The following is a 55782-nucleotide window of genomic DNA, read 5'->3' on the forward strand; positions in this document are numbered from 1 at the left end:
CGGTGCCGAAGTGGACGTCGCAGTTCTGGACACCGGCGTGGACCAGACACACCCTGAGCTTGCTGCGAACTTCGGCACACAACAGGATTTTACCGGCGAGGGGTTGGGCGACCTGAACGGGCACGGGACCCATTGCGCGGGCGTTGTTGCCAGCAATGGCGCGACCTTCCGGGGCGTCGCTACAGGGGCGGTCATTCACGATTACAAGCTTTTGAACCAATTCGGCAGTGGGAACGCCCCCAACTGCGTGTCGGCAATCCAGCAGGCCGTCGCGGACGGAATGGATGTACTTTCAAACTCCTGGGGCTTCACCCATAGAAACGGGAATTGGGTCGATCCAGACGGGACATGCGTTTTATGTGTCGCCGCGGACGCGGCTTCGACAGCCGGCGTGACCTTCGTGGTGGCCGCAGGCAACGAGGGCAATGACAGTTGCGGCACCTATGACACGCGCATTCGCTGTCCGGGTATTGCGCGGACCGTGATTACCGTCGGCGCAAGCGATGACAGTGACAACATGGCCGTCTTCTCCAGTCCCGGACCAACGCCGGATGGGCGCGACAAACCGGATGTCACCGCCCCTGGCGTGGATATCGTTGCGTCGCGATCGGCGACCGGCAATGACATGAATGGCGGCGCGACTGTAATCGATCCGCTTCATCTAGAAGCCAGCGGCACCTCCATGGCGTGTCCTCATATCGCCGGGGTCGCGGCACTGATGCTGCAACAAAACCCGACACTGCTGCCAGCTGACATCAAGGCAGTACTCATGGCTACCGCCGTCGACATTGGCGCGCCGACCACGCAGCAAGGTGCCGGGCGTGTGGACGCTCGAGCAGCTGTCGGCTCGGTCTGATTTGGAAAATTTGGAACGGAGGATACGAACGTGGCAGACTATGAACAGCGGATGCAGCCGGAAGAGGGTGCAAAGGCAGTTGAAAAACTGGCCGAAGATGCTTTGGCGGGTTTCAAGGCGGACGCCAAGAAGGAATATGCTGAACTGGTCAAGCAGTACGAGGGGGCCAGTGCAACGGTCGGTGTTTTTGGTATGGGGTCGGTCGAGGTCTCGGTCATGAGCGGCGAAGTTCATATCAACCCGAACCAAAAGCGCAAAGGGAAGGGCCGGGGCGTCGGCGCGATCTCACCGGAAGCTCTTGTAGCTATTTCCGAAGGCCGGATGACCGTAATGGACGCCTTCCACCGTGGTGAGATTGTTGTTCGCGCCGAGTCCGCAGCATTGCACGAGGGCTACGACAGTTTCATCAGGAACTCCGAAGCGGCGCTCAGGTCGAAGCGTTTGCAGAAGACGCTGGCGCAGTTCCGCAAGATTGCGGATGTCTGACTGGTTGCAAGACGAACAGGTCCGGGCCACGATACCCCAAGTTGAAGCATCAATGTTGGATGCCGTCGCCTCGGACCAGCTGGGGTTCGAAGAGATTGCACACTGGCTTATCGGGGCCGGCGGAAAACGGTTGCGACCAATTCTTCTGCTGCTTACAGCGCGAAGCCTCACCGACAAAGAAGGACGCAAACGCGCAGTTCAGGCGGCGGCGGCCGTTGAAATGATCCATGTGGCGTCGCTCTATCATGACGACGTCATGGACCGGGCCGAACTTCGGCGTGGAGCGGAAAGCGTGAATCGTCGCTGGTCTTCGCCCATCGCCAGCTTCGCCGGAACGTTTATTCTGGCCCGTGCAATCACCTTGTTGGATTCCGTCAGCTCCAAAGCCTCTGAGCTGGCCGGTAAACACTGTGCCGCGCTGTGTCTTGGGCAGTTGCGCGAAGCAGAAAACGCCTACAACGCGGATTGGACCATTGAAGAGCATCTTGAAATGCTTGAGGGCAAGACGGCCGAACTGTTTGTCCTCGCAGCATCGCTGGGGGCGATGCTGGCTGACGTAAGTGATCAGGATCGAGATTCACTGATCACGTATTCAAAGTGCCTCGGCCTTGCGTTTCAGCTTCGTGACGATGTTCTGGACTACATTGCAAGCAGCGCGGAGCTTGGGAAAGGGTCCACCTCTGATCTGCGCGAAGGTGCCTATACGATGCCGGTGCTCCTGTGCCTGGGCCAGAACGGTCAGGCCGCCGATGAATTGCGGGCCAGGTTGAGGCTGGCCGACATGCAAGATGCGGACATTTCGCGTGCTGTCGAGATCATTCGCAATTCGGGCGCGGTCGAAGCTACCGAAAAGCTGGCGCGGGACAAATCCGAGGCAGCCGTACAGGTCATCTCGGGGCTTGAAGATCATGTGCTGCGCGACTCGCTGGCAAACCTCGCCCGGCTCTCTGTCGAAAGGAGGGCCTGACATGGACGGTCACGGCCCTCTTGCGGACGATCTGCCGCTTGCGACACCTTCGGAGGCCGCGGCCGAGACATGGGACGCCATCATTGTCGGTGCGGGGCCCGGCGGCAGCGCCGCCGCCATCGAACTGGCGCGAAGAGGTCGAAAGGTCATTCTGATCGACCGTGAGGATTTCCCTCGGGACAAAAGCTGTGGAGACGGCATCACCCGGTCCGGCATCTCTCAGTTGAAACGCCTCGGCATTCTGTCCGCGCTTACCGATCAACAGGAGGTCGAAGGTGTGCGCGTCCATATGCGCAACAGAGGCCACCGGGATTTTCGATACGAGGGCGAAGACGACTACGGGCTGGTTGTGCCTCGTTTGATACTGGATGACTGTCTTTTGCGTCAGGCCCGGGCGGAAGGTGTGGCTTTCATGCCGAAATGCCGCGCCGACGATCTGGTAACGGATGAAAGCGGGACTGTCACAGGCGTCAGCGCGCGCATGCAGGATGGCACGACAGCGGTTCTGACCGGGTACATCGTCATCGCCGCAGACGGGGCCGCGTCTCGATTGGCGAAAGCTGCGGGATTGCGGGAAACACCCGAACAGGGCTATGGCACGGCACTTCGCGGCTATGTCGACGGCTGCGGTGACACTCCGCCACTGCTCGAAATAATGCTGCCGTTGACTGATGTTACGGACCGGTACCTGTTGCCGTCCTATGGCTGGGCGTTCCCAACGGGGAAGGGAACTGCAAATGTCGGTGTCGGACTGTTCTGTCGGGCGTTTGACACCAATGTCAGGACACTTTTCGATCAATTTCTGGACGTGCTCCGAAAGGATTATCCAGAGTACTCGGGCATTCAGTTGTCCGGCACGACCTTGGGGGCACCGCTGAGGTTCGATTTCGCACCAGAACGTGCCGCCAATTCGGGTCTGTTGCTGGTTGGTGACGCCGCAGGTCTTATCAGCCCGTTTACAGGCGAAGGAATCAGCTTTGCGCTGGAATCCGGTGCGCTTGCGGCTCAAACCACTGATCGGTGCCTCCGCACAGGGGCAGGCCCCTGGGTGGCGGCGGATGATTATGCGCTTCTGCTGGGTGATCGCTTTGCCGGGTACTTCACGCTCGGGAACCGCGCAAGCCGCCGATACGAATTCATTTGGCGCGTGCTGGACGATACGTTCGAAAGCGAAAAGCCGGTCCACAACATGCTGCGCCGTGCCGTCTTGGTACCTGAAGGCACAGGCAATGATGTGGAAAGCGCCATGTTGGACGACGTATCGCCACTTGTGCGTGTGCCTGAGATGCCGCTGGGTGACGACCTGCGTGATGTCGGTGCGCGCCTCAATCGCATCGTGCGCACCGATTGGCCGTTTCTGACGCGCATGTCCTTCGCGGGCAAGCGGGCTGACATGGTTGCGTTCCGACCTTCGCTGTTGCTTTTGCTGACGTCCTATCTGGGTGATGTTGAGGCAAAAAGACGTCGGGCCGCGGCCACGGCACTGGAGCTTGCGTATCTTGGATTTCTTGCCCAAAGCGGCATACGAGGAATCGAGGCTGCCGCTGTAACAGCCGACGCCACAGCCAACTGGGGCGACAAGCTTGGGATACTCACAGGCGACTACTTGTTGGCGAAAGCACACGAAGTCGGCGCACGGGACTGCCCGGATCTGGTTCCAGCAATACTGAGTGCCATGGCCTCGGCGTGTGAAGGCCGAGTGTCCGAGCTTCGTACCGCATGGCAACCGGATCTGACGGTCGAAGTGCGCATCGCGCAAATGCGGCAGTGTATGGCTGCATTCTTCAGGCTGCCCTGCGAACTCGGCGCGATGCTTGCAGAAAAAAACGATCTTTTGAACGCCCTCCGCGACTATAGCGGGAACCTTGGTCTGGCTTACCTGTTGACCGAGGATGAACTTGCCCTGAACCGCCCTTCGGGCAGCACACCATTTGCGTCAGACCTTTCCAGCGGCCTATTCAGCGTGCCCTTTCTCAAGGCGGCCCAGGGGCAAAAAGGGGGCGCGGCAGCCCGTGCTTTCATCAGTCACCGCGACCCCGCGCGGTTTTTGGCAGAGATTTCCCAGACCACGCGCCATATCAAGAGGCAGCAATTACCTGAAAAATACCGCGATCAGGCAATAGAGGCACTAAGCTTCTTGCCACAGGGCGGCGTGGCAAAATCGCTTTCGGCGCTCGCAGGTTATGCGGTAAGCCGACAGGTCCCAAAACGCCGCGTGCTGTGAAGGTGTGATCCAGGTTCCGAGGTGTCCCGCTGCCAGTCAAAAGCGCAGTGATCCACGTTTCCTTGACCCGTGCGCCGGGTGCTTCATTCGGGGGCAGGTGGTATTTGTAGGCAGCGCATGCTTCGGAAGGACGGTTCAGGTTCCATTCTGCTGCCATGAGCATGCCGCCTAGGACGATATCCAGCCGTGGTTCAATTTGGTTCGATAATGTCGACAAAGCGCTTCGTGGATAACCGCCTCTTCTGCGGCAGTTCCCCAGTGGAGGATCCGGTTGACGGACATATGAGCGAGGCTTCCCAGAATGTCGGCCAAACTGCTTCCCAGCCGGCCATCCTGTTCTTCTCGTTGGAGGCATCTGAGATCCGGATGAAACCTGGCTGCACGTGCATTCCAGCGAGATGGTCGCGAATGAATGCCCTTTCCCACACCCAGTTCATTCAGCACAACGCAGGCACTCTTCCATTCCTTACCCGTGGCCCGACGTGCCGTTCGGCACGACGCCGGGCCGCCGCCGTAGTTTTCCGAGCACCGCTCTGAGATCGCCAGCCGAACCCCTGTTGGGAGTTCGAGATCTTCAAACAGGGCATCGATACTAGCGACTGATGCCATCCATCGCCGGGATCGACTGATCTCTGGATCGTTGAGCACGTGAAGCGCAGCGATCGAGTCGGCGCCGAATATTCTCTCGCAGGCGCCGAGCCCCAGTTCTCCGCCGTATCGCGCCATTTCAGGCAGGTACTCATCAACAAGAAACCTGTCTACCAATCTTCCGGCTGTTTTCTGCAAGTGAACAAGCACCCGGTTCCTCAGAACTCTGTCATGGTCGCTTGGGAACTTGAGGCGGAGGCGCAGTTCAAGCTCTGGGTCTGCGTATCTAACGAAGAACCAATTCTCGATAAGGTTGCGTTTCTGCCACAGCGCCAACCTGTTAGATTGCAGTTTCAGGAACTGTTCCAGCTTCATGGCATCCCCGAAAAGCCGCAGATACAACCATGATCCGGCCTCGTCAGCGCCGTGCCCCAGCGGTTGCCATGCGGCCGGGTTGGCATCGTATTCGACATAGGGTGTATCAACTGGCTTTGCAGGGGCAAAAACCAGTTCAGAGGCCAATCGACCATGCGGTGAGTCGATCCACCAATCCTCTGGCGTTGGAAGGTACTCGCAGATCGAAAGCGGCCTTTTTTTCAACGTCTTGATCAGGTTCGCAGTGGAAAAGGGGTTGTCCAGATCCCATGGCGTGGCCATGTCACTGGCCTCATCTGTGGGGACTATGTATCGCGGCAGCTCCAGTTTTTGCCGCGTTGTTTCCAGCCAGCTTTCCTCTTTGCCCGATCTGATCACCTCTGTCGGAACACAAAGCCGCCACCGCTCCGGAGCAAGGATCACATTTCCAGCTGAGACCCTGGGCAACCGGTTTCGATTGCTTTGCGATTGCCATGACCAGATCACCGTCGGTTGCCTCATGTGCATCGCGATGTCGATGAGCAGAAGATAGACCGCCGGAGCCCCGGGAGGGCTTTGGTGGGCAGCATGCAGCTGTGGACTGACCTCGACGCTTTGGCTGCCCCAGAACAGTCGGAACCGACTGCCATCGTGACGGATCCACAGATCGTGAAGCGGTATCCTCCTTTCCGGCGGCAAACCGCTGTCGCCCAGAATTTCGATTACATACCGGGAAAGGCTGGCGCGTCGCAGGATGTTGGATGACCGGGGGTCGGTGGCACACAGGATGTCTGCTTCGACAATTGTCGAATCCTTTTCACGCGTGGGGCTGTGTTGCATCAACGCGTCTGCGATCAACTGATTTCGTCTTGAGAAACGGCCGAAAATCGCCTTTGGCCCGCCCGGAAAAATTCCCTCGGGATAAGCTGTCCAGACTGGCTTGTGCCCGGAACTGCGCCCTACCTTGCCCAAAAGAACGCCATCCTGGATGGCGAGAGGGGCCTGACCTGTGTTGTGGGCATGCAGGATCTCGATATCCTGCGCGGAAAGCCCCCATTCGCGCGCCTCCCAATCGGTTTCCAGCGGAAAATCCTGATGTTTGTGCCTGGGGGCATCACTTGACGATCCCGTACCTGTAACGAAATCCAATCGCAGCGGCATGCCGAGATATGCAAGCCCGCTTTCGGCGTCCACGGCCTGGCCGAGCAATACAGCGCGGTCGCCGTACCGGTCGAGGAACCGCCGTTCAAATTCCAGAAAACGGTTCGGCTTCGGCACGCGAAAGCCAATATTTTCCAATATGTTCCATGCGCTGGCCAGCGCTTGCTCCGCGCGCAGTGGTGTTTCCAACGTGCCGACGCAATGCGCATCGACATGAAGAAAATCACCCGTCCAACCCGGCGCAAGAGAGCCCGCTGTTCGCCCCAGTTGCTTTAACGCGATCATTGAAGTGTTTTCACGTGCGGCATCAAGAGCAGTCCCGATCTCCGCCAAGCCTCTCTTTTGTGGGGCGGTCATATCCCTTTCCAGCCGCTTCAGCGTTCTGGCGGTTGCGTTATGTCCCAGAAGTATTGGATCTCTCTGTGGTATCAGAGCCTCGGACCGACAGAGATCCGAGATCGTCACAGCAGATTTGAAAGGGCGATCCTTGAGGGCCGTTTCCAGATCGGAAACCGTGACAGAATCGACGTCAAAGATGAACTCTGCCAGATCGGAATCCGCCGCTGCAATGATCTGTTCGTGGTTCCAGGGCCCGTCGAGATCACCGTTGGTTATCCAGTGCAGAACGTCCTGTTCCCACCAGGCCGATGGATTGCATCGCACCCTCGTGCTTTGCGTCTCGGCGGTTCCGGCGGCAATATGTGCCAAAAATCCACAGTCCAGATCTATGTCCAGATGGTGGTCTGCCACGGTGACGATGTCCTTGCCTGCAACAGGTATTGCCGCGCCCACTGCTGCGAATGCACCGAACGGCGTTGGGCGAAAACACATTCTGTAAATAAACCGAAACAAGGTGCCGAGAACTGCAGGTGAGAGGCGTTCGTCTTTTTCGAATTCGCGCATGACCATCGAGAAGAAACCGGGTCGCGCAATGAATAACGACAAGGCAAAGGCCTGATCGTGAAGTAACTCTGAAGCACGCTTTTCCAGATCCTTTTTTCCGGTGCTTTTAGTTACTCCGCTAAGATCATGCTGCGGTGAACGCAAACAAACACGAATTCCGAGAAAGGGACGAGAGCTGGGCAGTTTCGGTTGAGAATGACAATGGTTAGGCTCCTCGACATCCAGCCCCATGAACTTCAGGTAGCTGAGATAACCTGCGTCGCTTAAGGCAAGCAGTGCCAACAAAACGCCACTCGAGCCGGTCAGAAGGTCCGTCGATTGAAACGTCTTCCAGCCTGCGCCGATCGCGGGAAGCCCGTCCGGGCTCAATTCGCGTTCCACGAGGTTCAGAAGCCGTTCGGCGTGCTTTTCGATCAGGGAATCGACGTCTGCTTCGGGATTGAGAGACCGAATAGCGAGGGCCATCACCACAATTCCGGCATCGCCATGACATAGCGCTCCGTCATTGATGCCCGTCTCGCTGAGAGGCCTGGCAATGCAGGATGTCAGAACCCGCGATGTGATGTCGCGTATTTCGTCTTCCATCCCAACCAGCGCCGCCGCCGCGAGTGCGGTATAGATGATCCCAAGATCGCCGTAACACCACGCAAAACGTGACGGTACTTCCCACGCGTGGCTGAGCGCTGACATGCAGGGGAAACAGGATGACAGACCGCTGTCCGAAAACGCGCCCCGATGCGAAAGAAGAAACAGGACCGCGTCTTTGAGGTCTTCGATGTGTCGTGGCGTGAACGCGTGCCGCCGACCCAAACGGGCCAGAGCCAGAACGGCACCAGGTGAACCGTGAGCCAATCCCATATTGACAAGGTAACGCTTTGTCTTCTGGGAACCGGCCTCGTCTTCCGGAGAGGAAAAGGGTTCTGTCCACGCCAATCCCCGCTCTGTTCGGGCCGAGTGCCTCCAAAGCTCCTTTGCCAAACGCAAACACAGCGTCTTTCCCCCAAGACGGGCCGTTTGGGATTTCGGTTCGCAAAGAAATACGGATATGCCTGCAAGCCCCGAAACGTGATCGAAATGTCCCATCCACGGAGCTTCGAGAAGGCGTTGCGAAACCGAACGCAGGGCACGGTCGAGCGCCAGTTGCGCTTCAGGATCGTTCGGATTGGCGTCCAAGGTATGACAGGCGAGCAACCCAAGACCGGCTCGGCCATCGAACAGTGAAACAGGGGCTCCGCGCAGTTCTCGGTCGCGAGCCCAGATGGTCGAAAGGCGACGTGACGCAGCGTATCGCACCCGATCGTCATCCAGAAACCTGTCTGCCGCCAGCAATGCCAGCGCCTCTCCTGCGACAGCGCTTCCCAGCCCGATTGCATCAGTTCTGATCGGAGCCACAACGAGCGACCCTGCAATAGACCGTATGGCCGCATCAATCCTCGTCGATGAAATAGACATTGACTATGACAGTTTCCCCGCCAAACGGGATTCATCATTCAGCAGGCGTTCGGATGGCATCCTTTGCTGCTTGCACGGATACTGCACCAATTTGCGCAACAATTCTTCGCCCAACTGAACGTTCGGCGCGTCGGACCGCCAACGCTGCCGGCGTCGACGAAGCCGAAGGCAGGACCGGTGGAGGTAGGATTGAAGCCAGAATAATGATCCCCCAGTTCGCCCAAGGATTCGATGGATGTCAAAAGCGCGTCTACGCGGTGTTCGACGGTTTCCAGTCTGTCTTCCGGGCCGGATTCCATGACGCGCATCAACTGGTCGAGACGTTGCTCGATCGCGGTCAGCCTGTCATCGACAGACCTGCATTCCGGATCTGTCTTTTCGCTTTCGGTGTAATCGTGTTCTTTGCGATTGTCGTTTTCGTCAGCACTCATTTCTCTCTCCAGAATCTGAGGTGGTCGAATAGTCGACTTGGGACCGCCTGAGAAAAAACGTGTCGTTCAAATATCAACTCCGATGGAATCGGAGGGTCTTTGTGATGAGAGATTTCAATAATATACGAAAACGAGCATTTTGTCATGGAGCAAGCAGAGCAACGCACAGTTGTCCCAATGGTACTGTCAGCGACCATGAGCTGGTGTCAGGCAGGCGAACCGGCACGGTCAATCTTGCCAACGGTTTTGTGCATCACCCGTTGTCCGCTTCTTTCAGCCCCTCGATCTGCAAATCGAACCCGGCCTGAATATGAGCAGTGAAGGTTTCCAGTGCTTCTGTCACGTCTCCGGTTTCAATCGCGTCGACAAGCGCCTGATGATCACCGAGAGATTTTGAGATGTCGACATTTTCAATTGCGGAAAACAGGTGAAAGGCCATGGCCTTGCCCCAGATCATGTCGAACATGTCCAGCAGGAACTTGTTTCCCGCTTCGACCATAAAGGCGCGGTGAATGCGTCGGTTGGCAATGAAGTAGTCGCGTGTCGTAGGGTTGGTCAGGTTTTCTTCGCGCCGAATCAATTCGCGCAGACCGTCCAGAACCGTGGGTTCCGCATGGGCCGCGAGAATCCGCGCAGCCTGACCTTCGATAGCAGCGCGGGCCTGGTACAGTTGCCGGACTTCGGTTTGATCCATGCGTGCCAGCCGGAATCCACCGCTTGCGGCGACTTCCAGAACCCCTTCGGTTTCCAGCCGCATCAGAGCCTCGCGAACCGGGGTGCGGCTGATATTCAGCTCTGCTGCCAGCTTCTCCTGAACCAATCGATCTTCTGTGGATATTTCGCGGCTCATTATGGCTTCGACCAGTTGATCATAAACCTCGTCCGCCAGCCGTCTGCGCTGTGTCTTTATCTGTTTCAGAGCCACTCGGAGCCTCTCTTTCCGTGTTTTGTGAATTCTGTATTCAAAAAAGCATCTGGTGCCAAGGCGAATGGGCTTGCTATTGCTCGTGTACTGTATACAGTATACAGACGCAATTGAACAGGGAGCACTTCATGTGTGGTATCGCTGGAAGGATTCTAACCGCACCCGGGCAGGTCGGGGCGGATCTGGTGGACCTGATGGATGCGCAGGAACACCGTGGCGCAGATAGCACCGGGTTTGCAGTTTATGGGCTACCACGAGACACCGGATACGTTTTGCGGGGGATGGGTTTTGATAAATCCCGGCAGGATGCTGACCTGGAAGCGTTTGAGGCGGTTTTGAAAGATCACGGCTCTGGCTTTCTGTCTGACCCGAAGATTGTAGCTGATGAGAACCGGCATTATTGCTTCCGGGCGGAAATCTCGGACCCGGCTGATCTGCAGGCCTGGGTGCGGGATGCAGATGAACTGACGGACCGGTTCGAAGTGCAGTCCTGTGGCCGTAGCCTTGAGATCATCAAGGATATCGGCGGGGCCGAAGCGGTTGCCGAAAAACATGGCGTGCGTGACATGATCGGAACTCACGGTCTGGGTCATGCGCGGCTTGCGACGGAAAGCTCGGTCCTGCCCAACGCTTCGCACCCGTTCTGGGCGCGGCCGTTTTCGGATGTGGCGATCGTGCATAACGGCCAGATCACCGACTATTTTACATGGCGCGATAAGCTGAGCCGGAAGGGCTATCGCTTTTTGACCGAGAATGACAGCGAGTTGATTGCGGTCTGGGTCAGCGACCAGATGAAAGCTGGCCTGACGATGGAGCAGGCGCTGAAGAAGTCGATTACCTCTATCGACGGGGTATTTACGTACATGATTGCAACGCCGGACGGGATCGGCTTTGCCAAGGATCGGTTCGCGATGAAGCCGCTGGTTGTGGTCAATCGCAATGGGGATCTGGCCGCCGCGACCGAGGAACAGGCTGTTCGTCGCGTGATGGCCGAGGAATGCGACGTGATCAACTATGATGGCCCTTCGCTGACCGGCATCTGGGGTGTCGGCAACCGGAGCCTGGCAGCATGAGCGAGGTAGCAAGACAGATGGATGAAATCGTCATCGAAGTCGGCAAGCGGCATATTCGTGAGGTGAACCGGGATATCATGGCCGCCTGCGCATCAGGACAGCCGATCCGGGTTGTCGATACGCTGTCGCGGCACAATCTGGGCGTGGGTCTACCGGACAATGTGGACATCACCTTCGAAGGCTCAGTGGGATATTATTGCGGCGGTTTGAATACTGGCGCCAACATCTCCATCGAACGCAATTGCGGGTGGGCCGTGGGTGAGGGGATGGCCAAGGGTCACATCACTGTCGGCGGCTATGCGGGCATGTCCTGTGGAGCGGCGATGATTGGCGGCACCATTCATGTCAAAGGTGATGCGGGGCCACGGGTGGGCGTCGCCATGAAGGGCGGCAACATCGTGGTCGAAGGCAGGATCGGCTATCAATCCGGTTTCATGGCGCATGCTGGACGGATCATTGCGCTGGGCGGTGCAGGTGAATCCTGTGCAGACGCGCTGTGGGAAGGCGAGGTTTGGGTCGCAGGCGAAGTTGACAGTCTGGGCGTGGACGTCGACGTGATCGAACCCACTGCTGAAGAGGTGGCCGAGGTCGATGCGATCCTTGATCCTCTGGGGCTGGTCGACAGCTCTCGTAACTGGCGCAAAATGGTCTCTGGCCAGCGTCTTTGGTATTTTGAAAGCAGGGACGCAAGCGCATGGCTCATGATCTGAGTAAACCCTATGAGTATCCGTTCGAAGTCGCGTCCGAGGAAGAAATAAGGTTCCGCGATACGGGTGCGGTCGAAGGTCGGCCGGCCGGTGTGCCTTCGTCCTATGATGAGGGGGGATCGACCCGCTGGACACCCGAAGCGATATCGGAAGTTCACGCACTGGCGCAGCTTGGGCGGTATCAGGTGCGTGGCTACAATACGTTCAACAAGCAGTTGCCGACATTCGACGATTTGACATTTGTCCCGGCGACAATGACCCGCCTGCCGCTGGAAGGGTACCGCGAGAGCTGCGATACGACGACAGTTCTAGGTGGCGGGCGCGGATTGGTGGAACGGCCACTGGAACTGAAAATCCCGATCTATATCGCATCGATGTCTTTCGGCGCGCTCTCGGCCTCGGCCAAAGCGTCGCTTGGTTATGGGGCCTCGAAGGTGGGTACCATGACCTGCACCGGCGAAGGCGGCATGCTGGAAGAGGAGCGCGAAGCCTCCCAGCGCCTGCTCTACCAGATGTCGCCCGCCCGCTATGGAGTCGATCTGGATCACCTGCGCCGGGCCGATGCCTTGGAGATTGTTGTGGGGCAGGGGGCCAAACCGGGCACCGGCGGTTTGCTGCTGGGTATGAAAGTCAGCCCGCGCGTCAGCGAGATGCGCACTTTGCCGGAAGGGGTCGATCAGCGATCCACCATCCGGCATCCGGATTTTCTAGGGGCAGACGATCTGGCGGTCAAGATTGAGGAACTGCGGATCGCCACGAACTATCAGGTGCCGATCTTCATCAAGATGGGGGCGACACGGCCCCGGTTCGACGTGGCCGTGGCCGCAAAGGCCGGTGCCGATGTGGTTGTGGTTGACGGGGCCGAAGGCGGCACCGGTGCTTCGCCCGAGTTGCTGCTGAATCACACTGGCATTCCGACCATGAGTGCCATTCGCGCAGCACGCGAAGCGCTGGATGAGTGTGGGATGAGCGGCAAGGTCTCGCTTGTCGCCGCGGGGGGTATTCGATCAGGTGTGGACGCGGCCAAATGTCTGGCACTTGGGGCGGACGCGGTCATGATCGGGAACGCCGCGATGGTCGCGCTGGGGTGCAACACTCCGAGATATCTGGACGATTATAAGGCGTTGGGCACATCGCCGGGGGCGTGCCATCACTGCCATACGGGCCGCTGCCCGGTTGGGATCGCGACGCAGGACCCTGACCTTGAAGCGCGTATGAACCCGCATGCAGGTGCAGAGCGCGTGGCCCGGTATCTGACCGCGATGACAATGGAGATCACGGCGCTTGCCAAGGCCTGCGGCAAATCCTCGGTACACAATCTGGAAACCGAAGATCTGCGCGCGCTCAGTTTTCAGGCCTCGGCCTTTACCGGCGTCAAGATGGCGGGCATCGACCGGGCCTTCGACTGGTGAGGATTGCGCTTCTTGAACTGACCCTCCATCCCTTGCCACTGCTTGAGGGTCTGCCGCGGACGGCTCATCAGATCCGCGCATGGCTTGAACCGCATCTGCCCGAAGCCCAATTTTCCACGGTGGATGTGGTCGATGGCGTGCCATTGCCACAGTTCAGGGATTTTGATGGGGTTGTTGTCGGAGGGTCCGAATTCGGTGTCTATGATGACACGGAATGGATGCGGCCCCTTCGCGATTTCCTGGAAATGTGCCGGGACCATGCCAAGCCGGTCTTCGGCATCTGCTTTGGCCATCAGATCATGGCGGATGTCTATGGGGGCAAGGCCGAGAAGGCCAAGGTCGGCAATGTCGTCGGTGCACGAGGCTTTGACTATGGCGGAGCCAGCGTTGACGCCTTTGTCTGGCATCAGGATCAGGTCACGTGTGTTCCGCCTTCGGCGCAGGTGACGGGGTCGGCGGATCACTGCCCGGTAGGGGCCTTGGATTATAATTTCCCGGCCCGTTCTGTGCAATTCCATCCCGAATACCGGGCAAGCCATCTGCGTGAATTATTTGTGCGCGGGCGCGACGTGTTTCTTGCCGCGCGCGAGGCGGACGAGGGGCTGGCCTCGCTTGAAACGGTGCATGTATCGAGGGATCTGGCCGCCTTGCAGGCGGTTGAATTGTTTCGCAATGCCAGCGGTGGGCCGTGAGATCTAACAGCCCGCTTGATCCTGATCAATTCCGGCTTTGAAACAATGTGTATACTGTATCCATAACGTGGTGGAGGAGGCCGCGAGATGTCGGGATACACAGATTTCTTTCAGAAAATAGCGCGGATTGTCAGTACACCTCGGGATGAAAGCCTGAGTGACAGGGAGCTTTCGGACCTTGGGTTGTCCCGCGCGGATCTGGCTATGTTGCGATCGGGCGCGCCACAGGCACGAGAGCGTATACTTGCCATGGCCGGGCAATTCGGACTGACCGAGGCAGATCTGAACGCGCACTCGGAACTGGGGTTGGAGCTGGCGGAAAAATGCGGGCATTGCCTTCAGGCCGAAACCTGCCGTGACGCAATCCGAGCGGGCGCGCGTCTTCCCCAGGGCAAGTGCCCAAATGCTGGAATTTATCGCGCCCTCTTGGATGGTTAGCGTCCGCTGGGGCTTTCCTTCGGGCTCAGTTTTCTTCGACCTGCGATCTTGAACCGATCCGCGGTCCCAAAATCCTTCAACCCGACACCCGCCGCGAATTCTGCAAACACAGGGGCGTGCTTGAACAAATGGCCAGAGCATCCGCCAGCGAACAGCACGTTTTCATGCTCGGGGTGCCAGTCGGCAATGAAATGTGTATCCGGGGTCAGAATGATCTGGTTGAACTTGGAATCCACAACCCGTTGCCCCTCCAGCCCCGGCAGCCGGTGACGGATATAGCTGCGTGTGCGGCCCAGCGTTTCCTGGCGGATCAGCCGTTCATCATTGTCCAGATCGATCTTGTCCGGGATGACAACCGCGGCCTTTACGCCGGATCCTTCGGACGACGGCAGGCCAAAGGACCCTTGCCCGTGATCGATCCAGCAGGGCATTCGGCTCATGTCGAAATCTTCCGACCCGTCGGGTGTCGAGGTGTAGAGGACATTGACGCCAACTACGGTCGAGATCGGCTTGATCGTTCTGGGAAACATGTCGGCCATCCATGGGCCGGTCGCCATGATGATCAGATCGGCCTCAAGCGGTTTGTCGTCAAGCATCGGACGTTCCGACCCATCCGTGGTGACGCGACCGCGCCGTACTTTGCCTCCTGCCTTTCGGAACAGATCCAAACCGGTCAGAACGCATCGATGGGCCATCAGCATTCCTGCTTCGGGTTCGAACAACGCATATTCGATGTCGGTGACCTTGAACTGAGGGAACCGCGATTCGATATCCTGCTGACCGAATTTGTAGTAGGGCACCCCGACCCGGTCGAAAGTCTGTGCGGTTGCGTCTTCCCAATCGCAATGTCCCGCAGTCGCCAGAATCAACGCGCCGCATTCGTACATCAGGTTCTGGCCGCTTTCGGCCTGCAGTTCCAGCCATCGCAGGCGGCTTTCGCGCGCCCACCGCGTATAGAACTCGTCCCGCCCGGATATGGCACGGATCACTCTGTTGTAATCTGTTGAAGATGCACGGGAATGTCCCGGTTCCCACCTGTCGATCAGTGTCACGGTCTCGCCGCGCCGTTGCAGTGTAAGCGCCGTCATGACGCCAACTATGCCGCCTCCGACAACGATAACCGAGCTTTTGGACATGGCGCAGATTTTCCTTGTTTCCTGACTGGCTTTGTGAATACTGTATACAGAATACAGCAATTATAAAGCTAAAAACAGGGAGCACGCGCAAATGAGTTCGGGGTTTGATCTGCCCGAGGGCACGCATACCGTCATTCTTGGTGTCGGGGATCTCAACGGCATCATGCGTGGCAAGCGCATTCCGGCCAGCCATTGGGATCATGTCTGCAAAAGCGGCAATGCTCTGTCGATTGCGCTGCTGGCGATCGATATGACCTGCGACGTCTGGGATACGCCTTACGTCAATTTCGACAACGGTTATCCCGACATGCATGTCTTTCCGATGACAAAGCCTGTCGCCGTCCCGTGGGAGCCGGGCGTGGCCGTCTGTTTTGGCCGCGCTGAGGGCATGGATCACAAACCGGTGCCGATCGATCCGCGTCAGGCTTTGGTGCGGCAGGTGGACCGGGCCCGCGATATGGGGTTCGAGGTGAATGTCGGCACGGAACTGGAATTCTACCTTCTGGACCCGGAAACCGGCCAACCGCGCGACACGGGCATCCAGGTCTACGGCCTGGGCCGCGTCGCCCGGATGGAACATATCGTTGGCCCGATCCGTCAGCAGATCAATGAATGTGGCATTCCCATCGAACAGTCCAACCCGGAATATGCAGCCGGCCAGATCGAGGTCAATATTCGTTATGGTGAAGCCCTGGCAGCTGCGGATCGTGTCGTACTGTTCAAATCTCTGATCCGCCAGTTGGGCATCGCGCACGACTATCTGGCGACGTTCATGCCCAAGCCGTTTTTTGATCAATCGGGCAACGGGTTTCATACGCATTACTCGCTGTGGAAGGACGGCAAAAACGTCTTTGCCGACAATGGCAAGATCAATGACATCGGCAAATCCTTTATCGCAGGTCTGCAACAGCGCATGTGCGAGACGGCGATTTGCGGCAGCGGCACGGTCAACGGATATCGCCGTCGCCAGCCCTATACATTCTGCCCGATCAACACGAGCTGGGGCTATGACAACCGGACAGTTGGTATCCGGGTTATCGAAGGCTCGGACAGCGCCGTGCGGGTGGAAAAGCGCGACGCTGGTGCAGACGCCAACCCGTATCTGTTGCTTGCGGCCGAGATTGCCGCCGGGCTTGACGGGATCGAGCAGGGGCTGTCCCCCTCTGAGCCGACGACAGGCAACGGGTATGAGGAAGGGATCGGAGATCCAATTCCCACCGATTTGCCAACCGCCATCAAACTGGCGCGCGGATCAGAATGGCTGCGGGGTGTCATGGACGAAATGCTGTGGGAGCTTGTGCTGCAACAGGCGGAGCGAGAGCTGGAATTCTTCAATCAACAGGTCACACAGGTCGAACTGGACCGCTACCTGAGGGCGTTCTGATGCACTTGGGCAAGGTCGCTGGAACTGTCACGGCAACTGCCAAGGATGCCAGGCTGGTCGGAACAAAGCTGCTGGTGACGGATCTGGTAGACAGCAAGGGCAGCTTGATCGATCCCGCACGGGTTGCGGTTGATACCTGCGGCGCTGGGGTTGGGGACATGGTTTTGGTTGTCAGCGGGTCTGCGGCCCGTATGGCGGCCGGGTTGTCCACGGCCCCCGTGGACATGGCCATAATCGCGGTGATCGACCGCGTCTCGACGACCTGAATCACGATACGCGAAACATCAATTTTGGGAGGAACAAAAAATGGCGAAACCAGTGGCAGGGCAGATGGCCCTGGGCATGATCGAAACACGTGGCCTGGTCGGCGCGATTGAAGCCGCGGATGCGATGGTCAAGGCAGCCAGTGTTGCCATCGTGGGTCAGACCAAGGCTGGCGGCGGGCTGGTGACGACCCTCGTGCGCGGAGAAGTCGGCGCGGTCAAGGCCGCCACCGATGCCGGCGCAACAGCGGCCAACAAGGTGGGCGAGGTCGTCTCGGTTCACGTGATCGCACGACCGCATGACGAGCTTGAGGCAATCATCGACGGGCTGGGTGCCGGGTCGTCGGCCTGATCAACCCCTTTGAGGAGTTACCATGTCAGCCGGTTTCGAGGATTTCACGCGCGCGGTGACACGTGGCGCGACACGGGATGCACCCGTTGCCCAAAGGTTTGAGCGCATTGCAGTATTGGGTGGCGGCCCGGATGCCCGTCTTCTGGCAGCGCTGTGTCTGGCGGAAGGGGCTGAGGTTACGCTGTTTTCGGCCTATGGGGCGGAACTGTCACTGCTTGCCCAATCCTCGGGCATTGGCATTAGCGGCGAAGGGCCTGTGGGCACGTATCAGGTGAATCGCGACGGGCCTTCAATCCGCACCACGGCAGAGTTGGATGCAGCAGTGCGGGGCGCACAGGCGATCTTTCTGACCGGACCGATCCATAAACAGCGCACCTATTCCATGGTGCTGGCCGATCATCTGCACGATGGTCAGGTGCTGGTTCTGGCGCCGGGTCGTTCTCTGGGCGCGGTTGAAGCGGTCTGGATGCTGCGAATAGGAGGCTGTACCGCGGACGTAACTCTGGTCGAAGTACAGGGCCTGCCGTACTGGTATCAGGCTGAAGGTGCAGGGCTGACCCTGACGCAGGCGGCGCCGATGGCTGCGGCAACACTGCCGCGTGGACGCACGGACGTTCTTGAGGCGCTGCGACCCTTCCTTTCAAACATCCTGCCGCTGGATTCGGTTCTGGCGTCAGGCTTCGCCGATCTTTCCGCAGCGGTCGAGATACCGGCATTGATCCTTGGTGGCGCAGGGCTGGGGTCTGGTGGACCGGATTTGCCGATGGGCGGGGTGCCGCTGGAAGGCAATCGGACATTTGCCGCACTCATAGGACCGGATCAGCGTGAGGTGATCCATGGATTGGCTGACGAAAGGCGACAGGTCGCACAGGCCTTTGGCGTTCGAAACCTGCCCGAGACCGATGACTGGATCACGACCTTTGCCGGAGCCGAGCGTGGATCGGGTGCGCGTCCGGTCCCGGATCGGCAGGCCGCGCGCCAGTTGATGCGCGACGGCGTATTGGGGTCATTGGTGCCCCTCGTTTCAGCCGCAAAGCTCGCAGGTTTGACCGCACCTTTGACGGAAAGCCTGATCTGTATGACAGACCGTCTTCTGGGTGCTGACGTGGCCGCGTCCGGGCGCAGGCTGGAGACCATCGGAATTTCCGCAGGCGATGTCGATCAGGCCCGCCGCATCTTTGACACCATTGCCACCGGAGCCTCGTGATGGACGCTGATCTGAAATCCATCGCCGCCGCACGGCGCGCTGCTGAAACGGCTTTCGAAGCATATCGCGCCTTTCTCGGCACTGACCCGGCACAGGTGGATGCCATCGTCGACGCCATGGCTCGGGCGATCGAACCTGAAGCCGAACGGTTGGGGCAATTGGCGGTCGAGGAAACCGGGTACGGCAATGTACCGGACAAGCGGGTCAAGAATCTGTTCAACGCATTGTCGGTCGCCGATTACCTGCGGGATGTTACGACGCTGGGCCTGTTGTGGCGGGACGACGCGACAAAGATCGCAGCTTTCGGAGAGCCGATGGGTGTGGTCGCGGCGCTTATCCCGGTGACAAATCCAACATCCACGATCATCTACAAGGTTCTGTCTGCGGTGAAGGCGGGAAATGCCGTTGTCTGTGCCCCGCATCCGCGCGGCGTGGAATGCGGGAAGGAAACCGTCCGCATCATGGCACGCGTTGCCGAACAGATGGGCGCGCCCAAGGGGTTGATACAATGCCTGGACGCCGTGACCATTCAAGGCACCGCCGAGTTGATGAAGCATCGCCGCACTTCTGTCGTCATGGCGACTGGTGGCCCGGCTATGGTCAAGGCCGCCTATTCCAGCGGTAAGCCGACGCTCGCAGTAGGGGCGGGGAACGTGCCGTGTTACGTGCACAAATCCAAGGCCCGCGATTTGTCCGAAGTTGCCGAGATGATCGTGACGTCAAAAAGCTTCGACTACGGCACGGCCTGTGTCAGTGAACAGGCAGTGGTCGCCGATCCTGAAATTGCTCGCGATCTGCGCCACGAACTGAAACTCAAAGGCGCTTACTTCTGTACCCCGGCCGAGGCTGATCGGCTGGCACGGGTCATCTTCAAAGGAGTGCAGGCAATGGATCCCGAACGCGTCGGCCAAAGCCCTCAGGCGCTGGCCGATGCTGCCGGGTTCTCTATACCGCCGCGCACGCGCTGTCTGGTGTCGGAAGAAACCGAAGTGGGGTGGCGACGCCCGCTTTCGGCCGAAAAGCTGAACCCTGTGCTGGCCTTTTACGAGGCGAAGTCCACCGATCACGGCATCGAACTGGCGCAATCCATTGCCAAATTCGAAGGTTGGGGGCATTCCTCGGTCATCCATTCCGACGATCCCGAGGTGGTCGCTCGTTTTTCCACCGTGCCCACGGGCCGGGTGCTGGTGAACACGCCGGGGATAATGGGCGGAATGGGGTATTCCACCGACCTTGAACCTTCCTTCATGCTGGGTACCGGCACGTGGTCGGGGTCGATCACCTCGGACAACGTCACCGCCCTGCATCTCATCAACATCAAGCGGGTCGCTTACGAAAGCAGACCCTGGCGCGACATTTACGAGGAGTATGGCGCATGAGCGAGATCACGATCCGGGCGCTGATGCAGATCGACAACCTGCAACCGAAATTCGCCGCCTATAACGGTGCGACGGTGCAAGGGTCAGTGCCTTTGTCCGGTGACACCGTGCTGATCGGAGAGTTCGCGCCGGGCAATGGCGTATTCTCGCTGATCGACAGGGCACTCAAGGCGTCCTCGGTCGAGGCGACGACGCAGATGGTAGAGCGCGAGTTCGGATTCTTCATCCTCCGCTCGCCTTCAAACGCCGAAGTGTCCGCTGCACGGGACGCGATGCTGGCCGAACTTGGGGCTTCCATGACAGACCGTTTAAAGCCTGCGATCAGTTCCACACAGATCATTACCAGTGTCGAACCCTATCAGGCGCAGCTTTTGAACAAATGGCGCAAGGGTGCGTTGATCGTGCCGGGGCAGACGTTGGGGATCGTGGAATGCGCGCCCGCGGCCTACATCTCGATCGCCGCAAATGAGGCCGAGAAAGCCGCCGAGATTGACATCGTCGAGGTGCGCGCGGTGGGGCGGTTTGGTCGCTTGTTCATCTCGGGGTCTGAAAACTCGGTCGAAACCGCCGTCGAGGCCGCGACGCGTGCAGTCGAGGCGGTGGACGGGCAGGGCGGCTGATGGCAACCCCACGCGTCATAGGCTCGGATGCGGTCGAAGATGCGCGCCGCCGGGGCAGGATCGTATTCGAGGTTTTGCCGGGTGACATCGTGACGGCTCTCGCGCGTGAAACCGCCGAGCGTGTTGGTATCTCATTGGTGGACGGCCCGCTGGAGCGACCGAAACCGCCGCGTACGGATGGTGCTGTTTCAATGCGCCGGGTGCTGTACCGTCGTTCACCCAAATGGGTTGCGCCTTCGCGTGCGCCGCGCAAAGCCCGCAGGCTGGGCAAGCTTGCCTTGATCGGGGCGGGGGGTGTTGGCGGCAATATCGCGCATCTGGCGGCGATGGCGGACATAGCTGATGAAGTCGCGCTGATTGACATTACTCCGGGATTGGCGGCTTCGACTGCGCTGGACCTCAATCATACGTCCGGGATCACCGGTGCGCGGGCCCGATGTGTCGGTGGCGAAGCGATGGATCTGGTGGCCGAGGCGGACGTGGTTGTCGTCACTGCCGGACGAGCCCGCCGTCCGGGCATGACACGTGCAGATCTGATCGATGTGAACACCCGCGTGATCCGTCAGTCAGCCGAAGCCATCCGGTCAGCCGCGCCTGATGCAATCGTGATCGTGGTGACCAACCCGCTGGACGAAATGACGGTCGAGATGCTGCGCGCTTCAGGTTTTCCCCGCGAACGGGTTTTGGGTATGGCAGGAACGCTGGACAGCAGCCGGTTTCGCAACGCGCTGGCGATGGCCGCAGGTGTCACACCTGTGGACGTCGAAGCGTTCACACTTGGCAGCCATGGGGATGAAATGGCCCCGATCCCCAGCCGTGCGAAGATCAAGGGGCGTCCGCTGGATGTATTTCTGTCCCGCGAACAGATCGAAGCCTGCGTTCAGGATGCGATCACCGGGGGTGGTCAGGTGGTCGCGCTCCGGAAATCAGGTTCTGCAACGATAGCTCCGGCTCATGCTTCGATCGAATTGATTGATCACATTCGGGGTGCGCGGACAGGCCCGGTTCCGGTGTCGGTCATGTTGCGGGGTGAATACGGCATCGACGGTGTCGTGCTGGGAGTGCCAGCCCATCTTGGTGCAGGCGGATTGGTAGAGGTTGAGGAGCTGCGGCTAACCGCCGAAGAAAACGCGGCATTGAAAAACGCGGCCGAGGCGATCCGGGTGAGGCTGGGCCTGTGACCGTGCGCTTTTGGAAATCCGGCGGACGGTTTGAAGAAGTGGCCTCGTACTCTCGGGCCAAACGCATCGGCCCCTTTGTCTGGGTTGCCGGAACAACGGCCATCGAGCCGACGGGCCGCATCCACGCTCCGGGAAACGTTGGCGCACAGACCCTTTATATCCTGTCACGTATCGAGGACGCGCTGAAAGAGGTTGGCGCCGAACTGCGACATGTGGGGCGGGTGCGCGCCTACCTGACCGATCTGTCCCAAGCAGGCGCGTTCGCGCAGGCGCATGGCGAAGTTTTCAAGGGGATTGATCCAGCTCTGACAGCCGTTCAGGCAGGGCTTACCCAGCCCGGACTGATGGTGGAAATTGACGTGGATGCTGTGATCCACGGTGAAAACGGCGAAATCAGCGGATTCTGAACATGAGTCTTCAAGAAAGGATTTGATCGAACCATCTTCTTGTGTACTGTATACAGAATACAAGAAAGGCATAATGAGACACAGGGAGCTAATGTGATGATCAAGACAGCGCTGCTCAGCGGAACATGCATCGCGCTCATGGCCTCGGCGGCCGGAGCGGAAATCAAGGTAGGATTCATTGGATCGCTTTCTTCGGACACAGGATTGTCGACCCTGCGCGGGGCCGAGATTGCGATTGAAGAGCTCAACGCAAATGGTGGCGTGATGGGCGAACAGATCACCCTGGTCTCGGCAGATACCGGACAGGATCCGACCGAAGGCATCCGGGCCTATGAATACCTTGCGGAAACGGAAGAGGTTGATTTCATCATCTCGGGTTCGATTGACGATGTGTCGCTGGGATGGCTGCCTCGAATGCAGGAGTACCGGATTCCAACGCTGGACACCTGGACATCCTATATCGGCATCATCGACATGGTTGTCGAAGACCCTGAGGGCATGGCGCCCTATTTCATGAACATCGCCTCGGATGAGGCGCTAGCCACGTTGTACATCAACTTTGGCGCGGATGTTCTGAAGGAAAAGATGGGGTGGGATTCCGTTGTCATTCTGGCGGAAGATACTGCCTTTGGCGAGGCAATCACCGGCCTTGTCACCGAAGCGCTTGCACCGGTTGCCGGCATCGAGGTCAAGGACATCATTACCTATGACGTTGCCACCGTCGATTTCGCTCCGATCTTCAGCCGCGCGCAAGATACCGGGGCGGACTTCATCTATCAGGTCTCGTCGGTGAATTCGCAGGTTGTGTCATCGCAATATGTGAAGCTTCAGGTGCCGATGGCGATGACGGGTGTGAACGTCGCTGCACTAGGGATGGAGTATTGGGAAGATACGGGCGGTGCCGGGGGCGGTATCTCGACCTTGTCGCCAATTCCTTCGGTTGGATTTCGGCTTGATCCGGCCAGCCAGGAATTTGTCGACACCTATCAGGCCAAGTATGACAGTCGTCCGCTGCTGCCGCATTTCAACGGGTTCAATGCCTATCATGGGCTGAAACAGGCCATGGCCGCAGCCGAGGAGGCCGGTGGTTTCGACAATGTCGAAGGCTGGGCCGATGCAATGAAGAAACAGGATCTGGTTCTTGAGCTGGATGGCCAGCTGTGGCTGCGCTACGCCTTCTGGGGTGATGACGAGGTAGAGCCTGTGACCGGCCGGACGTACCCGCACAATATCCGTTTTGATCTGTCCGAGCCGTTTGATGATGCCGCACCGTCAATGGTTGTGGTCCAGTGGTACGAGGACGGCACCGCCGCCGTTGTCTACCCCGAGAAATACGCGACGGGTGAATTCACTTTGCCAAGCTGGGTCAAGCAGTAACCTGTCCGTTCGCTTAGCTTGAAACGGGTGCGCGAGGGCGCGCACCCGCAGCCAGGGATCCTTACATGTTGCAAATACTGATCCAGGGGCTTTTGCTCAGCGGTCTCTACGCGCTTATCGCAATGGGTTTCACGCTGATCTTCAGCATCGGGCGTGTCCTGAACCTGGCCTACGGTGCCTATCTGATGGTCGGCGGATACATGTATTTCTGGGTGTCTCAGACCTTGGGAATGCCAAAGCTGATGGGCGTGGTGGTGGCCGTCCTACTGGGCGTTCTGATGGGGGTTCTGAAATATCGCCTTATCGTCAAGACGCTCAAAGGGGATCACGTGGCGGTCGAAATTTCGACGCTGATCCTTGCGGTCGTGATTCAGGCGGGGATCGTTCTTGTCTTTGGTGACAGCAGCAAGATCCTGCTTCCGATTGTACCGGGCGTGATCAACGTGGCCGGGGCATCCGTCACTTATAATATCCTGATCGCGACGCTGATCAGCTGGGCCATTTTGTTGGGGTTGTATGCCTTTGTACGTCTGACCCATACAGGGCGGGCGATGCAGGCGGTGTCGATGGACGCCAAAGGGGCGGCGATTTCCGGGATCGATCCGGATCGGATCAACCTGATCACATGGGGTATCTCGGGGGCACTGGGCGCGCTGGGCGGCGTGTTCTTCGCCAGCTATACGCAGTTATCGCCGTCAATGTGGGTCGCACCTCTGATCATCTCGGTGGCCGTCGTCATTGTGGGGGGTATCGGATCGATCATAGGTACGCTTGTGGTCGCCCATATCGTCGGATTTCTCGAAGTAATCGTTGTCGCCACCCTGGCGCCGGAACTGCGCGGCGTCTTTACCATGCTGCTGATTATTGGCGTGCTGGTGACCCGGCCGCAGGGCCTGTTTGGCCGCGAGGAGTTATAATATGGGCCTGCGCTGGTTTCACTATGTTCTCTGGGGCGGCCTGATCGCGGGCATGTTGCTGCTGCCTCAGGTGGTCTCGAACGGCACGCTGCGCACGATGATCTTTGCCAACTATCTGGCCATCTTCGCCATCAGCTGGGACGTGCTGTCGGGAAAGACGGGGTACGTGAGTTTCGGCCACCCTTTCCTGATCGGTATCGGAGCTTATACGACTGCGATCCTGACCAAACGGTTTGACGTGCCGGTCGAAATCTCAATCCCTTTGGCCGTGTTGGTCACAATGATCGCGGGTCTTATTGTGTTGTTGCCCGCTCTGCGCATTCGCGGCAGCTACTTCGCGCTGGTCACACTGGCCTTCATGGAACTGCTCTATCAGCTGGTTCAGGTGATCCGCCCGGATCTGACCGGCGGCACACGTGGTATGTCGGGAATTCAAACTCTCACACGTGGCGCGGCCAACGGATATTATTTGTCCACGGCGCTAATGCTAAGTGTTGCAGTCAGCATGTGGCTGCTGATGAAAACCCGGGTAGGGACCGCTTTGGCTGCAATCGGAATGAATGAAGAAAGCGTTCGTGGTTCAGGTCTCAGCACCACGCGGCTTAAGGCGTTTGCGTTCCTGACCAGCGCTCTTGTCGCCGGGCTGGGAGGGGCGTTTTATGTCCACTACCTTGGCTCGCTTGCACCGCGGGCGCTGTTCGACATCAACTTTCTCTTCACCATCATAGTTGCGGCATTGCTGGGCGGAACATCGACCATTATCGGCCCCATGATCGGTGCGTTCTTCATGACGTTCCTTCTGGAGTACCTGCGTCCCGTGCTTCCCGGAGCAGAACGGTATTTCGTCTACGGTGCTATCGCACTGCTTCTCTACATGTATCAGCCAAAGGGATTGGTTGAACTTGCTCAACGCGGCTTTCAACGGCTGCGGAAAGGGGGGCTGACATGACCGTTGCATTGAAAGTGTCTGGTCTTGTCAAACGGTTTGGCGGGCTGGTAGCCACGAATGATCTGTCCTTTTCCCTCCAAGAAGGAGAGTCGCTGGGCCTGATCGGACCGAATGGCGCGGGAAAGACAACGGTTTTCAGCCAGATCATGGGTGAGTTGCGGCAGAACAGCGGTACAATCGAGCTGTTCGGGCAAGAAATCTCAGCGCTGTCGACGCCGCAACGTATTCGGGCTGGGGTCAGCAGGACCTATCAGATTCCGCGTCCGTTTGGTGACATGAGTGTTGCAGAAAATATCAGGGTGGGCCTGATGCCGGACGACATCTGGCGTATGATCGTTTCGCGTCCGGATACGGAACGGGAAAAGGAACTTGCGCTGAGTGTCGGATTCACGGAAACGGATCTGAACCGTTCACCGTCCGAATTGGCTATGGGTGATTTGCGCAAGCTCGAAATGGCCCGAACCATGGCCACGGCGCCGCGTGTCATGTTGCTGGATGAGGTGTTTGCAGGTCTGACAGTCGGTGAAATCGCGCAGATTTCCGATCTCATACAATCCATGCGCAGGGACGGGATGACCTTTCTGATCGTCAGCCATGACTTGCCAGCGCTGGAACCGCTGATCGACCGCGCCATCGCCATCGAGCGGGGCACCATGATTGCCGAAGGCTCGTTCAGCGACGTGATGAACGACACGGCCGTTCAGGCCTCGTACTTGGGGAGCGTCTGATGTCCTATCTGGAAATCGAGAACCTGTCTGCGTTTTACGGCAAGGCCCAGGCGTTGACAGATATTTCGATCACGGTGCAGCCCGGTGAGATTGTCGCCGTGGTCGGCCCGAACGGTGCAGGTAAATCCACCCTGTTGGACAGCATCATGGGCCTCGTGAAAGTCGAAGGCGACATCCGCTTGCGAGGGCACAGCCTTGCCGGTCGAAGCCCTTCGGAAATCGTGCGCCATGGGGTTGGCTATGCGCCCGAGCGGTTCAACCTGTTTCCTTATATGTCAGTGCGCGACAATCTGATGGTGGGGGCCTTCACCGCACGAGACGACATCGAAAGCAATCTTGAAATGGTGCACAGTCTTTTCCCGCGCCTGCAAGAACGGGAAGGCCAGGAGACGTCGACTCAATCCGGCGGGGAAAGGCAGATGGTGTCCTTTGGCAGGGCCTTGATGACCAGCCCGGAACTGCTGCTTGTCGATGAGCCCACAATTGGCCTAGCCCCGAAAATCTGTCACGAGATTGCTGAAGTTGTCCGTCAGCTGAACAAGGACTACGGGCTGACCGTCGTCATCACGGAACAGAATGCCAATTTTGCCCTGTCGCTTGCCAGCCGCATCTATGTGCTGGAGTCCGGGCGGATGCAGACGTCGGGTACAGCTGACGAATTGAGAAATGACAAACGCTTGCTCGAGGCCTATTTCGGCGGCCATTGAGTGGCGCGGTTGGCAAGCTGGGTAGGTGCTGTCCGGCCATTCGATAGCCGGTGACTTCAGTTTCAGCAGAGTGCGTCCAGAACCTCGGTGCTCACTTCGATGCCATGGGCGTCGGCGGCTGCCCGTTTTGCAAGGCGACCGTCGCCCGGAACCCGGGCGGAACCGTTGCCGGAAATCTCGGCGCAGATGCGGGCGACATATTCGTTGAAGGCCGCGTTGCCGAACCGGCTGGGATCAATTGCAATCAGGGTCGCACCACCTTTGATGTTCAGGGCATCGAAGGACTCGCGCTCTTCGTTGTCCACGGACAGGGTTCCACCGGCCAGTGCTGCGCCCAACACCTCAACCATGAAGGCGATCGCGGCCCCCTTATGCTCTCCGAATGGCAACAGGCTGCGGGTTTCAAGGATGGCATTCGGGTCGGTGGAGGGCTCGCCCCGGGGGTCAAGACCGGCAGGGCGGGGCAGGTCGTGCCCCTCGGCAGCGGCCATGCGGATATCCATGAGGGCCACCATGGACGAGGCCTGATCCCAGACCACCGGCGCGTCGCCTTCGCGTGGGCAGGCAAATGACATGGGATTGGTGCCAAATACCGGGCGAACCCCACCTTGCGGAACCACCATGGACAATGAGTTGATCACGGCAAAAGCCACCAAACCTGCTTCGGCCAAGGGTTCGGTGTCAAACCGTAAGGCACCCAGATGGTGACAGTTTGTACAAGTGAACGCGGCAATGCCGTTTTCCCGTGCCATCGCGATCAGATCCTCGCGGGCTTCAGCCGCTGCAACCTGATAATACCCGTTGTCGGCGTCACAGCGCAAAACGCCCGGGGCAACCTTTTCGGTCTTGGGCGTCGCGTGCCCGTTGGCATAGCCGGACGTGAAGCTTTGGACATAGACTGGCAACATGCGCAACCCGTGGCTGCGCGGGCCGTCCCGTTCAGACCGGGTGACGATATCAGCAAGAATATCACTGCTGCGTGAATCCACTCCGGCAGAAACAAGAACTGATTTGGCCAAGTCCCGAACTTCAGCAAGAGAAAGCGTTTTTGTCGATTGTTCGGTCATCAGTTCGAGTCCAGTCTCTATGTTTTAGCACTCATGCGCGGGCGCGAGTGTTTGCGGGATCGACAGCACATGTGTCAATGACCACGGCGTCGCGCATTTCATTGTGGACCAGCACCTGCATTTTCGTACCGGGCGCCGTCATGTTCTGCGGCACTAGTGCCATCGCAATGTCGTGGTTGCAATAATAAGAGAACCCGCCCGAGGTGACTCGGCCGATCAGCTTGCCCTGAGCGTAGACACTCTCGTCAAACATCACCGACGTTTCGCCAAAGGGCAGTTTCAGCGTGACCAGCCGCCGGTGCGTGCCTTCCTTTTTCTGTTTCAAAAGAGCGGCCTTGCCTATGAAAGCGCGACCTTCGGTTACCACGAACCGGTCGAGGCCGGCCTCGTATGGCGTCATGTCCTTGCAAATCTCGCGATTGATGGCGCGATAGGATTTCTCAAGGCGCATGGATTCCAGTGCCTCAAGCCCGAAAGGTTTCACACCGGCCTTCAACAGCAGGTCGACAAGATGGCGGTTGTAACCGACCGGGTGATGCAGTTCCCACCCCAGCTCGCCGGTATAGGACACGCGAAGCAGATGAACGCCCTTGGCGTAACCCACTTCACCCATTTGCGCAGAAAGCCAGGGGAAGGTTTCGTTCGACAGGTCATTGTCGGTCAACGGTTGCAGGATCTCTCGTGCCTTGGGGCCTGCCAGAGCAATCACGCCCAGTTGTTCTGAAACATCTTCAAGAAGAACAGAGCTGTCATTGGGCAGCAAACGTCGCAGTTGATCCCAGTTGTAGGCGCGCCAGTTCGGGGTGGAGACCAGGTAAAAATCATTCTCGGCATAGCGGACGACCGTGTATTCAGCATCCATGCCGCCCTTTTGGTTCAACAAAAGCGACAGGGTCATTCGCCCCACTTTGGGCAGCCTGTTCGCCATAAGGCCATCCAGCCATTTGGCGGCCCCCGGTCCGCGCACGGTGAACTTGGTCATCGGTGACATCTCGATGAACCCGGCCACGTCACGGGTGGTGCGCACTTCTTCCTGAACGCGTTCCATGTGGTTGGTGCGACGGAAGGAATGTTCCGGAACAGCTTCCTCGCGCGATTTGGCGAACCAGCGCGGAAACTCATATCCGTTGAAGCTGGTCCAGACGGCGCCATGCGCGCTCAGCAGATCGTAGGACCCCATCGTTTTCATCGGGCGCGCGTCGGGAAAATCTTCTCCGGGAATGTGCGCGTTCATGTGGGTCCCCCACGTTTCGCGCACCTTGTCCATGGTCCACTGCTTGGACGCGTAATCCGAAAAACGGCGCGGGTCGAGTTCGGACATGTCCATGCCCGGATCCCCATCTACAATCCAGCGGGCCAGGCGTTCACCAACAGTGCCACCCCACAATATGCCGCCGGGCATGCCTTCGGCCAGCCACAGGTTTTCATGCCCCGGTGCGGGTCCCGCAAGCGGCAACTCGTCTGGTGTCATCTGGAACGGACCCCGAGTGTTGGCCTTGATACCCACCTCACCAAGTGTTGGAACCCGCTCGATGGCACGTTCCCACTGCGCTTCGACCGCGTCGAAATCTTCGGGCAGGAGGTCGGCACCAAAGTCAGGCGGCACACGATCTTCGGCGAATAGCTTGAGGTCTTTGGAGAACTCATAAGGGCCGAACTGAATGCCGCCCACGTCTTCGCGCAGATAGGCGCCGTAATCTTCATCCCGCAGGATCGGGAACTCGGGCAACCCTTGCGCGCGGCGTTCTTTGAGAAGGGGAACGGTTTCCGTTGTCCAGTATTGGTGAACGATTGGAATGCAAGGCAGATCCAGGCCAACACGGCGCGCGTTCTCGCGGGCATAGTTTCCAGTCGCGAAGACCAGATGTTCGCAAGTGATCTCCCCCTGATTGGTTGTCACCTTCCAATGACCGTTTTCCAGTTTTCCATAGGCCAGCGCTTCGGTGTTCTGAAACACTTTGGCGCCCTTTTCACGCGCCAGCTTGGCCATTGCCATGGTGATGTCGGCAGGGTTCACGTAGCCGTCCTCGGTATGCAGGATGCCGCCGCGAATATTTTCCGATTGGTTGAGCAGAGGGTGCAGTTCGGCGATTTCCTCCGGCGTCAAAAGTTTGCAAGGCACACCGGCAGCTTTGGCAATCGAGGCATAGGACAGGAATTCGTCCCAGCGTTCCTGCGTATTGGCGACGCGCAGCTGCCCCACTTTGCGCAGCCCGACCGAAGCGCCGATTTTCTTTTCGACTTCGGAATAGATGCGGATGGTCTCCATCGTCATCTTCGAAACGTTGTGGGACCGCACAAAGGTGACCAGCAGACCTGCCGCGTGCCAGGTGGAGCCGGAGGTCAGCGTGGTTCTCTCAAGCATGATCGCATCGGTGCACCCATGCTGCGTCAATCCATAAAGAACCGAAGCCCCGACGCATCCGCCACCAACGACAACAACCTTGGCATGTGATTTCATTCGCTGAATTCCCTCTTGCGACTGATTTCGTTTTCAGACGGACCGTCAGCATGAAATCAGTAAACCCAGAACTGCTTGAACTGTTTACGTAAAGTCAGCGTCAGACAATTCGAAAAATTTTCGGGCCCAGCTTAGTTGAATTAAACCTTGGTCGTGTGTGCCGATGACTCCACGCGTTCTGCGAGGGTCTTCATAAAATTAAGTGCCATCTCTTGCGTCGCCTTGATATGTTAGCGCAAACTGCGCTGATAAGGTCTGACATAGGTTCCAAGTGCTTGATGGCACCATCAGCCTGTGCTGCATTAAGGGGGAAAACGCGTGTATCTCGGTCTGGATTTGGGGACGTCAGGTCTTCGGGGAATTGTGGTCAGCGAAGAGGGCAACGTCGTTGCCGAAGCCGAAGCAGGTGTTGTGACATCCACGCCGCACCCCGGTTGGTCAGAACAAGATCCGTCCGATTGGGTAGAAGCCTGTCAAAACGTCGTTGCCCAATTACGTGAACTGAACGGTGCCGCATTTTCCGCGGTGCGCGGCGTCGGTCTGAGCGGCCATATGCACGGTGCCACGTTGCTGGATCGGGATGGCAAGGTGCTGAGGCCCTGTATCCTTTGGAACGACACGAGATCAGCGCAGGAAGCTGCGGATTTGGATGGTCTGGCTTCTATGCGCTCGATCACCGGAAATATCGTTTTTCCGGGTTTCACGGCACCCAAGCTGAAATGGGTGCGCGGGCATGAGCCTGACGTGTTTGCGAAGACATCCAAGGTGTTGCTTCCGAAAGATTATCTGCGTTTCTGGCTCACCGGATCCTACGTCAGTGACATGTCCGACAGCGCCGGTACGGCATGGTTGGATGTTGGAGAACGTGAATGGTCAGACATTGCGTTGGATCTGAGCCATATGCGCCGGGATCAAATGCCAGAGCTGGTTGAAGGCAGTTCAGCAGGCGGAGAACTGCGATCAGAGATCCTTCAGCAATGGGGCCTGACCGGGCCGGTCGTGGTTGCCGGCGGGGCCGGTGACAACGCGGCAGCGGCCTGCGGCATCGGAAGCATCGGCGAGGGCAGCGGATTTCTGTCATTGGGCACGTCGGGTGTGTTGCTGGTCGCGAAGGAAAGCTATGCGCCTGCGCCGGAAACAGCCGTTCATTGTTTTTGTCATGCAGTCCCGGATCGCTGGATTCAAATGGGTGTGATCCTGTCGGCCACCAACAGTCTCAACTGGCTGTCCCGTAACCTCGGTCAACCCGTCGGCACGCTGGCATCGGAACTGCCGGATTCGGTGAAGGGGCCATCAAAGATCACCTTCCTTCCGTACCTGTCCGGTGAACGGACGCCGCATAACGACAGCACCATACGCGGAGCGTTCCTGGGCCTGGATATCGCATCGGAATCCGCTGATCTGACCCAGTCTGTGATGGAGGGAGTTTCCTTTGCGATGCGCGATTGTTTGGAGGCACTCAAGAGTACGGGCACCAAGCCCGAAAGTTTGCTGGTCGTCGGTGGCGGGGCGCGGTCGCGATTTTGGCTGGAGACACTGGCCACAGTTCTGAACACACCGCTTGCTCTGCCCAAGGGAAGTGAGTTCGGTGCCGCCATCGGCGCGGCACGTCTTGCTGCCTGTGCAGTGCAGGGCGCCGACCCCGAGGATGTCATGCTTTCCCCGGAAGTCGCTGAGCGTGTTGAACCACGTGTCGAGCTGTCCAACGCTTACGAGGCGGAATACCAGCGGTATCGCGAGTACTATGCCGCTCTGTCCCCTCTGGCTGCGCGGTGATGGCTGATCCAAAGTCTATGCCTGTCGAGCAAGTCATACTTCAAGACGGTGACATGTCCGTTTCGGTATTGAGCTATGGCGCAAGCACGCAAGGATGGTGGCTTGGCAAAACACCCTTGATATTGGGCTACGAAAACCCGCAGGATTACCTGTCGGACCCGTTTTACCTCGGCGCAATTGTGGGGCGTGTAGCCAACCGCATCGGCGGAGCGCAGTTTTCATTGCAAGGGGGCGTTCATCACCTGACAGCAAACGAAGGGCCGACCACGCTGCATGGTGGTCCGAGCGGGCTGTCACGCAAATACTGGGATATCGTGAAAACCTCTCCAAATCAGGCGGTTCTGTCCTTGACTTCACCTGACGGTGAAGGCGGATTTCCCGGAGAAGTCAAATTCGAGGTGCATGTCGAACTGACCTGTCCGCGTCTGATCTATACAATCAGGGCGCGACCGGATCGCCCCACACCGATCAGCATCGCGCAGCACAATTATTACACTCTGGGCTGTCCGGAGGATATCCTGGGCTGCCTGCTCAGGCTAAGATCGAACCGGGTGCTGGAATTGGACGCGCTTTCAGTTCCTTCCGGAGATATCTCCGGTGCCGGCGAAAGTGTGCCAGATTTCGCGTTGTCACGCACCGTCGGGGCGGAGGGGCGCGAACTGGACCATTTTTTTGTGTTTGATGAAAGTGGAACCCATGACCATCCGGTCGCAGAGGTCAGGGCACCTTCGGGATTGAGGATGAACGTGTATTCAGATCAACCCGGGGCACAGGTCTATACCGGGGCACATCTGTCCGGCCGATTTAGCCCGGGTGCGGGGCTGTGTATTGAACCGTCAGGATATCCGAACGCCGTGAACATCCCTGCGTTCCCGTCCGTCATCCACACGCCGGACAACCCGTATCAACAAACATTGACGCTTGAAATTCCCGAGGATCAATCATGAGGATCCAGATTGCTGCGAGTGCTGTGGGCATCTGGCTGACGCTTTCAGTTGCTCAGGCGCAAGACCTTGGTTCGCGCCCTGAGTTTATCGAACCTGACCTTTCCAACGCAGAGTTGGGGCAAATGCTGTTTTATGATCCGATCCTGTCGGGGAACAGGAACATCAGTTGCGCAACCTGTCATCATCCGAAACTGGGAACGTCTGACGGGCTCTCGCTGGGTATCGGCGAAGGTGGAACCGGGCTGGGGGGAAAGCGTAAGCTCACTCAAGATAACATGCCCGAGCAGCGTATTCCGCGAAACTCGCCCGCGATGTGGAATCTCGGGGCGCTGGAATTCACGACGTTTTTCCATGACGGCCGCCTCGAGGCGGATCCTTCTCGGCCCAATGGCATCAGAACCCCGTTGGGGACACATATGAGGCCGGGGTTCCAGTCGGCCTTGGCGGCGCAGGCGATGTTCCCGGTGCTGTCACCTGACGAAATGGCGGGACATTATTCTGAAAACGAAGTCAGCAAGGCCGTGCGTCTCGGCTTGCTCACACAAGAGGGTGGCGCCTGGGATCTGATTGCCGCGCGGGTGGCCGCGATACCGGAATACAAACAGCGATTTGACGACATCGCGCCCGGAGAAGACATCACCTTTACCGCAATTGCCAATGTCATTGCCGATTTCATTGCGTTTGAATGGCGGGCTGACAACAGCCTCTTTGACCGAGCGATGCGAGGCGATGACGCGCTGTCCGATCAGGCGCAACTGGGGATGGAACTGTTTTACGGAAAGGCTGGATGCAGCGCCTGCCATTCCGGGTGGTTCCAGACCGATCACCGTTTCCATTCGATCGCCATGCCTCAGATCGGTCCAGGAAAAGCAGCGCGTTTCGAAAACCATGTGCGGGATGAAGGGCGACTACGCGTCACGGGCGACAAGGATGATGCGTTCGCGTTTCGCACGCCTTCATTGCGCAACGTGACCCTGACGGCGCCATATGGCCACAGCGGAGCCTATGCGCAGCTTGAAGATGTCGTGCGCCATCACCTGCACCCGGTTGCCGCCTTGCGGAGTTACTCAATCGAAAAGGCTGATCTGCCCGAGTTTTCCGGGGCAGAGGACCAAAAGGCTTTGTTGGACGCCCGGCATATTGAGGCTATCGCGGCGTCAAACGATCTGGTTTCCATCAGCCTGAGTGACGAAGAGGTCGACGCCATCCTGAGTTTCCTGGGCACGCTGGAAGATCCGGCAGTGCGGCTGGGCGTGCCGCAATCAGTTCCCAGCGGATTGTCCGTGGATCAGTGATCAGCGCTGGAGGTGGACTACTCGGTTGGGGTCGGCAGGCTGCCAGTCTCCGTGTTCGCCATCTGGCCAGATCACCCGTACCTCTGCGGTCTCGGCATCCCCCAGACCAAAGTGGTGGGGCCCAGATATTCCACTTGCATGTCCTCCGCCAATGGTAACTTCGCGGGTTTGCATGCCGGCAGGTGATTTGACCTCGATAAAACTGCCGACCGCCGCTTGATTGGGGTGGTTCTGACTAAGATCAACCATGAGCCAGTTGCCAGAGGTCGGTTCATTCTGGAAAACCTCAAGGTCCGCGCCACGATTGACCACCACCAAATCCAACCACCCATCCCCATTGAAATCCGCCAGGGCCCCGCCGCGGGACTTTGCCATGGACGCGACACCAGCTTGTGATGCTGTTTCGACAAACTGACCGTCGGCGGCCTGCATCAACAGGTTATTGGGATCGGTTTGCGCCGCGTCGGGCATCTGCTCAACATTGCCTTTCGCGACAAAAATGTCGTCCAGCCCGTCATTGTTGACGTCCCCGAACTGAGCATGCCAGCCGGTTGAGGGGCGGCCATCTTCTCCTACATGCGGCCTGTGTGCGGTAGTGCCTCGGTCATAGGTTGCATCCCGCCATGTCGGCCCATCCGTTGCGGGATCGAAAACCTGGAATTTCTGATCCCCCATGGAAGTCAGATAAACATCGGGAAACCCATCACCGGTCAAATCCCGCGAGGCAATTCCCATGCCCCAGATTGAGTAGGGAAGCCATCCATCGCCCTCGCTGTACAGGCGCGGGGAGTCTTCCATGGCCCACAGTTGTTCTTGGCCGCCACGCACATAGTAGTGGCGGTCATTGCTGACACGCAGATCCGCGCGACCCGTGCGCGCCCAGTCGGAAAACAGGATGGACAAGGAACAATGACCGGGTTCCAAATGGACAGGGTCGCCATATTCGCTCCCTTCCGGGCGGTACAACAGAGTTGGTCCGCAAGCCTCAAAAGGTCCATCCGGATTGCTTCGGTCGACATAGGTCCCAAAGGCCAGTGTTGGCAGGGTTTGCCCGCTTTCCCAAGCCACGGAAAAGCCGGTGGTCCAATGGTCCTGAGATTGAAAGTTCAGTTCCGCAAAGGGCTCGAATGCGCAGTTCGGTTTGCCGCGCAGCAAGAGGTCTTTGCCCACGCGCAAGACCGCCAGATCCAGAAGCCCATCGCCATCAACGTCCACCGGGTATGCACCGGTCACATGAAACAAGGATAACTGGTCAGGTGTTTCTGAGCGAAAACTGACTTTTGCGCCGGATGTGTTGATGAATAGTTGCGCTGGGTTCGATCCGCCTGCCACAAACAATTCAGGGCGGTCGTCATTGTTGCAATCGAAGACTGCAACACCCCCGCCCACGAAATGTTCCCAGCCGCCATCGTAAACATGGCCGGGGGTTTCCACCTTTTGAAAGCGCGGTGGAACGGTGTCCGCAGCGGCAGCGGAAGTCACCGTAAGCAGGATTGCTATCTTAGTTCGCATGAGCCGCCAGTTCCCTGACCTTTAGGATAGAGACTTGTTCAATTCCATACGCCGCTGCCCCTTTCGCCCACATTGAATCACCCCAGTGGTTTACCTTGATTTCGGGCAACGGCGCGTCAACGCTGACAACACCGTTTTGGACACGGGTCATCACCTCTTCCGAGTGCAGGTAGTCAAAGCTGCCTCTGGCACCGGACAGGATAATGCACTCGGGGTCGAACAGATTGATCAGGTTCGAAACCCCCATGCCGAACATTTGGCCCGCGCGGGCCAGAACGGAAATGGATCGGGCGTCGCCGGCTTTTGCTGCTGCGAGGATATCAACAAGGGTGCGGGGATCTGTCGCTTCACTGGCGATCGTCGCTTCGCGGATCAGGGCGTATTCGCCCACATAAGCTTCCAGGCATCCGCGCTGCCCGCATTGGCACAACGCACCGTCCAACTGAACTTTGAGGTGCCCGAATTCTGCTCCGCATCCGCGTTCACCGCGATAGAGCTTGCCGTCAAGAACAATACCCAGGCCGATGCCGTGCTCGATCGTAACAACCAAAAAGTTCTTCAGCCCCTTCCCCAATCCGAAAAGCTGTTCCGCCTTTGCGACCAGATTGGCGTCGTTTTCGATGAAGGCAGGGCAGGGCAGCACCTCGGACAAAAGAGAACTTAGATCCACATTTCGTTCCGTCAGGGAAGATGACCAATGCACAAAGTTCTGCTTTGCATCAATAAGGCCGGCGATGCCGATGCAGACTCCGGACAAATCTGCAAGGGATTGGTTTGCTGAGGCGCAGGCCTGATCAAGCACGGCGCGAATCTTTTTGGCAAACGCATCCGGGGCCATGCGGGCTTCGTCCAGCGGATGTGTGTACGAAGTGATTTCGGTTCCTTCGAAATCCACGAGAATGACTGAAACCTGCTGGCGGGCGACTTTCACGCCCGCAATCAGATGCGACGCGCCATGGAGCTTCAGCTGTACGCGCGGTCTGCCGCGGCGCGCCGACTTGGAAGGTGTTTCGCCTTCTATTTCCTGAATCAGACCAGCAGACAGAAGATCCGCAGTGGCGGTTGTGATGGTCGCAGGGCTGGTTTCCAACGCGCTGGCGATGTCGATTCGTGAAATGGTCCCCTTGGCCCGGATTTTTTCCAATACGCGCAGGCGAGTGATGTTCCTTTGGTCCGTGGCATTTGAAGAAGCTTTGCTTTTCAGCATCTTGCCCTCGCGAATCTAATCCCTGTTTCAACCTAGGTGGTTTTTTCTGTTACCGATAGCATAAATATTTTACCGACTGAAATAAATATGCTACTCAGAATTATCGGGGCCACGAATCATGAAACGATGGCTCATTGAAACCGGGAGGAAATCATGAAACGAATACTCAGCGCCTCTGCTGTGGCAGTCCTGATGGGGACAGTTGCATTTGCAGAGCCCACGGTCGGTGTAAGCTGGTCGAATTTCCAGGAAGAGCGTTGGAAAACCGACGAAGCGGCGATCAAGGCTGCACTGGAAGCGGGCGGTGCCGAATACATCTCGTCTGATGCGCAATCTTCTTCCGCCAAGCAATTATCGGATATTGAAAGTCTGATCGCGCAGGGCGTTGATGCGCTGATCATTCTGGCGCAGGATTCTCAGGCCATCGGCCCGGCAGTGCAGGCAGCGGCAGACGAAGGCATTCCGGTTATCGCGTATGATCGTCTGATCGAAGATGACCGTGCGTTCTATCTGACATTCGATAACGTTGAAGTTGGCCGGATGCAGGCGCGCGCGGTGTTCGAAGCGATGCCCAAAGGCAACTATGTGATGATCAAGGGCTCGCCCACGGATCCGAACGCGGACTTCCTGCGCGGGGGTCAACAAGAGATCATCCAAGCCGCCGTTGACAGCGGTGATATCGTCATCGTGGGTGAAGCTTATACCGACGGCTGGCTGCCTGCGAACGCGCAGCGCAACATGGAACAGATCCTGACTGCGAACGAAAACAACGTTGATGCCGTAGTGGCCTCGAATGACGGTACTGCTGGCGGCGTTGTCGCCGCGCTGACCGCGCAGGGTATGGAAGGCATTCCTGTCTCGGGTCAAGATGGTGATCATGCGGCGCTGAACCGGGTCGCCAAGGGCACGCAAACCGTTTCTGTATGGAAAGATGCGCGTGAGCTGGGCAAGGCTGCCGGTGAAATAGCAGTTGCGTTGAGCAGCGGAACCAGCCCTGAGGATATTGAAGGCGCCATCAGCTGGACCTCGCCGGGCGGAACCGAGATGAACTCGGTCTTCCTTGCGCCTGTACCGATCACCAAAGACAACCTGTCTGTCGTGGTCGATGCTGGTTGGATTCCGCTGGAAGACCTGTGCCAGGGCGTCGAAAACGGCCCCGCACCCTGTAACTAAACCTAGTTCCAAACTGTCACATCTCTGGCCCGCATGGCCGGGCCAGAGATCATAGCTGAACATGAAAGATCGGATATGACCGAAACTTCGTCTCAGCCGGTACCCCAAAAAGCAAAGGCCAACCTGTTTCAGCAACTGGAACTGGATATGCGGCTATTGGGCATGATCGGCGCCTTCATCATCCTGTGCATCGGCTTCAACATCTTTACGGACGGCCGTTTTCTGACGCCCAGAAACCTGTTCAATCTGTCGATCCAAACCGTCTCGGTCGCCATCATGGCCTGTGGCATGGTGTTCATCATCGTCATGCGCCACATCGATCTCTCGGTCGGCGCGCTTCTGGCGACAACATCCGCCGTCATGGCGATGACCCAGACCGAGCTGTTGCCGAATGTGTTAGGGATGGGATTGAACCACCCCGCGACGTGGGCGATCACGTTGGTGGTGGGCCTTGCGGTCGGGACAATGATCGGTGCGTTCCACGGTTGGATGGTGGGGTATCTGACCATTCCGGCTTTCATCGTGACGCTTGGAGGGTTTCTGGTCTGGCGCAACGTTGCCTGGTACATGACTGACGGCCAGACAATCGGCCCGCTGGACAGCACTTTCCTGATGTTTGGCGGCACCAATGGGACCTTGGGCACAACGGTCAGTTTGCTGATCGGCTTCGCGGCCACGGCTATTGCAATCTGGGCGTTGTGGAGCGGTCGCCGGTCCAAAGCCGCTCACGGGTTCCCTGTCAAACCGGTATGGGCCGAAGCGACACTGGCCGGAATCGTTGGCATTGCTATCATGGGCTATGTCTTTATCGTCAACAGCTATGCCATCCCGACACGTCGGCTTGAACGCATGTTTGAAGCGCGCGGCGAGACCATGCCTGAAGGGCTGGTTGTTGGTTACGGCATCCCGATTTCGGTACTGATCCTGATCCTTGTGGCGGTGACGCTGACCGTTGTGGCCCGCAAAACCCGCTTTGGACGCTATATCTTTGCAACAGGCGGCAACCCGGATGCGGCCGAATTGTCAGGCATCAACACCCGCATGATGACCGTCAAGATCTTCGCTCTGATGGGGTTTCTCTGTGCACTGTCGGCGGTCGTGGCCTCGGCCCGTCTGGCCAATCACTCAAACGATATCGGTACGCTGGATGAGCTACGCGTGATTGCCGCTGCCGTGATCGGTGGAACGGCGCTGTCCGGCGGTATCGGTACGATCTATGGTGCAATCCTCGGCGCGCTGATCATGCAGGCACTGCAATCCGGCATGGCCATGGTCGGCGTGGATGCGCCGTTTCAGAACATCGTCGTCGGCAGCGTGCTGGTTCTGGCCGTCTATATCGACATCGTCTATCGCAAACGTCTGGGGGCGAAATGATGCAAGCACAAGAAACACAAAGCCAGGCTTCGGGCCGCGGATCGGGTCAGCCTCCCTTGGTGGAAATGCGTGATATCTCGATTTCCTTCGGGGGCATCAAGGCGGTAGATCATGTGTCGGTTGATCTCTACCCGGGCGAGGTCGTGGGCCTTCTGGGGCACAATGGGGCCGGCAAATCCACCCTGATCAAGGTGCTTTCGGGTGCCTATCAGATGGACCACGGCGAAATCCTGATCGACGGCAACAAGGTTGAGATCAACAATCCCCGCGACGCACGCGCCAACAATATCGAGACGATCTATCAGACGCTGGCGCTGGCGGATAACCTGGATGCAAGTTCGAACCTGTTTCTAGGCCGCGAAATGGTTACGCCCTTTGGCCTGGTCAACGACGCCGCGATGGAGGCGGAATGCCGCAAGATCATGGCACAGCTGAACCCGAACTTTCAGAAGTTCAACGATCCGGTCTCGGCCCTGTCAGGGGGGCAGCGTCAATCGGTGGCCATCGCGCGTGCGGTGTACTTCAACGCCCGTATCCTGATCATGGACGAGCCCACGGCTGCGCTTGGCCCGCACGAAACACAGATGGTGGCGGACCTGATCCAACAGCTCAAGGCGCAGGGAATCGGGATTTTCCTGATCGACCACGATGTGCACGCGGTGATGGAATTATGTGACCGGGCTTCGGTCATGAAGAACGGAAAGTTGGTTGGAACGGTTGATATCGCCGATGTCACCGATGACGATCTGTTGTCGATGATCATTCTGGGCAAAAAGCCCGGCGAAAAAACGGATTGAGGTAAACGAGATGACGAGCGGTTTTTTTCAGGGAATTGAACAGGTGCAATTCGAAGGCGAGGACAGTAAGAACCCGCTCGCATTCCGTCACTACAATCCGGATGAGATCGTCATGGGCAAGCGCATGGAAGACCACTTGCGGTTTGCCGTGGCGTGGTGGCATTCATTCGCCTGGGAGGGTGGTGATCCGTTTGGTGGGCCCACCTTCGAACGTCCCTGGCATCCGCAAGATGATATGGGCCGGGCCAAGATGAAGGCTGATGTCGCCTTTGAGATGTTCCAGATCCTCGGGCAGCCCTATTTCTGCTGGCATGATGCTGATATCCGCCCTGAGCAGGGGAACTTTGCCGACAATCTGCGCACGCTGAACGAGATCGCAGACTATATCGGTGAAAAGATGCAGGCATCCGGTACCAAGTTGCTATGGGGCACGGCCAATATGTTCAGCCATCGTCGCTGGATGGGAGGGGCCAGCACGAACCCTGACCCCGAGGTCTTTGCTTTCGCGGCCGCCACGGTGAAGTCATGCATGGATGCCACTCACAATTTGGGGGGCGAAAATTATGTGCTTTGGGGCGGGCGTGAAGGGTACGAGACGCTGCTCAACACCGATATGAAAACCGAACTGGATCACATGGGCCGATTCCTGAACATGGTGGTCGAGTACAAGCACAAGATCGGATTCAAGGGTGCTATTCTTGTCGAACCAAAGCCGCAGGAGCCATCGAAGCATCAGTATGATTTCGACGCCGCCACCTGCATCGGTTTCCTGCGCAAATATGGGCTTGAGGATGAGGTCAAGCTGAACCTTGAACAGGGGCACGCGATCCTGGCAGGTCACAGCTTCGAACACGAAATTGCGGTGGCTGCGGCTGAGGGGATGCTGGGATCCATCGACATGAACCGAAACGACTATCAGTCAGGATGGGATACGGATCAGTTCCCCAACAACACCCCCGAAGTCGCGGTGGCGTACTACCACATCCTGAAAGCGGGCGGGTTCACAACCGGCGGCACCAATTTCGATGCCAAGCTGCGCCGGCAGTCGATCGATGCCGAAGATCTGATCGCCGCGCATGTGGGCGGGATGGATATCTGTGCCCGGGGTCTGAAAGCTGCAGCAGCGATGATCGAAGATGGGGGATTGGAACAGGCGCTGGTTGATCGGTACGCGGGCTGGAATACGCCTGAGGCGCAGGCAATGCTGTCCTCCGGGCTTGACGAGATTGCAGCGCGGGTGTTGGCCGAGGATCTCAATCCAAGTCCGCGCTCGGGACGTCAGGAAATCCTCGAGAACTACGTGAATCGTTTTGTCTGATCCCTGCGGGTTCAGCCGATCCGTAAAATAACCTGTGTACAATGCCCCGGAAACGCGTGAGTTTGCTTCAGTGTTGGCCGGGGTTTTCCCTGGCCGAGCGCAAAGACATCAGAGGCCCGTCCGGGTCGAACAGGTGGGGCGAACAGAGTTTTGGCGGATCGATCGGCAGGCAAAGCGGTGTTTCTGAGCGGCAGCCTCATGCTGCACGTGACCCGCATGTCGCTGACCACCAGCATTGGCCTGATGGCCATTTTTGCCGTCGACTTTGTCGATATGATCTTCATCTCGATGTTGGGCAAAGACGCCCTTGCGGCGGCGGTGGGCTATGCCGGTACGCTGCTGTTTTTCACCAACGCGATCAATATCGGATTGTCGATTTCGGCCGGGGCGCTGGTCGCGCGCGAACTTGGGGCCGGGCGGGCTGAGCAGGCAAGGCATTACGCGTCCAGTGTGGCTGTTATCGGGCTGATTGCCGGGCTGATGACATCGGTACTGGTATTGTTGAATCTCAGTTACCTGCTGTCGTTGCTCGGCGCAGAAGGTGAGGTTCTGAGGCTGGCGACGCGGTATGTGTCGATCATCCTTCCCACCATGTGCGTGATGTCGATTGCGATGGCGGCAATGGCGGTGCTGCGCGCCCACGGCGATGCGCGACGGTCGATGATGGCAACGATTTATGGCGGTGTGGTGAATGCTGTTCTGGATCCGATTTTGATCTTTGCTGTCGGGTTGGGGCTGGACGGGGCCGCGATTGCCTCGGTCCTGGCGCGGCTTTGCATGTTGGGAGCGGCGTTGTGGCCCGCGCTCCGGGTGCATCGGGGGTTTGCGCGTCCTTCACTGAAGCAGGTAACACAGGATTTGCGCCCCGTGCGGGCAATTGCAATTCCCGCTGTTCTGACGAATGTCGCCACGCCGATCGGGAATGCCATCGTGGTGCGGGAGATCGCGCAATATGGCACGGATGCGGTTGCGGGCATGGCTGTGATTGGACGTCTGTTGCCAGTGGCGTTTTCAGTCATCTTCGCGCTGTCTGGCGCGATAGGGCCGATCATCGGACAGAATTTCGGGGCCGAAAAGTTCGATCGTGTGCGCGCTGCCTTTTTAGCTGGGATCAAGTTTACGGCCATTTATGTACTTTGCATGTCGGCTATCTTGTTTTTTCTGCGCACACCGATTGCGGATTTGTTCGCAGCCGAAGGCGAAACCCGAAGTCTGATTTATCTGTTCTGTGGCCCGCTGGCATTGGCTTCGTTCTTCAACGGCGTGATCTTCGTGACAAATGCCAGCTTCAACAACTTGGGGCACCCGGTGTATTCCACATGGATAAACTGGGGTCGCCACACAATTGGAACATGGGTTTTCGCAACGATTGGTTCACAGATCGCCGGAGCTTCCGGCGTTCTGCTGGGTCAGGCCTTCGGAGGCGTCATCTTTGCAGGTGTTGGATGGGTTCTGGTCGCGCGGGTTGTGGCACGGTTGGAGCGCTCACAAGCGCTGGAGCCTTTTTCCGATCAAGGTCGACTCCATTCACTGTTCGGGCGCCGCGGATGGTGATCAGGTCGGATCAGTTCCCCTGATTGCGCGCTTCCAGCCGTTCCAGATTGACCACGGTCGACAGCATCAGGCGATCATGGCTCCAATCCTGTGTTTGCTGTAGCGACGCAGACCCCAGTGCAAGAAGGGTGGCGAAGGTCAATGCCATCCCCAGGAACAGAGCGGGGAGGGTGGGCACCGTCGGTTGCGCATCAGTCAGCGCAAGCACACGCTGTCGCAGCACACGCTTGGCCTTGCCGCCAGTCACAAAGGCAACGTTCAAAACGCGTGGATTGTTAACCGAGATCGTACGTGCGCAATAATCCAGCAGGCACGCGGTATACTCGCGCGCATCGATCCGTTTGCGAGCCACTACTGACTGGTCGCATGCCAGTTCACGTAAACGGCCGAACTGATACTTGAGCATCAGATAGGCAGGGTTCCAGAACAACAGCGGGCGCAGTATTTCAAAGCCCAGTTCCCATTCAACATCGCCCGCCCGAACATGCTGAAGTTCGTGCGCCAACGCAAAACGCAGCTCGTGCGGATTATCCAGCAGGTGGCTTGGCAGAACGACATGGCGACGGCGCAATCCGCGCACCGCGAAAGGTACGGTGATGCGATCCGAAAGATGGATATCAACCTTGTTTGACTGCCGCCAAAGAAAGCTGGATTTGACTGTCTGACGGATCATCATCGCGTCCCGCAGGGCGCGAGCCGCAAACACGGCGGCGACCAAAACGAGCAGTGTCGCGAATGCGGTGATAATCGGCTGCTGCCCTGACAACGCAAGATCCACCCACCTTTCACGGGTGTTCAGCAGGGCCTCGAACTGGGTGGCAGGCATGGCGATGTCGCCGCGCAGATAGGCGGCAACGGCGATGTCGCCGAGCGCCATGGCGCTGCCCGGCCATGCATAAGAGGCGAATGATGAAACACCGATCGCAAGAAAGGGGCTGATAAGTACGCAAACGCACAGCGCCTTGAGTGCACGCAATTGCGCGACAAAGCTATGGCGCTGGGCTGTTCGGTTCAGGGCTGCGCGTGCCACCAGCCAGATGACGGCCGACAAGGCCAGCACGATGTTGAGCTCAATGAATGCGTCGAGAACCGGTCTAACCGCTGTCATTTTGCAGTCTCCTCTCTACCAGCGCTCGAATTTCCTCAAGATCGGCTTCGCTCAGCCCCGCGTCATCGACAAGCCGTGCCACCAATGTGGCGGGGGTGTCGTCGAACAGTGTGCGGGACAGGTTTTGCAGCGAACGGGCCTGATATCTGTCCTTTTCCAGAAGCGGCGTATAGATCAGGGTCTTTCCTGTCTTGTGGCTTTCCACAAAACCCTTTTCGTCCAGAATACGAAGGATCGTGGCCCCGGATGTGTAGGCTAGATTGCGTTCCAAAGGCAGGCGGTCCAGGACATCTCGCACCGAGCCTTGCCCGAGGGCCCAGAGTTCGTTCATGAACTCCAGTTCAACCTCGGTCAGCAGATTTGTAGTCTTTTTCTTTCGCATCGATCTCGGTGTAGTCATGTTTAGTATGCCTGACAGACAAGCATCCTTTCGCGATTTCTCAAAGTCTAAACTTTCCAGAACACAAAAATGCCCCAACCGATAGACAGGAAAAGAGGTATCCAGACCGGCTGTCCGACAAGCCCCAGCCAGGCGAGGAAGATATAGGCGGACCCCAGAAGGGTGATGAACAGCCGGTCGCCCAATGTGGTCGTCAGCCCCAGCACACCGCGCCGTTCTATACCATCTCGATACTTGAAGCCCTCAAGAACGCCGATCAGAGCGATGGCCGAAAAGATTCCGACGAACACGGCCAGTGTCGCCGGGGTCCAGGCCATCCAGAAATCGGGCCACAGTGGGGCAGTCCAGGAAAAGCCTTTTTCCTCTGGCTGGCCGACGCTGCCCCATCCGGCCTGCTGGGCAAAAGTGGTGGAAGGCAGGAAAAAGAGGGTGAGAAGAAGTTTACGCATATCGAACCTCACACACGTCCCATCGCGAAACCACGCGCGATGTAGTTGCGGACAAACCAGATGACGATGGCGCCGGGGATGATGGTCAGGGTGCCGGCGGCGGCAAGCAGGCCCAATTCGTACCCCGCGCTGGATGCGGTGCGGGTCATCACGGCGGCGATGGGCTTGGCCTCGACCGCCGTCAAGGTCTTGGCCAACAGCATTTCCACCCACGAGAACATGAAGCAGAAGAAGGCCGCGACGCCGACGCCAGCTTTGATATTCGGCAGGAAGATCGTCACGAAGAAGCGCGGGAAGGAATAGCCGTCGACATAGGCTGTTTCGTCCAGTTCCTTTGGAATGCCGCGCATAAAGCCTTCCAAAATCCAAACCGCCAGCGGCACATTGAACAGCGTGTGTGCCAGAGCCACGGCCAGATACGTGTCGAACAGACCGATGGAAGAGTAGAGCTGAAAGAATGGCAGCGCAAATACCGCAGCCGGAGCCATCCGGTTGGTCAGCAGCCAGAAAAACAGCTGTTTGTCACCTAGGAACCTGTAGCGAGAGAAAGCATAGGCAGCAGGCAGTGCGACACAAACCGAAAGTACCGTGTTCAGAGTCACATAAGCGATCGAGTTGATGTAGCCCCAGTACCAGGTCGGATCAGTGAAGATTGTGATGTAATTTTCCAGCGTAAATGTCTGGGGGAACAGGGAAAAGCCCGACAGAATCTCGTTCGTGGTCTTGAAGGACATCGCCACCAGCCAATAGATCGGCAGCATCAGGAACGCGATGTACAGGATCGGGATGAGGGAACGCTTTTTCATTCTGCGTCATCCTTTGTCATCAGAGTGTAGAAGAGCCACGACACAAGCAATGTGATGGCGAAATAGATCAGACTCATCGCCGCCGCCGGGCCAAGGTCGAACTGTCCCAACGCGATCTTCACCAAGTCGATCGACAGTAGGGTGGTCGAGTTGCCGGGGCCACCGCCGGTCAGTACGAAAGGCTCGGTATAGATGTTGAAACTGTCCATGAACCGCAAAAGAATTGCGATGGTCAGAACTGTCTTCATCTTGGGCAGTTGGATGTAGCGGAACACCGACCAAGGGCTGGCACCGTCGATCTTGGCCGCCTGATAATAAGCGTCAGGGATCGACACGAGGCCCGCGTAACAAAGCAGCACCACCAGTGAGGTCCAATGCCAGACATCCATCACAATGACCGTAATCCAGGCCGACAGAGGCTGTTGGGTCATGTCATAGTTGATGCCCAAAACGTCATTTAGGAAGTATCCAAGCAGGCCGATCTTGGGCAGGGTAAAGATGTTCCACATCGAGCCCACCACATTCCACGGTATCAGCATCGGCAGAGCCATCAGAACCAGACAGACCGGCACCCAAAAGCCTTTACGCGGCATGGATAGTGCGACGATGATACCCAAGGGCACCTCGATGATCAGGATCATGAAGGTAAACAGGAACTGCCGTCCCAAAGCGGCCTGGAAACGGTCTGATCTCAGGATTTGTTCAAACCAGCCGAGCCCTTCCCAGAAGAACTGGTTGTTGCCAAAGGTTTCCTGCACCGAATAGTTGACCACAGTCATCATCGGCACCAGCGCGTTGAACGCGACCAGCGCCAGGACCGGAAGGACGAAGAACCACGCCTTTTGGTTTTCTGTTCTCATTGCGCCCGCTCCTCGGTTGCGATCCAGCCGTCCCGATAGACGCGGGATTGTTCGGGTTTGAATTGCAGGAAGACCTGCGAGCCCGGCTCGGGCACGCTGTGTTCGGTTACGGCCTTGAGGGCGGTGTTTCCGACCATCGCGCTAACCACAAAATGGCGACCGATGTCCGATACTTTGGTCACATGCGCGGGGATGCCGGTCTCGCCGAAGCCCACATATTCCGGGCGAATACCCAGATCAGTGTGGCCGCCGTCACCATGCGCGGGGCCTTCCAGCATGATTTCGTGCCCTTCAAAGATGGCGCGGTCGCCTTTGGCCTCACACGGAAGAACGTTCATACCGGGCGAGCCGATGAAGTGGCCGACAAAAGTGTGCTGAGGACGCTCGAACAGTTCGACCGGCGTGCCGATTTGAACCACTTCACCGTCCTGCATAACGACAACCTCATCGGCGAAGGTCAACGCCTCGGTCTGGTCATGGGTCACGTAGATCATGGTGGCTTGCACGCGCTGATGCAGTTCTTTCAGCTTGGACCGCAGCTTCCATTTCAGATGGGGGTCGATCACGGTCAGCGGCTCATCGAACATCACAGCGTTCACGTCATCACGAACAAGGCCACGGCCCATCGAGATTTTCTGCTTGTTGTCCGGGCTCAGGCCCGAGGCCTTGGTGCCCAACATATCCGTGACATCCAGCATCTCAGCAATTTCATTGACACGGCGCTTGACCGTAGCGGCATCAACGCCTCTGTTCTTCAGCGGAAAAGCCAGGTTTTCGCCGACGGTCATGGTGTCGTAGATCACCGGGAACTGAAACACTTGCGCGATGTTGCGCTGATCCGGGGGTAGGGCCGTTACATCCTGATCATCGAACAGGATACGCCCCTCGGACGGGGTCAGCAGGCCGGAGATGATGTTGAGGAGTGTGGACTTGCCGCAACCTGACGGCCCCAGCAGTGCATACGCCCCACCATCACGCCATGTCACGTCGATTTCCTTCAGCGCATAGTCCTCTGGGCCTTTTGGCGCGGGCATATAGCTATGTCGAAGGTTTGAAAGCTTGATCTGTGCCATGTCAGGCCACCCTTTTGCCGTCTTGGCCGAAATACCGGCAATGGGCCGGGTTCATGTAGAAACAGTGATCTTCACCCACCTGATAGGGGTGAACGCCAGCAGCCAATGATACCCAGGCGTCATCCCCATGCTGGAAATGCGCGCTGGAATCCGAACCTGAGAGTTCGGTTACGATAACGCGGCCCGTCAGTTCGACATCCGTGTCAGATGTTCGAAATGGCGTCACGCGGTGAGGGCGCACGGCGACCATGTACTCTCCATCCGCCAAATCCGTGACGGACCAGCCGCCGCCGCCAGCCAACTCCGCCTGAGCGCCTGATACTGTTACTTGGGCAACGTTGATCGGCGGGTCCGAGAACACACGTGCGGCGGCAATGTTTTCAGGGTTTCGGTAGATGTCGGCAGTCGGACCGAATTGGGTCACACGGCCATCTTCCATGAGGGCGGTGTAGCCGCCCAGCAAAAGGGCCTCTTCGGGTTCCGAGGTGGCGTAGACCACAACGGCCCCGCGACCAGCGAACAGGTCGGGAAGTTGCTCGCGCAGTTCTTCACGCAGTTTGTAATCAAGGTTGGCCAGCGGTTCGTCGAGGAATACGGCGCGGCTTTCCTTCGCGATGGCACGCGCCAGTGCGGTCCGTTGCTGTTGCCCGCCCGACAGCTCGTGCGGCCGACGGTGCAGCATGGGGCGTAATTGCAGCAGGTCCGCAGCCTCTTCAACGCGGCCCTGGATTTCGGACTGCGCCATGCCTGCTACACGCAGAGGAGAGGCGATGTTGTCGAATACGGTCATATGCGGGTAGTTCACGAAGAACTGGTGCACGAGGCTGATTTGTCGCTTTTGCGTGTTCAGCCGCGTGACGTCCTGGCCATCCATAATGACCTTGCCCGAGGCTATCGGATCCAGACCGGCCATCATCTTGATAAGAGAGGTCTTGCCTGACCCGGTGGCACCCAGCAGCACATTGAAATGGCCGGTTTGCAAGGTCAGTGACGTGGGTTTGATATGGTTGACGTTGCCGACCCGTTTGGTCGCGTCTTGAAGTTCGATCATGTCTGTGGGTTCCGATCCCGCAGCGCGTCGCGCTGTCTTGGTCTTGATGTGGGGATGCCGCAAACGGCACCCCCGGTTTCAACAGCTTACTGAGACTGCCAGCGCTGAACCAGTTCGTCATAGTTGACGGTCTGGCCTTGCGGCTTTTCGTTCTCAAGCTTGGCCTTGGGCGAGCCCGGCTTCTCCAGCCAGAAGGACGGATCCTGCGGTTCGTTCAGGCGCGGGCCACAGCCACCGTAGACACCGGCACTTTCATCCGCTGCCTGCATGCGGGCCATGGTGATGTCCATCTCTTCGGCCAGACGATCCATCGCCTCTTGCGGGGTGAAGGCACCCGAGTTCACGTCACCGATCTGCTGCCACCAGATCTGGGCCAGCTTCGGATAATCCGGCACGTTGATGCCGGTCGGCGACCATGCCACACGGTCAGGCGAGCGATAGAACTCGACCAGACCACCCAGCTTGGGTGCGCGTTCGGTGAACGATTCGTGATTGACCGAGCTGTCACGGATGAAGGTCAGACCCACATGGGACTTCTTCACATCAACAGTTTTGGACGTCACGAACTGAGCGTATAGCCACGCCGCCTGAGCACGATCCGCAGGGGTCGATTTCAGGAAGGTCCAGGAGCCCACGTCCTGATACCCAACCTTCTGGCCTTCTTCCCAATAGGGGCCGTGCGGGCTGGGCGCCATCCGCCACAGCGGTGTGCCTTCGTCATCCACAGTGTTGTTGCCTTCAGACTTCGGCTTCACCATGTCGGCGGTAAAGGCGGTGTACCAGAAGATCTGCTGGGCCACGTTGCCTTGGCTGAGCGCGGGCAGCGACTGATAGAAGTCATAAGACGCTGCACCCGGAGGAGCATAGGCCCGCAGCCATTCATCCCATTTGCGGATCGCATAGACCGCAGCCGGACCATTTGCAGCACCGCCGCGTGACACCGAAGCGCCAACAGGGTTACAGGTGCCCGCTTCCATGCGGATGCCCCATTCGTCGACAGGGATACCATTGGGTTCGCCCACATCACCGGCACCGGCCATCGACAGCCACGCATCAGTCATACGCCAGCCAAGGTCAGGCGCACGTTTGCCGTAATCCATGTGACCATAGATCGTGGTGCCATCGACTTCTTTCACATCGTTGGTGAAGAACTCGGCGATGTCCTCGTAGGCTGACCAGTTGACCGGGACACCCAGATCATAGCCGTACTTCTCTTTGAACGCGGCCTTGTTGGCTTCGTCATCGAACCAGTCCTTGCGGAACCAATAAAGGTTCGCAAACTGCTGATCGGGCAGCTGATACAGCTTTCCGTCCGGACCAGTGGTGAACTGAATGCCCATGAAGTCATCCAGATCCAGTGTCGGCGAAGTCGTCGCCGCCCAGTCACCACCCATCATGTCGGTCAGCGGATAAGCCAGTTGCAGACGCGAGTGCGTGCCGATCAGGTCACTGTCATTGACATAGCCGTCATACAGGTTCCGACCTGTCTGAAGCTGGGTCTGAACAGCCTGAACCACTTCGCCCTCGCCGAGGATTTGGTGATTGACCTTGATTCCGGTGATTTCCTCGAATGCCTTGGTCAGGACCTCGGATTCGTAAGAGTGGGTCGGAATGCCTTCGGACAGGACGTTGATTTCCATGCCAGCGTAAGGCTGTGCAGCCTCGATGAACCACTGCATTTCACCCATCTGTTCGTCTTTCGACAAGGTCGATGGCTGGAATTCGTCGTCGATCCAGCGTTGTGCTGCGGCTTCGTCGGCCCAAACAGGACCGTGCCCCGCAATGACGGCAGCCGCCGCCACTGCGGAAAGTAGATGTCTCCGCATCTGTCTCCTCCCAAAAATTATGGTTCTCCGGCAGAAACCGGATGCCGGACAGCATCAGCGATTTCTTGCGTACGTGTCAAACTAAAAATTTAGTAATTGACGTTCAGACATCCCGAAAGAGGGGGGCTGAACTCATTTGCCAATTTGTGAATTCGCTGTAAGCTGCCATTGTTTATACAAAAATTACCGCTGAACCGTGCAGCCCGAATTGCGGAAAACGACTTGGAACAGTAAGGGCAGGCAATGTCCCGAAGTCTGTTGAAGTACACGCGTGTTCTCGAAATTGTCGGGGACACAATCAAGGTTCGTGTGCCAATCGAGGACACTCGTGAACCGGCTGTTCGGTTCAACGACCTTGCTGTGATCGAGACGGTAGATGGCCGAAAACCACTGGCCCAGACGATCTTCATCGACCGGGATGTCGTCACGTTGCAGGTGTTTTCGGGTACCAAGGGAATATCGACCGAAGCAACGGCAACCTTTCTCGGTCATCCGATGCAGACACCTTATTCGGCCAACAATCTAGGGCGGGTCTTTGATGGCGCCGGTGTTGCCATTGATGGAGGCCCCGACCTGTCTGCGGAGCCGCATATCGATATTGGCGGACCGACCGTCAACCCGGCGAAACGAGCGGTTCCGAATAAAATGATTCGGTCAGATGTGCCGATGACCGAAGTGTTCAACACTTTGGTCGAGAGCCAGAAAATTCCGATTTTCTCGGTTTCTGGCGAGCCATTCAGTGCTTTCCTCAGCCGAATCGGTATCCAGGCAGATGCAGATATCGTGGTCTTTGGCGGGCTGGGACTGATTTTTGACGACTACCACACGTTCCGCACCTCGTTCGAAGATGCGGGCGTGTTTTCGCGCACCGTCATGTTCGTCAGCCAGGCGATGGATCCTTTGGTCGAATGTCTGCTGATGCCGGACATGGCGCTAGCGGTGGCTGAGAAGTTTGCTGTGGAAGAGGGCAAACGCGTGCTGGTCTTGCTGACAGACATGACCGCCTATGCGGATGCAATGAAAGAGGTTGGTATCAGTCAGGAAAGGGTGCCTTCTCAGCGCGGCCATATGGGGGACTTGTATTCCCAGCTTGCGCGCCGATACGAAAAAGCCTGTGACTATGCAAAAGGCGGGTCGGTTACGGTTCTGACCGTCACGACTATGCCCGGAAATGATGTAACCCACCCGGTACCTGACAACACCGGCTATATCACCGAAGGGCAGTTCTATTTGCGTTCCGGCGTGATCGATCCGTTTGGCAGCCTGTCGCGCCTCAAACAGAACGTGATCGGCAAGACCACCCGCGAAGTTCACGGGCAGATCATGAACACGATGATCCGTTTCTATTCTGAAAGCCGCGATGCCGTGCAAAAACAGGCGATGGCCTTCGATCTGTCGGACCACGATCACCAGTTGTTGAAATTCGGCGGCCTGTTCCGGTCTCGGTTCATGGACATCATTGTTTCGAACCCGCTGGAAGAGGCGCTGGATCTGGGTTGGAAGACACAGGCAGAGTGCTTTGAGCCGGAACAGTTGCTGATGAAGCAGGCATCGATCGACAAGTAATTCCCGAAGGATGCCAATGGCGCGGTTGCAACTGAATAAATCATAGCTTGCACGCGAGCAGACACAGCTGAAAAGCTATGAGCGGTTCCTGCCGTCTTTGGACCTGAAACAGCAACAGTTGGTGGCCGAACGGGTCAGGGCTCGGGAAGAAGTCAAGCGGCTTGAGCACGAAGTGCAGGTCCTTTCGCAGCAGGTAGGAGAAAAGCTACCGATGCAGGCCCAACAGGGCATTGATTTGGAGGGGCTGGTCGAGCTCAGGGATTACAAGGTCAAGGAGGTCAACGTGGTGGGTGTCAAGATGCCCGACCTGGTCCGGATCGACGTTGTCGTGCGTCCATATCCCGTTTTGGCCAAACCCCATTGGGTCGATGTCGCTGCTCGGTTGCTGCACGATATGGTCCTTTACGCCGTCAGTGAAGGTGGGCGACACGGTCACTGCCGGGGACAGCGTTGGAACAGTACCCGAAGGCCATCTCAGCCACCAGATCATGCTGCCGTTCAACTGGACCGGCGTGTACATGGTAGTCTGGGTGCAAAAAGGCGCGGCCACGATCCATGACATCGTGGCCCGTCTGGAAGACGAAATCGGTGGTGAGCATACGCTGACACTCTCGCAGAAATGGCCCTTTCGGCGACCACTGCCAGAAAATGTACTGAAGCGCGCACTGTCCGAGCGGTTGTATCCGACGGAACCGGTTCTGACTTCGCAACGACTGATTGACACGTTCTTTCCGATTGCACGCGGTGGCACGGCCTGTATTCCCGGGCCGTTCGGAGCGGGTAAAACCGTGCTGCAAAACCTGATCGCACGGAACGCAAAAGTGGATATCGTGATCGTTGTGGCCTGCGGCGAGCGCGCGGGTGAGGTGATAGAGACCATCGAGGAATTCTCGAAGATGACCGATCCGTCCACCGGCGGCAGCCTGATGGATCGGACGATCATCATCTGTAACACGTCGTCCATGCCGGTTGCCGTGCGCGAGGCGTCGATCTTCACCGGAATAACGTTGGGGGAATACTACCGTCAGATGGGGTATGACGTTCTGTTAATCGCCGACAGCACCAGCCGGTGGGCGCAAGCCATGCGTGAAACCTCTGGCAAGCTCGAGGAAATTCTGGGCGAAGAAGGGTTTCCGGCCTATCTGGAAAGCTCGATCAAGGGTCTGTACGAGCGCGCCGGGGCGTTGAAAACAAATGACGGCGATTTCGGCAGCCTGACACTGATCGGTACGGTTTCGCCTGCTGGCGGCAACTTTGACGAGCCGGTAACCCAGTCAACCCTATCGACGGTCAAGTGCTTCCTCGGGTTGTCATCTGAACGGGCTTACAAGCGGTTTTATCCGGCAGTCGACCCGATGCTCAGCTGGTCCCGGTATACTGACCAATTGTCCGACTGGTACGACAAGAACGCCGAACCGGGGTGGACGGGCAAAGTACGTGAGCTTCTGACGCTGATCGAAAAAGGTGAACAGGTCGTTCAGATGATGCAGGTCACTGGGGAAGAGGGTGTCACGATTGACGATTTTGCAACCCAACAAAAAGCGTTGTTCGTTGACATGGTCTACTTGCAGCAGGACGCATTTGACAAAGTCGATGCGACCGTGCCACTCGAACGGCAAATAATGACGTTCAAGCTTGTGCACGATGTGGCGCAATCCACGGCAGTCTATGTCGACAAGGCCGAGGCCCGACAGGTGTTCACGCAACTGACCGGGTTGATGAAGAACTTTCACTATGCGGCAGAAAACACACCCGAATACAAATCCACCTGGCATAAGATCGAAAACCTGTGCCGAGAAAAGCTTGGGGTCTGAGACAGATAACTCCGGTTCGTTCCGGCGATCCCCGAAGGCTGGAAATACCTCGCGGCACAGTCGTGTCACCGGCTTGTCGTGTGCGACGATCCATGCCCTTATGATGCGAAACCGAATATTCGGAGCTGACAGTGAAGAAAAAAGCCCCAAACACCCATCGTGAACTGGAATTGCTTGACGCATTGCGGCGTCTGGGGGGGGCAGCGCGAAACTCTGATTTAGTGAATGTGCTGGGTGTGTCCGAAGAAACGGTGCGACGTACGATCAAGTCCCTGTCCAAGGCGGGCACGATCGAGCGCGTTCATGGCGGTGCCTACCTTGCCGGGGCGCAAGGTGATCCCGGTTTCTTTCGCCGAATTTCGAAACATGCCGACGAAAAGCGTCTAATCGCGGCTCATACGGCCAAAATGGCCCGGGATCAGATGACGGTTTTTCTGGATGTCGGCTCGACCACCGCCTTTGTTGCCGAGGAATTGCGCCGGGCCAGCCGCCTGACGGTTGTCAGCAATTCTATCGGTGTTGTGCAGACCTTGGCAGGGATCAATGGAAACCGTGTGCATCTGCTGGGCGGAGAGCTGCAAAGTGATGAGAGGGGCACGTTCGGCCACGTCGCCCAGAGGCAATTGCAACGATATGCGTTTGATCTTGCGATCCTCAGCACGGATGCGATCTCGGACAGCAATGGGTTTCTGTATCACAGCCCGGCGGAGGCAGATCTTGCCACGGTCGTGGCTGGTCAGGCGGATCACGTTGTCATGGCTGCTGCGCATTTCAAATTTGGCAATATGGCCCCTTATGTCGGGCCAGATCCGCGTCTGGTGCACGCGATTGTGACAGATGCGGCACCGAAAGGGGCGATGGCCAAGTCCTTTGACCGTTGGGGCATTGACGTACAGGTTGCGAAAGCAGGTGGATCTGATGCGGCGTGACATCAACCACGCGTCAGAAAAGGCCAATTGTCAGATCAGAAAGCAAAGGCCGAAGATGCGGGGAAATGGTAGCCCGTAGGGGAATCGAACCCCTCTTTCCAGGTTGAAAACCTGGCGTCCTAACCGATAGACGAACGGGCCAC

General features: G+C 57.9%; 49 protein-coding genes, 1 tRNA gene and 1 pseudogene (1 of these 51 running past the window's edge). 34 read left to right on the forward strand and 17 right to left on the reverse strand.

Features of this window, described 5'->3' with window-relative positions:
* The 4 genes in view from AC2FFA_RS17285 to AC2FFA_RS17300 are tightly spaced (at most 30 nt apart) and all read left to right on the forward strand, a layout consistent with a single transcriptional unit that may run on beyond the window.
* A protein-coding gene (locus tag AC2FFA_RS17285) for a S8 family serine peptidase (RefSeq protein ID WP_496852535.1) crosses the window boundary here: on the forward strand, window positions 1–856 show its 3' portion. 542 nt of this gene lie to the left of the window's left edge; only the last 856 of its 1398 coding nucleotides appear in the window; the start codon falls outside the window, past its left edge; the stop codon is at window positions 854–856.
* A 30-nt stretch (window positions 857–886) separates the two neighbouring features.
* Window positions 887–1342: a hypothetical protein gene (locus AC2FFA_RS17290; protein ID WP_299895805.1), complete on the forward strand. Its 456-nt coding sequence runs from the start codon at window positions 887–889 to the stop codon at window positions 1340–1342.
* Window positions 1335–2309: a polyprenyl synthetase family protein gene (locus tag AC2FFA_RS17295; RefSeq protein WP_496852536.1), complete on the forward strand. Its 975-nt coding sequence runs from the start codon at window positions 1335–1337 to the stop codon at window positions 2307–2309. The genes AC2FFA_RS17290 and AC2FFA_RS17295 overlap by 8 nt, the downstream gene beginning before the upstream one ends.
* A gap of 1 nt (window position 2310) precedes the next feature.
* The gene (locus AC2FFA_RS17300; RefSeq protein WP_496852537.1) at window positions 2311–4533 is read left to right on the forward strand and encodes a geranylgeranyl reductase family protein; all 2223 of its coding nucleotides are present in this window, start codon (window positions 2311–2313) and stop codon (window positions 4531–4533) included.
* 168 nt (window positions 4534–4701) lie between these two features.
* On the opposite strand, the gene AC2FFA_RS17305 is transcribed toward AC2FFA_RS17300, so the two are convergent.
* From AC2FFA_RS17305 to AC2FFA_RS17315, 3 genes are all read right to left on the reverse strand, one after another.
* A complete protein-coding gene (locus AC2FFA_RS17305; RefSeq protein ID WP_496852538.1) occupies window positions 4702–8991 on the reverse strand; it encodes a thiopeptide-type bacteriocin biosynthesis protein in 4290 nt (1429 codons plus the stop codon).
* Between the two features lie 38 nt (window positions 8992–9029).
* Window positions 9030–9422: a hypothetical protein gene (locus AC2FFA_RS17310; protein WP_496852539.1), complete on the reverse strand. Its 393-nt coding sequence runs from the start codon at window positions 9420–9422 to the stop codon at window positions 9030–9032.
* 253 nt (window positions 9423–9675) lie between these two features.
* A complete protein-coding gene (locus tag AC2FFA_RS17315; protein WP_117869473.1) occupies window positions 9676–10347 on the reverse strand; it encodes a GntR family transcriptional regulator in 672 nt (223 codons plus the stop codon).
* Between the two features lie 128 nt (window positions 10348–10475).
* On the opposite strand from AC2FFA_RS17315, the gene AC2FFA_RS17320 reads away from it, so the two are divergent.
* From AC2FFA_RS17320 to AC2FFA_RS17340, 5 genes are all read left to right on the forward strand, one after another.
* Window positions 10476–11420 (forward strand): class II glutamine amidotransferase domain-containing protein, encoded by a 945-nt coding sequence (locus tag AC2FFA_RS17320; RefSeq protein ID WP_496852540.1) that lies wholly within the window; start codon window positions 10476–10478, stop codon window positions 11418–11420.
* Window positions 11417–12130 (forward strand): GltB/FmdC/FwdC-like GXGXG domain-containing protein, encoded by a 714-nt coding sequence (locus AC2FFA_RS17325; RefSeq protein WP_117869471.1) that lies wholly within the window; start codon window positions 11417–11419, stop codon window positions 12128–12130. Before AC2FFA_RS17320 ends, AC2FFA_RS17325 begins: the two co-directional genes overlap by 4 nt.
* Window positions 12115–13539, forward strand: coding sequence for an FMN-binding glutamate synthase family protein (locus AC2FFA_RS17330; RefSeq protein ID WP_496852541.1), 1425 nt, complete (start codon window positions 12115–12117; stop codon window positions 13537–13539). Before AC2FFA_RS17325 ends, AC2FFA_RS17330 begins: the two co-directional genes overlap by 16 nt.
* The gene (locus tag AC2FFA_RS17335; RefSeq protein WP_496852542.1) at window positions 13536–14231 is read left to right on the forward strand and encodes a type 1 glutamine amidotransferase; all 696 of its coding nucleotides are present in this window, start codon (window positions 13536–13538) and stop codon (window positions 14229–14231) included. Before AC2FFA_RS17330 ends, AC2FFA_RS17335 begins: the two co-directional genes overlap by 4 nt.
* Before the next feature lie 87 nt (window positions 14232–14318).
* Window positions 14319–14669: a YjiS-like domain-containing protein gene (locus AC2FFA_RS17340; RefSeq protein WP_496852543.1), complete on the forward strand. Its 351-nt coding sequence runs from the start codon at window positions 14319–14321 to the stop codon at window positions 14667–14669.
* Here the strand turns inward: AC2FFA_RS17340 and AC2FFA_RS17345 are convergent.
* The gene (locus tag AC2FFA_RS17345) at window positions 14666–15805 is read right to left on the reverse strand and encodes an FAD-dependent oxidoreductase (RefSeq protein WP_117869467.1); all 1140 of its coding nucleotides are present in this window, start codon (window positions 15803–15805) and stop codon (window positions 14666–14668) included. The genes AC2FFA_RS17340 and AC2FFA_RS17345 overlap by 4 nt on opposite strands.
* A 91-nt stretch (window positions 15806–15896) precedes the next feature.
* Here AC2FFA_RS17345 and AC2FFA_RS17350 point away from each other — a divergent pair, with 91 nt between their 5' ends.
* From AC2FFA_RS17350 to AC2FFA_RS17410, 13 genes are all read left to right on the forward strand, one after another.
* Entirely contained in the window at window positions 15897–17189 is a 1293-nt protein-coding gene (locus AC2FFA_RS17350; RefSeq protein WP_496852544.1) for a glutamine synthetase family protein, read from the forward strand.
* Complete coding sequence (locus AC2FFA_RS17355; RefSeq protein ID WP_299635745.1) at window positions 17189–17455, forward strand: EutN/CcmL family microcompartment protein; 267 nt, start codon at window positions 17189–17191, stop codon at window positions 17453–17455. The genes AC2FFA_RS17350 and AC2FFA_RS17355 overlap by 1 nt, the downstream gene beginning before the upstream one ends.
* Window positions 17456–17495: 40 nt before the next feature.
* Window positions 17496–17804: a BMC domain-containing protein gene (locus AC2FFA_RS17360; RefSeq protein WP_117869464.1), complete on the forward strand. Its 309-nt coding sequence runs from the start codon at window positions 17496–17498 to the stop codon at window positions 17802–17804.
* Between the two features lie 22 nt (window positions 17805–17826).
* Entirely contained in the window at window positions 17827–19011 is a 1185-nt protein-coding gene (locus tag AC2FFA_RS17365; RefSeq protein WP_496852545.1) for a hypothetical protein, read from the forward strand.
* Window positions 19011–20390, forward strand: coding sequence for an aldehyde dehydrogenase family protein (locus AC2FFA_RS17370; protein WP_496852546.1), 1380 nt, complete (start codon window positions 19011–19013; stop codon window positions 20388–20390). The genes AC2FFA_RS17365 and AC2FFA_RS17370 overlap by 1 nt, the downstream gene beginning before the upstream one ends.
* Window positions 20387–21010, forward strand: a complete 624-nt coding sequence (locus tag AC2FFA_RS17375; RefSeq protein WP_117869461.1) for a BMC domain-containing protein — start codon at window positions 20387–20389, stop codon at window positions 21008–21010. Before AC2FFA_RS17370 ends, AC2FFA_RS17375 begins: the two co-directional genes overlap by 4 nt.
* Complete coding sequence (locus tag AC2FFA_RS17380; RefSeq protein ID WP_496852547.1) at window positions 21010–22191, forward strand: malate dehydrogenase; 1182 nt, start codon at window positions 21010–21012, stop codon at window positions 22189–22191. Before AC2FFA_RS17375 ends, AC2FFA_RS17380 begins: the two co-directional genes overlap by 1 nt.
* The gene (locus AC2FFA_RS17385) at window positions 22188–22598 is read left to right on the forward strand and encodes a Rid family hydrolase (RefSeq protein WP_496852548.1); all 411 of its coding nucleotides are present in this window, start codon (window positions 22188–22190) and stop codon (window positions 22596–22598) included. The genes AC2FFA_RS17380 and AC2FFA_RS17385 overlap by 4 nt, the downstream gene beginning before the upstream one ends.
* Before the next feature lie 96 nt (window positions 22599–22694).
* A complete protein-coding gene (locus AC2FFA_RS17390; RefSeq protein ID WP_299635737.1) occupies window positions 22695–23975 on the forward strand; it encodes an ABC transporter substrate-binding protein in 1281 nt (426 codons plus the stop codon).
* A 65-nt stretch (window positions 23976–24040) separates the two neighbouring features.
* Window positions 24041–24892, forward strand: coding sequence for a branched-chain amino acid ABC transporter permease (locus tag AC2FFA_RS17395; RefSeq protein ID WP_496852549.1), 852 nt, complete (start codon window positions 24041–24043; stop codon window positions 24890–24892).
* Window position 24893: 1 nt separating this feature from the next.
* On the forward strand, window positions 24894–25841 hold the full coding sequence (locus AC2FFA_RS17400) for a branched-chain amino acid ABC transporter permease (RefSeq protein WP_496852550.1): 948 nt from the start codon (window positions 24894–24896) through the stop codon (window positions 25839–25841).
* Window positions 25838–26569, forward strand: coding sequence for an ABC transporter ATP-binding protein (locus tag AC2FFA_RS17405; protein WP_496852551.1), 732 nt, complete (start codon window positions 25838–25840; stop codon window positions 26567–26569). Before AC2FFA_RS17400 ends, AC2FFA_RS17405 begins: the two co-directional genes overlap by 4 nt.
* Window positions 26569–27276 carry an ABC transporter ATP-binding protein gene (locus tag AC2FFA_RS17410; RefSeq protein ID WP_117869455.1) on the forward strand — a complete coding sequence of 236 codons (708 nt, stop codon included), beginning with the start codon at window positions 26569–26571 and terminating at the stop codon, window positions 27274–27276. The genes AC2FFA_RS17405 and AC2FFA_RS17410 overlap by 1 nt, the downstream gene beginning before the upstream one ends.
* Before the next feature lie 62 nt (window positions 27277–27338).
* Here AC2FFA_RS17410 and AC2FFA_RS17415 read toward each other — a convergent pair whose 3' ends face one another.
* Together AC2FFA_RS17415 and AC2FFA_RS17420 are read right to left on the reverse strand one after the other, a co-directional pair.
* Window positions 27339–28343, reverse strand: coding sequence for an Ldh family oxidoreductase (locus AC2FFA_RS17415; protein WP_496852552.1), 1005 nt, complete (start codon window positions 28341–28343; stop codon window positions 27339–27341).
* 31 nt (window positions 28344–28374) lie between these two features.
* A complete protein-coding gene (locus AC2FFA_RS17420; RefSeq protein WP_496852553.1) occupies window positions 28375–30804 on the reverse strand; it encodes a GcvT family protein in 2430 nt (809 codons plus the stop codon).
* A 318-nt stretch (window positions 30805–31122) separates the two neighbouring features.
* Between AC2FFA_RS17420 and xylB the strand changes: the two genes are divergently transcribed.
* The 3 genes from xylB to AC2FFA_RS17435 are packed head-to-tail and all read left to right on the forward strand — an operon-like array spanning window position 31123 to window position 34822.
* Window positions 31123–32580: a xylulokinase gene (gene xylB, locus AC2FFA_RS17425; protein WP_496852554.1), complete on the forward strand. Its 1458-nt coding sequence runs from the start codon at window positions 31123–31125 to the stop codon at window positions 32578–32580.
* A gap of 17 nt (window positions 32581–32597) precedes the next feature.
* Entirely contained in the window at window positions 32598–33527 is a 930-nt protein-coding gene (locus AC2FFA_RS17430) for an aldose epimerase family protein (protein ID WP_496852567.1), read from the forward strand.
* The gene (locus tag AC2FFA_RS17435; RefSeq protein WP_496852555.1) at window positions 33524–34822 is read left to right on the forward strand and encodes a cytochrome-c peroxidase; all 1299 of its coding nucleotides are present in this window, start codon (window positions 33524–33526) and stop codon (window positions 34820–34822) included. Before AC2FFA_RS17430 ends, AC2FFA_RS17435 begins: the two co-directional genes overlap by 4 nt.
* Here the strand turns inward: AC2FFA_RS17435 and AC2FFA_RS17440 are convergent, their stop codons facing one another.
* Complete coding sequence (locus tag AC2FFA_RS17440) at window positions 34823–36334, reverse strand: CRTAC1 family protein (protein ID WP_496852556.1); 1512 nt, start codon at window positions 36332–36334, stop codon at window positions 34823–34825. It abuts the gene before it with no gap.
* The gene (locus AC2FFA_RS17445) at window positions 36324–37541 is read right to left on the reverse strand and encodes an ROK family transcriptional regulator (protein ID WP_496852557.1); all 1218 of its coding nucleotides are present in this window, start codon (window positions 37539–37541) and stop codon (window positions 36324–36326) included. Before AC2FFA_RS17445 ends, AC2FFA_RS17440 begins: the two co-directional genes overlap by 11 nt.
* Before the next feature lie 153 nt (window positions 37542–37694).
* Here AC2FFA_RS17445 and xylF point away from each other — a divergent pair, with 153 nt between their 5' ends.
* The 5 genes from xylF to AC2FFA_RS17470 all read left to right on the forward strand — a co-directional run bounded on the left by xylF (window position 37695) and on the right by AC2FFA_RS17470 (window position 43757).
* Window positions 37695–38714 (forward strand): D-xylose ABC transporter substrate-binding protein, encoded by a 1020-nt coding sequence (gene xylF, locus AC2FFA_RS17450; protein ID WP_117869447.1) that lies wholly within the window; start codon window positions 37695–37697, stop codon window positions 38712–38714.
* 75 nt (window positions 38715–38789) lie between these two features.
* Window positions 38790–40088 (forward strand): sugar ABC transporter permease, encoded by a 1299-nt coding sequence (locus AC2FFA_RS17455; RefSeq protein ID WP_117872798.1) that lies wholly within the window; start codon window positions 38790–38792, stop codon window positions 40086–40088.
* Entirely contained in the window at window positions 40088–40885 is a 798-nt protein-coding gene (locus AC2FFA_RS17460) for an ATP-binding cassette domain-containing protein (RefSeq protein WP_299897210.1), read from the forward strand. Before AC2FFA_RS17455 ends, AC2FFA_RS17460 begins: the two co-directional genes overlap by 1 nt.
* Before the next feature lie 10 nt (window positions 40886–40895).
* Window positions 40896–42203 carry a xylose isomerase gene (gene xylA / locus AC2FFA_RS17465; RefSeq protein WP_496720067.1) on the forward strand — a complete coding sequence of 436 codons (1308 nt, stop codon included), beginning with the start codon at window positions 40896–40898 and terminating at the stop codon, window positions 42201–42203.
* A gap of 198 nt (window positions 42204–42401) precedes the next feature.
* A complete protein-coding gene (locus tag AC2FFA_RS17470; protein ID WP_496852568.1) occupies window positions 42402–43757 on the forward strand; it encodes an MATE family efflux transporter in 1356 nt (451 codons plus the stop codon).
* Window positions 43758–43767: 10 nt separating this feature from the next.
* On the opposite strand, the gene AC2FFA_RS17475 is transcribed toward AC2FFA_RS17470, so the two are convergent.
* The 8 genes from AC2FFA_RS17475 to AC2FFA_RS17510 form a co-directional block, all read right to left on the reverse strand.
* Window positions 43768–44865, reverse strand: a complete 1098-nt coding sequence (locus AC2FFA_RS17475) for a M56 family metallopeptidase (RefSeq protein WP_496852558.1) — start codon at window positions 44863–44865, stop codon at window positions 43768–43770.
* Window positions 44852–45247 carry a BlaI/MecI/CopY family transcriptional regulator gene (locus AC2FFA_RS17480; protein WP_117869443.1) on the reverse strand — a complete coding sequence of 132 codons (396 nt, stop codon included), beginning with the start codon at window positions 45245–45247 and terminating at the stop codon, window positions 44852–44854. The genes AC2FFA_RS17475 and AC2FFA_RS17480 overlap by 14 nt, the downstream gene beginning before the upstream one ends.
* A gap of 65 nt (window positions 45248–45312) precedes the next feature.
* Window positions 45313–45714, reverse strand: coding sequence for a DUF2160 domain-containing protein (locus AC2FFA_RS17485; RefSeq protein ID WP_496852559.1), 402 nt, complete (start codon window positions 45712–45714; stop codon window positions 45313–45315).
* Between the two features lie 8 nt (window positions 45715–45722).
* On the reverse strand, window positions 45723–46520 hold the full coding sequence (locus tag AC2FFA_RS17490) for a carbohydrate ABC transporter permease (protein WP_117869441.1): 798 nt from the start codon (window positions 46518–46520) through the stop codon (window positions 45723–45725).
* On the reverse strand, window positions 46517–47380 hold the full coding sequence (locus tag AC2FFA_RS17495) for a carbohydrate ABC transporter permease (RefSeq protein ID WP_117869440.1): 864 nt from the start codon (window positions 47378–47380) through the stop codon (window positions 46517–46519). Before AC2FFA_RS17495 ends, AC2FFA_RS17490 begins: the two co-directional genes overlap by 4 nt.
* Entirely contained in the window at window positions 47377–48453 is a 1077-nt protein-coding gene (locus tag AC2FFA_RS17500) for an ABC transporter ATP-binding protein (RefSeq protein WP_299895873.1), read from the reverse strand. Before AC2FFA_RS17500 ends, AC2FFA_RS17495 begins: the two co-directional genes overlap by 4 nt.
* 1 nt (window position 48454) lies before the next feature.
* Complete coding sequence (locus AC2FFA_RS17505; protein WP_496852560.1) at window positions 48455–49504, reverse strand: ABC transporter ATP-binding protein; 1050 nt, start codon at window positions 49502–49504, stop codon at window positions 48455–48457.
* A gap of 86 nt (window positions 49505–49590) precedes the next feature.
* The gene (locus tag AC2FFA_RS17510) at window positions 49591–51330 is read right to left on the reverse strand and encodes an ABC transporter substrate-binding protein (RefSeq protein WP_117869438.1); all 1740 of its coding nucleotides are present in this window, start codon (window positions 51328–51330) and stop codon (window positions 49591–49593) included.
* Window positions 51331–51573: 243 nt separating this feature from the next.
* Between AC2FFA_RS17510 and AC2FFA_RS17515 the strand changes: the two genes are divergently transcribed.
* From AC2FFA_RS17515 to AC2FFA_RS17530, 4 genes and pseudogenes are all read left to right on the forward strand, one after another.
* A complete protein-coding gene (locus tag AC2FFA_RS17515) occupies window positions 51574–52896 on the forward strand; it encodes a V-type ATP synthase subunit B (protein ID WP_496852561.1) in 1323 nt (440 codons plus the stop codon).
* Between the two features lie 58 nt (window positions 52897–52954).
* Window positions 52955–53284, forward strand: a pseudogene (locus AC2FFA_RS17520) (V-type ATP synthase subunit D); the annotation flags it as partial.
* Window positions 53265–54710 (forward strand): V-type ATP synthase subunit A, encoded by a 1446-nt coding sequence (locus tag AC2FFA_RS17525; RefSeq protein ID WP_496852562.1) that lies wholly within the window; start codon window positions 53265–53267, stop codon window positions 54708–54710. The pseudogene AC2FFA_RS17520 and the gene AC2FFA_RS17525, both read left to right, overlap by 20 nt.
* Before the next feature lie 131 nt (window positions 54711–54841).
* Window positions 54842–55639 (forward strand): DeoR/GlpR family DNA-binding transcription regulator, encoded by a 798-nt coding sequence (locus AC2FFA_RS17530; protein WP_496852563.1) that lies wholly within the window; start codon window positions 54842–54844, stop codon window positions 55637–55639.
* A gap of 66 nt (window positions 55640–55705) precedes the next feature.
* Here AC2FFA_RS17530 and AC2FFA_RS17535 read toward each other — a convergent pair.
* A tRNA-Glu gene (locus tag AC2FFA_RS17535) sits at window positions 55706–55780 on the reverse strand.
* Between the last annotated feature and the right edge of the window lie 2 nt (window positions 55781–55782).

The sequence above is a fragment of the Ruegeria sp. YTSB088 genome, assembly GCF_059609825.1.

Excerpts from the sequence above, each read along its gene's own strand:
- AC2FFA_RS17410 (WP_117869455.1), top strand. The coding sequence starts at position 26,569 with ATGTCCTATCTGGAAATCGAGAACCTGTCTGCGTTTTACGGCAAGGCC.
- AC2FFA_RS17460 (WP_299897210.1), top strand. The coding sequence starts at position 40,088 with ATGCAAGCACAAGAAACACAAAGCCAGGCTTCGGGCCGCGGATCGGGT.
- AC2FFA_RS17310 (WP_496852539.1), bottom strand. The coding sequence starts at position 9,422 with ATGAGTGCTGACGAAAACGACAATCGCAAAGAACACGATTACACCGAA.
- AC2FFA_RS17395 (WP_496852549.1), top strand. The coding sequence starts at position 24,041 with ATGTTGCAAATACTGATCCAGGGGCTTTTGCTCAGCGGTCTCTACGCG.
- AC2FFA_RS17300 (WP_496852537.1), top strand. The coding sequence starts at position 2,311 with ATGGACGGTCACGGCCCTCTTGCGGACGATCTGCCGCTTGCGACACCT.
- AC2FFA_RS17455 (WP_117872798.1), top strand. The coding sequence starts at position 38,790 with ATGACCGAAACTTCGTCTCAGCCGGTACCCCAAAAAGCAAAGGCCAAC.
- AC2FFA_RS17415 (WP_496852552.1), bottom strand. The coding sequence starts at position 28,343 with ATGACCGAACAATCGACAAAAACGCTTTCTCTTGCTGAAGTTCGGGAC.
- xylA (WP_496720067.1), top strand. The coding sequence starts at position 40,896 with ATGACGAGCGGTTTTTTTCAGGGAATTGAACAGGTGCAATTCGAAGGC.
- AC2FFA_RS17345 (WP_117869467.1), bottom strand. The coding sequence starts at position 15,805 with ATGTCCAAAAGCTCGGTTATCGTTGTCGGAGGCGGCATAGTTGGCGTC.
- AC2FFA_RS17510 (WP_117869438.1), bottom strand. The coding sequence starts at position 51,330 with ATGCGGAGACATCTACTTTCCGCAGTGGCGGCGGCTGCCGTCATTGCG.
- AC2FFA_RS17375 (WP_117869461.1), top strand. The coding sequence starts at position 20,387 with ATGAGCGAGATCACGATCCGGGCGCTGATGCAGATCGACAACCTGCAA.
- AC2FFA_RS17330 (WP_496852541.1), top strand. The coding sequence starts at position 12,115 with ATGGCTCATGATCTGAGTAAACCCTATGAGTATCCGTTCGAAGTCGCG.
- AC2FFA_RS17405 (WP_496852551.1), top strand. The coding sequence starts at position 25,838 with ATGACCGTTGCATTGAAAGTGTCTGGTCTTGTCAAACGGTTTGGCGGG.
- AC2FFA_RS17435 (WP_496852555.1), top strand. The coding sequence starts at position 33,524 with ATGAGGATCCAGATTGCTGCGAGTGCTGTGGGCATCTGGCTGACGCTT.
- AC2FFA_RS17470 (WP_496852568.1), top strand. The coding sequence starts at position 42,402 with ATGCTGCACGTGACCCGCATGTCGCTGACCACCAGCATTGGCCTGATG.
- AC2FFA_RS17490 (WP_117869441.1), bottom strand. The coding sequence starts at position 46,520 with ATGAAAAAGCGTTCCCTCATCCCGATCCTGTACATCGCGTTCCTGATG.
- AC2FFA_RS17440 (WP_496852556.1), bottom strand. The coding sequence starts at position 36,334 with ATGCGAACTAAGATAGCAATCCTGCTTACGGTGACTTCCGCTGCCGCT.
- AC2FFA_RS17430 (WP_496852567.1), top strand. The coding sequence starts at position 32,598 with ATGCCTGTCGAGCAAGTCATACTTCAAGACGGTGACATGTCCGTTTCG.
- AC2FFA_RS17380 (WP_496852547.1), top strand. The coding sequence starts at position 21,010 with ATGGCAACCCCACGCGTCATAGGCTCGGATGCGGTCGAAGATGCGCGC.
- AC2FFA_RS17400 (WP_496852550.1), top strand. The coding sequence starts at position 24,894 with ATGGGCCTGCGCTGGTTTCACTATGTTCTCTGGGGCGGCCTGATCGCG.
- AC2FFA_RS17390 (WP_299635737.1), top strand. The coding sequence starts at position 22,695 with ATGATCAAGACAGCGCTGCTCAGCGGAACATGCATCGCGCTCATGGCC.
- AC2FFA_RS17420 (WP_496852553.1), bottom strand. The coding sequence starts at position 30,804 with ATGAAATCACATGCCAAGGTTGTTGTCGTTGGTGGCGGATGCGTCGGG.
- AC2FFA_RS17475 (WP_496852558.1), bottom strand. The coding sequence starts at position 44,865 with ATGACAGCGGTTAGACCGGTTCTCGACGCATTCATTGAGCTCAACATC.
- AC2FFA_RS17360 (WP_117869464.1), top strand. The coding sequence starts at position 17,496 with ATGGCGAAACCAGTGGCAGGGCAGATGGCCCTGGGCATGATCGAAACA.
- AC2FFA_RS17325 (WP_117869471.1), top strand. The coding sequence starts at position 11,417 with ATGAGCGAGGTAGCAAGACAGATGGATGAAATCGTCATCGAAGTCGGC.
- AC2FFA_RS17485 (WP_496852559.1), bottom strand. The coding sequence starts at position 45,714 with ATGCGTAAACTTCTTCTCACCCTCTTTTTCCTGCCTTCCACCACTTTT.
- AC2FFA_RS17320 (WP_496852540.1), top strand. The coding sequence starts at position 10,476 with ATGTGTGGTATCGCTGGAAGGATTCTAACCGCACCCGGGCAGGTCGGG.
- AC2FFA_RS17305 (WP_496852538.1), bottom strand. The coding sequence starts at position 8,991 with ATGTCTATTTCATCGACGAGGATTGATGCGGCCATACGGTCTATTGCA.
- AC2FFA_RS17340 (WP_496852543.1), top strand. The coding sequence starts at position 14,319 with ATGTCGGGATACACAGATTTCTTTCAGAAAATAGCGCGGATTGTCAGT.
- AC2FFA_RS17480 (WP_117869443.1), bottom strand. The coding sequence starts at position 45,247 with ATGCGAAAGAAAAAGACTACAAATCTGCTGACCGAGGTTGAACTGGAG.
- xylF (WP_117869447.1), top strand. The coding sequence starts at position 37,695 with ATGAAACGAATACTCAGCGCCTCTGCTGTGGCAGTCCTGATGGGGACA.
- AC2FFA_RS17495 (WP_117869440.1), bottom strand. The coding sequence starts at position 47,380 with ATGAGAACAGAAAACCAAAAGGCGTGGTTCTTCGTCCTTCCGGTCCTG.
- AC2FFA_RS17355 (WP_299635745.1), top strand. The coding sequence starts at position 17,189 with ATGCACTTGGGCAAGGTCGCTGGAACTGTCACGGCAACTGCCAAGGAT.
- AC2FFA_RS17445 (WP_496852557.1), bottom strand. The coding sequence starts at position 37,541 with ATGCTGAAAAGCAAAGCTTCTTCAAATGCCACGGACCAAAGGAACATC.
- AC2FFA_RS17350 (WP_496852544.1), top strand. The coding sequence starts at position 15,897 with ATGAGTTCGGGGTTTGATCTGCCCGAGGGCACGCATACCGTCATTCTT.
- AC2FFA_RS17525 (WP_496852562.1), top strand. The coding sequence starts at position 53,265 with ATGTCGCTGCTCGGTTGCTGCACGATATGGTCCTTTACGCCGTCAGTG.
- AC2FFA_RS17505 (WP_496852560.1), bottom strand. The coding sequence starts at position 49,504 with ATGATCGAACTTCAAGACGCGACCAAACGGGTCGGCAACGTCAACCAT.
- AC2FFA_RS17365 (WP_496852545.1), top strand. The coding sequence starts at position 17,827 with ATGTCAGCCGGTTTCGAGGATTTCACGCGCGCGGTGACACGTGGCGCG.
- AC2FFA_RS17295 (WP_496852536.1), top strand. The coding sequence starts at position 1,335 with ATGTCTGACTGGTTGCAAGACGAACAGGTCCGGGCCACGATACCCCAA.
- AC2FFA_RS17515 (WP_496852561.1), top strand. The coding sequence starts at position 51,574 with ATGTCCCGAAGTCTGTTGAAGTACACGCGTGTTCTCGAAATTGTCGGG.
- AC2FFA_RS17370 (WP_496852546.1), top strand. The coding sequence starts at position 19,011 with ATGGACGCTGATCTGAAATCCATCGCCGCCGCACGGCGCGCTGCTGAA.
- AC2FFA_RS17500 (WP_299895873.1), bottom strand. The coding sequence starts at position 48,453 with ATGGCACAGATCAAGCTTTCAAACCTTCGACATAGCTATATGCCCGCG.